Origin of the sequence: Caldicellulosiruptor sp. DIB 104C (genome assembly GCF_028198085.1) — a bacterium.
Lineage (GTDB): Bacteria > Bacillota > Thermoanaerobacteria > Caldicellulosiruptorales > Caldicellulosiruptoraceae > Caldicellulosiruptor > Caldicellulosiruptor saccharolyticus.
The window spans coordinates 2347819-2405489 of record NZ_CP116337.1 but is presented as its reverse complement, the minus strand read 5'-3'; the positions used below and the strand labels follow the sequence as shown (position 1 = coordinate 2405489).

Below are 57671 nucleotides of genomic sequence, written 5' to 3'. Positions count from 1 at the left end.
TTTTCGAAGTTTGCCAACAAGGGGGAGTTAACTGATGCGCGATAGTCTGCCGCCACAGGAGCATGACTCAACTTTTAAGTTTTTGTTTGAAAACCCAAAAGATATCCTTTTCCTCATCAAAGATGTAATAGGCTACAGCTGGGCAAAAGATATTGATGAAAATTCAATTGAACTTGCCAACGAAGAATTTGTTGATGAATATTTTTTGCAAAGAAGAGCTGATGTCATAGCAAAAGCAAAACTAAAAGACAGAGAAGTGTACTTCTACATTATCATTGAGAACCAGTCAACTGTGGCAAAAGATATGCCAGAGAGGCTACTGAAATACATGATATTGCTCTGGGCGAGGAAGATAAGAGAAGGTGTGGAGAAGCTTCCGGCGATAATACCGATTGTGACATACAATGGATTTGAAAGGGATTGGGATGTTTCTCAAGAGATAATCAATGCATTTGATGTTTTTAAGGATGACATATTCAAGTACGCAGTTGTGAACATTTCAAAATTGGATGTAAAAACTTTGCTGCAAGAGGAAGAGGATGTCCTAAGTCCAGTAGTATTCTACTTGGAACAGGCAAGGAATGACACAGAAGAACTTATCAAAAGATTAAAAGAGATTGTACCGAAACTCAAGCAGTTGAGTAGAACAAACATAGAGAGGTTTTTAATATGGGCAGGTAATGTAATTCGACCAAGACTCACAAAAGAAGATAAGGAAGAGTACGACAGGTTAGTTGAGAAAGTCAAGCAGGGGGGAGTGAGTAAGATGGGTGATTTCGTATCAAATGTGGCAAGACTTCTTGATGAATCACAAATGAAAAAATTCAATGAAGGAATTCAGCTGGGAATTCAACAAGGAATTCAGCAAGGAGCGTATCAGGCCAAGATAGAAATAGCAAAGAACATGATACAAGCAGGAACCGAAGACGATTTTATCGCTAAAGTTACAGGTCTTGCTATTGAGGAGATAAGAAAGCTGAGAAAAGAGCTTACAAATTGAAACTATTTCAGCCACAGGTAGTCTGAATTTCTGCTTGATAAGTGGTTTTGTTTTTGGAGCAGAATACTGTTGCAACAAAGCAAACAATGTGTTACAATATACTTAAAACATCTGCCAAAGATGTAGTTTTTAGGTATTTATATAGAGTGTCAAATTTTTTTTAAAGCAAAAGAAGACTAAATTTAACACCAACAAATGTTCGTTATTTATAAAATTCTAAGCAAATCAAATTGTCTGAGACCACGGCAGGTCGTGGGGTTGCTCGAAAGCTCACAGCTGACTTTGGCACATAGCAGAAAGCAAGAATACAACTGGGTTTGCGGGAAGTAGACAAGTCCGGGAAGGGCTTTTGAGCTGGAGATGTAGAATAGCAATAGCCAAAAGGTTAGGAGAAGCGAATGTAAACGATTACATAAAGCCTGCCACAATACCCTGCAGGAATAAAGGAAAAGCCAGCTCAAAAACTCAAACAATACCTTGCCCAGTAGTCTGAAGCCATGAAAAATCGGTGTTTTAATTGTGTTGCTAAAATTGAAAATTGGGTGTATAATAAAGACAGTCGGCCAAACTATATTCAAAATCGATCTACAAAAATGTAAAAATAAAAACTGCCACAGCTTAAAAGCTGTGGTTTTTGTTCTTTTGTGGCATAAACATACTGGTTTGTGGTACAATTATTATTAGAGAACCTTGAGCTGGGGGTTTCTTTGGACATGGAGTTAGCAAGAGAAATTTATCAAAAAGTTATTAACTTGCCACCAGAACAACAAATAAAAGTATTAGATTTTGTAGAGAAATTAAACAAAGAACTTGAAAGCAGGAAAATAGATGATGCCGTAGAAAGATTTATTAGAAAACATAAAAATGCTCTGATAGAGCTTGCTAAAAAATGATGAGAACAATTCCATATGAGAAAGTAGTTGAGATATACAGAAGAATTGTCAGGGAAAGTGGCGGTATTTATGGTATTCGTAATGAAGAACTTCTGAGAGCATCTCTGGAATGCGTATATCAAACATTTGATGGGATTGAGCTTTATCCAACAGTTGTCGATAAAATAGCGGCAGTTTGTTACAACATTATAAAAAACCATCCACTAATTGATGGCAGTAAGCGATTAGGTATAACTTTAATGGCGGTTTTGTGTGATATAAATGATATACCATTAGAGTGTTCAGACAAAGAGATAGTAGAGTTAGGAGTCGCAATTGCCGAAGGAAGATACGATAGAGAACAAATTAAAAGTTGGATTATTGAACATACAAAAAGAGGCGAGAAAAACCACTAAAAAATCATTCAAAGCTAAACACAAAAAGATTGTGTTGCAAAAACTGAAATTTGGATGTATAATAAATACAGTCCGGAAAACCATATTCAAAACCTGTCTACAAAAATGTAAAAATAAAAAGGAAGTTAGCCACGGTACAGGTTTGCAGGGAAAGCCTTGCCGTGGCTTTCTGTTTTTTCTTAGCAGAAAAAACTGTTTACTATGATAACAAGTGTGGTATAATTAAATAAAGAAAAAGAGCATTTATAACAAACAGTTATATGGAGTGATGTTTATGAAAGAGGAAGTATACAAGAAAATAGGTAAGAGGCTACAGGAGCTACGAAAACAGAGAGGTTTTACTCAAGAACAGGTGGCAAAATACTTGGGTATTACTCAAGAACAACTTTCGCATTATGAAAACGGTAAACGTGAAGTTAGTGTTGATATTCTCCTGCAACTTGCCAGATTATATGGCTGTGATTATAACTATCTACTGGGTGAAGAACAAAATCTAAACGAGCAGATTGCGATAAACTTTAGAGCTGATGAAATTTCCGATGAGGATTTAGAAGTTATTGCCTTTGCCAATCAGTTCGTCGCAAACCTTGACATGATGTACAAACAATTGGAGGAGATAGAAAATGAATAATTTGGCTGAGATGAGAGCTTTAGAGACAAGGAAAAGTCTTGGTCTTGCTTCGCATGAGGCAGTTGACATTTTCAAAGTTCTCCACGAGATAGAAGGGATTTCTCTTGCTTTTATGGAAATGAGCGAAAAAATGTCAGGCTTGTTTGTAAGGAAAGGCAGAGCTGCTTTAATAGTTGTCAATTCAAAGAAAACACTTGGGCACCAAAGATTCACAGCAGCTCATGAGTATTACCACTATAAATACAGCAAAGGTGCTGTGAGTAGAATATGTCCTATCAAAAAATTTGCCGAAGATAATCCAGAGGAAAGGGAAGCAAATATTTTTGCCATTAATTTTCTACTGCCAGAAGAAGGTGTCAAGTACATGTTTTACAAAAGGACAGAAGGAAAAACACCCGACATAAGTGATATTATTTTTCTGGAACAATACTTTGGAGTGAGTCACCAGTTTATGCTCATCAGATTAAAGGAACTGAATTTGATTACAGAAAAACAGGAAAAAGATTTTAGCAAAGATGTAATCAAAAAAGCAAGAGAATACGGTTATTCAACACAATTGTATAAAAACACATCTGGCAAAGAAATACAAGTTTACTCTCCGTATGCAGAACTTGCCAAAAAACTTTTGGACGCTGGTAGAATTTCTTATGGCAAATACGAGGAACTGCTCATAGAAGGTGGATACGCACATCTGATATTTGAACCTGAAGAAGACACAGAAGGTGAAATTAATGAACTTGAAGATGCCTATAGTCTTTGATAACGATTGTCTTTGTTCATTTTCATGGATAAATCGACTTGATATAATCGACAAACTTTTTGCTGGTCATATCGTTATCCCCAGAATCGTTCTGGACAAAATAAAGGAATTGCAAAAATACCGCTCCTACAGATTTGTTTTTCTAAACATAGACCAGAGAATAAAGAAGCGGTAATACAAAATCAGAGAAATTCCAGAATTAAGTCCTTACAAGGATGAATTTTCGAGGTTGACAGATCAAAAAAGTACGAATTCCATAGGCAAAGGAGAAGCTGCTGCTATAGTAATAGCAAAAATGTTAAACGGAACTCTTGCCAGTAACAATCTCAAAGATGTACTGCTGCATATTCAGCCAGACCAACCACCGCTGATAACCACAGAAACCATTCTATACCTTGCATATCAGAGAAAACTCATAAGCTTTCAAGAAGGACAACAAATATTAGATGAAATGAAACTAAGAAAAAGGAAGCTTTCTACTTACAGTTTTTTTGAGCTTCTTGAAAAGTACAAAGAAGCAGACTAAATAACTGTTGCAATTTCAAACTACAGTGGTATAATATATTCAGAACCAATTGCCACATACGAATAGCAAAACTGTATTCAAAATGCGTCTACAGAAATGTAAAAATAGAAATCAGACCACAGTAGCAAATGTTAGCCACAGATAGTTTGCTCCAAAAACTATCTGTGGCTTTTCTGTTTTTGAACAACAAAAAATTCTGTGTCGAAATTTCGAAAAGTGCGGTATAACTATTATTGAGAAAAATAAAACAAAGATGTGGTGGTGGATATGAAAAAATTTCTGACAATTGCTCTGATAATAAGCCTTGTGTTAACCATTGTGGTTTTCGTCAAGCCTGTCGATACACAGGCAGGTTCAAATGCAGGGTATATTACCGCAGGAGAGTTTGTAACACAGCTTCTCACACAAGCAAAGGTAACCCCTGCAACATGGGATAAGGCAGTTGAAATGAAATTGATACCGCCAGAAGTCAAAAAAGATAAACCTCTCACACGTGCTCAGGCAAGCTATATCGTGTGGAAATTAATCAACGCTGTCCCAGAACTCAAAGATAAAAACATACCAGTAAAAGTTGAAATTCTCTCACCAGTAGATTACACCCTCTGGCCGAAAGGTGAACCAGGTAAAAATTTCAGAGGTGCGTACGTACCTTGGTACAGAAACCCCTATTACGGTGATAAACCAATTTACACGAATGCTTACAGGGTAATAAGGACATACAACATTGTGGTGATTGACAAATACTACAAGGATGGTACAGTCAAAACAGTACATGTGTGGAACAGACTCAGAGATTATGACCCTGCAAAGGACTGGGTAAAACTGTTGCAAAGATTCATGAAAGAACAACCAAACAAGGTCAAGTTTGACTTCCCACAGGAAAGAACAAAGGCTTTAGTGTGGGATATAATGCCAATCATCTTTTTCAATCTTGACCCCAACAAGCAACTGCCTGCAGGTAAAAAACCATATACCCTGTACAGAGTAGTTCCAGGAGATGTTCTGTATCCTGAATATGGCAGGAAATATCCTGGTGCGTACTACTTCTATTATCCTTACATTACACATGAAGGGAAAACGGGATACGCAATAGCAAGCTTTGCATTCCTACAATTTGGCAAGTATAAGACCAAAAATCCGGAAGATTGGAACTTGACGGCAGAACTTAACCCGATATTCAATGAATCGTTGAACCGCTGGTTGATGATTTTGCCAAGACAGTATCCGCTTGACTATACAAGGTTCAAATACATTTGTGTAGACTTCAAATCAGTACCGAAACTTTACCAGGAAGCAATGCTGAGACTTGCAGACCTTGGTATAATCACACCTGATGTGAATATTGATAAGAACATATTCAAAACCAAATTCGTTGATGGGCGATTGTATTTTGATGGTAAGGTAAAACAACCCAAACTTCCAGTACCAGATATCAGATTTAATGCAGGCAGAATACTAACACAGAAAGAAGCAACTGAGATGATAGCAAGGGTATTTGACGAGTCCAGAAGAAAAGTAGTTGACGAAATGACATTTGATTACAGCAAGGAAAAGAATCCTAGAATGGTAGACGAGAGTGGATGGACTCTGTACGATGGCTATGGAAATCCGGATATGGCTGTTGAACGTTTGATGTTCCAGCATACTGGTACATCAATAACACTCAGAGTTGACGAGTTATGGCAATTGTTCTATGCACAATATTTGATGGAAAAGTACCCTGATGCGCCAATGCTCTTCACTAATGCATACTATTTAAATCCAGACCGCTATATATCGAATGATAAGCTTAAAAAACTTGATCCCAAGATGCGGGAGGAGATAATAGGTAGGATGTGGTACAAAGTACATCTTGGGTTTGGATATATAAGAGACGGAAATATAGGTGGACTAGGTCCTTTTGCACGCTATCAACCTGTTACTTACTCGATACCTCTGGTGGATGGTCTTGCTTTCCCAAAGGACGTAGAAGAAATATTGGCTAAAAAGGTAGATGAAATTGGTTACTACACTCAGAATACCAAGAGGTGATAAAGGGTGACTAAAAATAAAATGTTAAAGAGCAAGGAACTGAAAAAGTTCCTTGCTCTTTTCTTATCTTTTGTTTTTCTATTGGAGTTTGTATTGCAGGTGGTACCAGTCCAAAAAGCTTTTGCAATAGACTATAGTGCACTAAGCAACAACTACTTCGAAGGTGGTTTTAACGAGTACAAAGGTGTCAAACCTGAAGATATTAAGAGGGACATGGGATTTGCTACTTCCATACAGATTGATTGGCTTACAACCTATAAACTCAACGTAGAATTAGCGATAGACTACAGGATGGCGGTGTATGGGCTACCGACAGATGTTGCTGGGAACAAACTTATTGATTCAAACCAAGGATACTGGTTTATTGATTCCAGTGGCAAGATAGTGACAGTAAGCAATCCTGCCAATCCACCTGCTGGTGTGAGGCGTGTAATTTTTAAGTACATGGGTTTAGGTGCTGATGGAGAACCTGTTATGGACCCTTATTGGCCCGATGATGAGGATTTGCAGTGGTCTGATTTAACAAGTACAACCATAAGAACAATAGCAGACTCAAAAGTTAAGGCTAAGTATGGGTCTTTGCTTAGTAAGAATGTGTTGACTCAGATTAAGGATTCAAGAACACTAAGTACAATATTCGATAGAATTATTAACGGTTTTGTTCTTAGAAACTATAGCACAAGTCCCACAATTAACGGTAGGTATACCTATGAGCTTATAAACAAACTGGGCGGGAAGGTCAATATCAACAATTTCAGAGACTATGTAGTTTTGATAGGACCACCACAGGAGTTATATGCGCAAGCATACTTTTTCTTTGAAAAGAATGGACAAATACACGCAGTTAGGTTTACTGGTGCGGTAGGTAAATTTTTGCCTATACAGGATCCTGACAATCCAGAACTGAGTGATGTTCAGACAACAGCAGCTGTTGTGAAGGAAGTCAAGGGAATAACCAGGGATGGAGAAACTATAGACCTTCCAGTAGTCAACGGTAAATACTGGGTAGATACTGGTAAGGTAGAATATGTGAAAGTTACCTTTACTGTAAAGGGTAAGTTCTACGATGCTCACAAAATTTTAACGGAAGGTAATTCATTGGCGTGGTGGTATACACGTGATGATGTAAAAGATTGGCTGACTGTTGCTAACTATTTAAGGCTATCGTATTCTCAAAATGGGCAAACTGTAACAAAAGATTTGACGGACGAATATCTCTACTTTGGGGGACTTTATACGGGTGATGATAAGATATAAAAAAGCACCAGATCAGAATGTTGACCTTGAAAAAGATTTAGACACAGTTTACTGGTGGGATGATTGGTTAGACTACAACAATAGTGACATATATCTTCCTACAACCGAGTTAAAGCCTGGTACTAACACATTATCATTTGCTGGAAAAGTAAGAGTATTTTTCAATGCTGGTTACCATACAGATGCTGTTAATTCCAAGAGCGTGAGTATACAGTTTTTAGTAACCGGTCTGCCAAAACCAACAGTACAGGCGAAAGTTGAACCTGCAGATACTAGAATCGCTTATTTTAACGGGCAGTACTACTTAGATGGCGAAGTACTCAACCCGGCAACTTTGAATGAAAAGGTAGGGGCAACAGCAAGCGTTGACACCAGCCAGCTCTTCCCAGGAGTAAAAATAAAACTGTGGGAGTTCAAAGTGTATAAGAAACAATATGACCCTGTACAGGGAAGTTATGTCCCGGTTGAGGTTAAGAACTTTACAATAGATACAGCCAACAATCCGAATATAACGCTTTCTGAGAACAAAGGTACATGCACTTTTGACCCTGCTTCAGATATGGTAGTGTTCACTGAAAACATTAAGAATGTACGAGTTGGTACAACATACACACCGACATACTACGTAGATGCAAGATACCAGACGAAGGTCAACTCAGTCACTATCAACTACAACCAGCCATACTTTATGGGTGATGACCACATCTCTGTCCTGAAATTACTTTTGGTTTCAGGGCACATAGGGGAGACCGAACTTCGGCGCAAGTTCCTGCTTCTTGGGGCAGGGGCTATTGTTCAGTTTTACATAATTTGGTTAGCATGATGCAAGTAAGTAAAACTGGACAATTAGCACCGCTGCCCCTTTTTATGTGCTTTTCAAAAGATTAAAAAGTGAGGCTTAAATACCTAAATAGTTATACACCCTTTTTTAGCTGCTCAATAGCTTTTTTAACTCCAGGAATCAAAGCTACAATCAAACAAACAATCAAATCAGGACCCAAGTATGTTGCGTTATAGACTGCAGAGTACCACACAGGGTTCATTCCTTTTGGTGCATAAGATGCAAAGAATACAAACCCTGATACAAAGTGGAAGAAAAATCTGCCAAGTCCGCCAACTACAATTCCAGCTGGCAAGCTTTTTTTGAAAAATCCTGCAAATCCGAGAGCACCAAACGCCAATGGATAGTCCAAAAGAAGCTGTGCCCAGTGAACAACATAAGGCTCTTGTATGAGCTGCAAGATTCCATAAGCGACACCTGCAATAATTCCAGCAGCAGGTCCGAAGATGTAGCTATATACAAAAAGTGGAAGCATGCTTGCAGGTGTAATTGAACCGCCCTGTGGCATTCTGTAGAGTTTTATAAACGAAAGTGTAAATGAAAGAGCAATACTAAGTCCGCCATAAACGATTGCCTTTGTTGATAAATTCTGTCGTTTATAAGTAGCCATCAAAAATAAAGATAAGATAAACAAAACAGATACAATAACAATTGTATACCACTTTAGCTTTGTGACATCTTTGAAGACGTTGAATAGATATTCAATCATTTTTAAGTTCATCTCCTTTAAAATTGATGGAATTTCATTATCAATATAAATAATACCAGTCAATTCTCATTTCTTCAATTATTAAAATAAAGCTAAATACTTAAAAAACTTACTTCATTCTGATATAATAAAGAAGGATTTTTTATAAAAAATAGCTTTTTAAAAAGGAGTATGATGAAATGTCACAAATCCGAGCAATAGTTGGCACCCAGTGGGGGGACGAAGGCAAGGGCAAGATAGTTGACTTTTTAGCAAAAGAAGCTGATGTTGTTGTCCGTGCCCAGGGAGGAAGTAACGCTGGGCATACAGTTGAAGCATTTGGCAAGATTTTTAAACTTCACTTAATACCATCAGGGATACTTTACAAAGACAAGATAAACATCATAGGAAATGGAGTTGTAATTGATCCAGAATCGCTCATTGAAGAGATAGAGAGCCTGCAAAAAGAAGGTATATCAACTGAGAACCTAAAAATTAGCGACAGAGCACATCTTGTTATGCCGTATCATAAGATACTTGACGAAGAGCAGGAAAAGCAAAGAGGGGAAGAGTCACTTGGCACAACGAAAAGAGGAATAGGTCCTGCTTACACTGACAAAACTGAGAGGACAAACTTAAGAGTTTGTGACATGCTTGACGAGGATGAGTTTGTGCATAAGCTAAGAATTGTATATGAGAGAAAAAATCGGATACTTACAGAGGTGTATCACAAAACACCTATGAAATTTGGTGAACTTTTGGAGCAGTTTATGAAGTATGGTGAGATTCTAAGGCCGTATATCACAGATACAATAAAGCTTTTGAATGATGCTATAAAAGAAGGGAAAAAAATCCTTTTAGAAGGTGCCCAGGCAACAATGTTAGACCTCGATTATGGCACATATCCATATGTTACATCATCGCACCCCACAGTAGGCGGATTTTGTATAGGGGCTGGAATTGCGCCAAAACACATCCAAGAGGTTATAGGAGTTGTTAAATCATATACAACAAGAGTTGGCAAAGGACCATTTCCAACAGAGCTTTTAGACAGAGTAGGAGATTCAATTCGAGAAAGAGGCAAGGAATACGGTACCACCACTGGAAGGCCAAGAAGGTGCGGCTGGCTTGACCTTGTGGTTGTAAGATATGCAGTTTTAATTAATGGAATTGACAAGATTGCACTCACAAAACTTGACACTCTTTCAAATCTGCCAAAAGTGAAGGTGTGTGTGGGGTACAGGCACGCTGGCAAAATCCTTGATTTGTTCCCAGCATCATTGAAGGTTGCAATGGAATGCGAACCAATTTATGAAGAATTTGATGGTTGGAGTGAAGAAGAGATAAAAAAAGCAAAAGAGTATGATCAGCTGCCAAAAAACGCCAAAAAGTACATTGAGTTTATAGAAAAAGAGACAGGTGCAAAGGTATTTTTGATTGGCACAGGTGCAAGTCGTGAGGATATTATTATAAAAGAGAATTGAAAATCTTTTTCGAAGATAAGTATGGAAATAAAAAAGCCACCCGAGGGATAGTATTGAAATGGGTGGCTTTTTGTGTACTTTAAGCTATTGATTTTATCCTATTTTTGTGGCAATGTATTAACTTTTTTTGTGTTTGGGTGTATAATATAAATTAAACTTTTATAAAAAAGGGATGAACGAAAATTGGACTATCTTAAGCGCATCCTTAAATATCTTGATGAGTACAAATTTCTGGTAGCACTTGGTCTAATTTTTTCTCTAATTTCTATATTTTGTAATATGACAGTTCCAAAAGTATCTAAACATATCATTGATGATGTTCTGATAGCAAAGCACTTTGATAGGTTGGCAAGTTTAGCACTGCTTGTTGCAGGTCTTGTTTTGATAAGGGCTTTTTGCAACTATTTTCAGGGGTACATATTTGAGTACACATCTCAAAAGGTCATATATCTTCTTAGAGACCAAATCTACACAAAACTTCAATATCAGTCTTTTGAGTACTTTGACAAAGCCTCCACAGGTGCAATTATGAACAGGATGGTGGGGGATTTAGAGGCAATTAGAGTGTTTTTGAACCAGAGTTTTGTTCAGGTGATAACCATAGCAATTACAATTGTCTCAGCCCTGAGCATAATGCTTTCGATGAACTTTTTGTTGTCAGTTTTGACCATTTCAACAGCACCTTTGATTTACCTCAATGTAAGAAGCCTTGCCAAAAAGCTTCATCCTACTTTTAAGAGTATAAGAATTGCATTTGAAAAGCTTACGTCCAAGGTACAAGAAAATATAACGGGAATCAGGGTTGTAAAAGCGTTTGGAAACGAAGACTTTGAGAAAAAGAGCTTTGAAAAGGTTGCATATGAGTTTACAGAGAAAAATATTGAGGCAGCGGATATTCGCTCATATCACAACCCTCTTGCAAACTTTTTAAACGGTCTTAACTCTGTAATAATTTTAGTTGTAGGTGGATATTTAGCAATAAAAGGGAAACTTAGCATAGGCACACTGTTTGCATTTGTGAGCTATGTCAACATCTTTAGTGCACCAATTGGCAACATTCAGAATCTGGTCAACCAGTGGCAAAACGCATTTGCATCACTGGAAAAAATATTTGAAGTATTAGATAGTGATATAGCGATAAAAAGTCCAAAAAATGGAATCAGACTAAAAGATGTTAAGGGTGACATTAAATTTATTGATGTATATTTCAAATACAACCAGCGTTATGTCTTAAAAGGTATAAACCTTCACATAAAGCCAGGTGAGGTTGTAGCAATCTTAGGTTCAACTGGCTCAGGCAAGTCGTCTTTGATTAACCTTCTTGCAAGGTTCTATGACTGCACAAAAGGCAGCATATTGATTGATGATATAGACGTCAAGGATATAAGGCTGTGTTCGCTTAGGAAAAACATTGGAATAATTATGCAAGAAACCTTTATATTCTCTGATACCATCGCAGCAAACATAGCTTTTGGAAAGCCGGATGCTACCTTAGATGAGATAAAATGGGCGGCAAAACTTGCCCAGGCAGATGAGTTCATTGAAAGACTGCCTCAGGGATATGACACAGTTGTTGGTGAGAGAGGAGTTGGGCTTTCTGGTGGGCAAAAGCAGAGAATAGCTATTGCACGAGCTCTTATTTACAATCCAAAGATACTTATATTAGACGATGCCACATCAAGCCTTGACTTTGAGACAGAAGCTGAGATTCAAAAAACCTTGCAAGAGGTTATAAAAGGAAGGACAACTATTATCATAACTCACAGGATATCTCAGCTTGTTGTAAATGCAGACAGAATTATTTACATGTCAGATGGCAGAATAGTCGAGGAAGGAACACATGAGGAACTTATGAAGTTGAAAGGAAGGTATTATGCAACATTCAAAAAGCAGCTTCTTGAAAGGTTAAATTCGCTTCCTGCATAAGAATTAATTCAAAGAAAAAAGGCTTGAGAGATTATAAAAAATAGTTATATTAGATGATGGGGGTTTTTAAAAAATGGCACAAGCCAGTGTAAAAATGCCAATATTTAGTCAGGAAGAGACTTCATACGAATTAAAAGTGCCCTATTTGAAAAAGCTATTTAGATTTTTGCTACCATATAAAAAATGGCTTTTTATTACCATCATTTTTATGTTTATTGCAACAGTTGCTGACCTTGTATCTCCATACCTTTTAAAAAAGGCAGTAGACGATTTTATTCCCAAAAAAGATTTTAAAGGAATTTTAGCAATTGGTGTTCTTCTTGTTTTGACACTTTTTATAAACAAAGAATGTTCAAAAAACAAGATAAAACTTGCAAACAGAACAGGCCAGATGGTTCTATTTGACATAAGAAAGGCACTTTTTGACCATGTACAGAGCCTTTCGTTTAGCTATTTTGATAGAAATTCAACAGGAAGGATTATTGTAAGAATTGTGAATGACGTAAATACTCTAAACAACCTCTTTACAAACGGGATAGTTAATGTGATAACTGACATGTCCAGTTTAGTTCTTGCGACGGTTATAATGTTTTCAATTCATCCAAAATTAGCAGCTGTGACATTTACAGTTGTTCCGCTTTTTTTAGCAATACTTTTTGCAACAAGGAATGCTATAAAGAAAAACTGGAGGAAAGTTCGAAGGAAGATTGCAAATCTAAATGCGTACATACACGAGAATATAAGTGGGATTAGAGTAATTCAGGCATTTGTAAGACAAAAAGTAAACAAAGCAATATTCAAAGATGTCATTGACGATGTGTTCACTTCCTGGATGAAGGCAATAAAAATAAATAACTTATTTGGCCCATTTGTTGAGATTTGTTCAATGGTGGGGACTCTAATAATCTACTGGTACGGTGTAAAACTTTTAAAGATAAACGGTGTTACTGTTGGTACATTAATTGCGTTTGTGAGCTACTTAGATAGATTTTGGCGACCGGTTGTGACCTTGAGCAATTTTTACAACCAACTTCTTGTTGCAAGCAGTTCGTCAGAGAGGATTTTTGAGGTTTTGAGCATCGAACCTGAGATTAAGGAAGACAAAAATGCAGTTGACCTTTCTACATTTAAAGATACGATTGAGTTCAAAAATGTATGGTTTTCTTATAAAGATGAAAATTATGTTCTAAAGGATATATCTTTTAAGGTCAAAAAAGGACAGATGATAGCCTTGGTTGGGGCAACTGGTTCAGGTAAGACAACAATTGTAAACCTTCTTGCAAGATTTTACGATCCACAAAAAGGGAGTGTACTTATAGATGGGATTGATTTGAGAAAAATAAGCTTTAGAAGTCTTAGAAAGCTCATTGGAATTGTCCAGCAAGAGCCATTTTTGTTCTCAGGTACAATCTTAGATAATATACTCTATGGAAGGCCGAATGCTTCCTTAGATGAGGCGGTAGAGGTGTGCAAATTCTTAGGCGCACATGAATTTATTTCCCAGCTTGAGGATGGGTATTATACTCAGGTAAACGAAAGGGGAACAAGACTTTCAACTGGGCAAAAGCAGCTAATATGCCTTGCACGGCTTTTGCTTCAAAATCCGGAAATTTTAATCCTTGATGAGGCAACATCGGCTTTAGATACACAGAGCGAGCTGATGGTCCAAAGTGCATTGAACAAGGTGACGAAAGATAGAACCTCAATTGTAATTGCTCACAGGCTCTCAACCATAAGAGATGCTGATCTTATCATTGTGCTTGACAAAGGCCAAATAGTTGAGATGGGAACACATGACAGCTTAGTTTCTAAGAAAGGTGTATATTACGAGCTTTGCACAAGCCAAGTAAGGTTTGTAAAAGCGGGGTGATAAGAAAGGAGCAAACAAATTTTTGTTATTTACAAACTCGCTTTTGTGCTTTATAATACAAAACTGCGGCTATTGTTGTGTGGGCCATTAGCTCAGTAGGCAGAGCACCAGCCTTTTAAGCTGGGTGTCCCGCGTTCGAGTCGCGGATGGCTCACCATTTTAATTTAAAAGCTCACAGGTGGCCCCGTGGTCAAGTGGTTAAGACACAGGCCTTTCACGCCTGTAACAGGGGTTCGAATCCCCTCGGGGTCACCATTGTTTATAGGAGCTGAGTACTTTCCGCGCATGCGGGAGATGAAAAGCTCCAGGCATATCCTGCTTGCCAGATGGCAACTGGGATATGCTAAATATTTTACAAATAGAAAAAGAAACACTTTACAAATCAAGACGGCAGGGACAGAATCCCTGCCTTTTTATTTTTCTTCTCTGGGAAGTTGCTTTTCTTTATTCTATAGTCAAAATCTCTAAGGCTAATGTTTTCTTTTGATAAATACTCACATCTCATAAAGCATAGCCCTAAAATAGCAAAGCAAACGATTACATAATTTTTGAAAGGGAAAAGGAGCTTGCTTTACAGAAGGATTAGAAACACAGGAGTTTTAATCTCAGCCCTTATCTTTGGTGCTATGAGGTTTCTTCTTTTTTGGTTTTCACCTTGCAAAGCTTGATGTGACATACGCTTCAATGAATGCAGCAACCACAACCAAAACTGCACCAAGTATGCTCAAGATGCAAAATCTTTTGAAGACAATCTTAAAATCTTCTTTTTTCTTTTCCAGAACAAGATTTTCAAGAAAAATGGCGGATGCACCAGATCCAATTAAAAATGCAAAAATCTCAATTACTCCATGGGGCAAAAGCAAAAGCAGAGTCTTTCCGACTGAAGTGTGTTTTGCCGAAAGTGCAGCCACAGCCCCTACAATAACTCCATTTGACATCAAAACAAAAAGCGAAACAAGGCCAAATGTGAGCGTTCCTGCTACAATCAAAATAAGATAGACTCTCATGTTGTTTTTGAGTATTGCCAAGAAAAGCTCAAATTTGTTATCAACATTTTTCAAAATCTGCTGGAACATCTTTTTAAGATACATATCAACATATTTGCTTATCATATCGCCAAAATATATTCCAGCCAATATACCCAAGATCAAAAAAAGAACAAAAATACCAAGACAAATTAAAATGAGTCTTTTTTCTTTTCTTAAAGTTTCAACCCAAAAACTAAAGTTCAATTTCAAAGCCTCCTCAAAAAGGTTTATAGAGCTATTTAAAATCATAACAAATTGGTTCTTTTTTGTAAACCAATGCAAGCAGGAAAGATTTTCACAAATTTTTAATTAACATTTCCTCAGTTTAGTATATAATATTGTTGATAGTAAAAGAAAAGGGGGAAGTTTGAAACATGAAAATAACCTATCTTGCACATGCAAGCTTTTTGATAGAAACAAAAACAGGGGTAAAGATTTTAACAGACCCCTACGATAACTCTGTTGGCTACACAGTGCTTGAATTATCACCTGATATTGTTTTGACCTCTCATAAACACTTTGACCACGGCTACACAGGGGCTTTGAAAGGAGATTTTACTGTTCTGGACAAGCCTCAGGAATACAATGTCAAAGGAGTAAAGATAAGAGGTATAAAGACATTTCATGATCAGGAAGCTGGGCAGAAAAGAGGGGAGAATATTGTATTTGTCATAGAGGATGAGTTTTCTGTAGCACATTTGGGTGATTTGGGTCATGAGCTTGAAAAAGAGCATCTTGAGAAGATTGGCAAGGTAGATATTCTGCTCATCCCTGTTGGTGGAGTGTATACAATTGATGCAAAAGCTGCTTATAACGTTGCAAAGGCTATAAATCCAAAGATTATAATTCCTATGCACTATAAAACAGAAAAGCTGAAATTTGATTTGGGCAGGCTGGAGGAATTTACAAAACTTTTTGACAATGTAGAATATGCAAACTCTTTTGAGCTTGAGATAAAAGAACTTCCTGAGGCTCAAAAGGTCATTGTACTTTCGCACAAAGGTTAAAAATGCTTTGAAAATATAGCCTTGGTTGAAACTAAACTTACAAAAAAGGAGAAAACACAATGGCGAAAAAGGAAAAGAAAAAGCAAACTTTTTCTTTCAAAGATACACAACAAGAAGCTCTGAATCTTTATCCCATAAGACTTATTTTGCTCTTTGCATTTTCAGTTCTTGTCATGATGACACCTTACTACAGAGGGCTTTACTTTGACTATGAGCTTATGGTATTTCAGGCTATAGCAGCTGTAATTTTCATCTTATTGGTTCTTTATCTGTATGCATCTAAAATAGGATTTGAGGTTAAGTACAAGCTTGAATATATCCTTTTGCTTTTTATGGTAGCATATATTGTGCCATTTTTCTTTGCAGCAAACAGAAGACTGGCAATAGGTGAGTTTTTGAAATATGCATTCTACTTTGCTATATTTGCAATGGCAATAAGACTTGCAACTGGCAGGTTCGAAAAGCTCACCATATTAAATGCTCTTTTTATCTCAACAATTGGTGTTGCATTTTTTGGATATCAAGCAGCAGTAGGATTGATACCTGAGACTGCCCGACCTTTAGGAATGGCAATGAATGGTCTTTGGGCAGGAAATATGATAAACTCAACCTTGCAATACCACAACACAGCAGGAACTGTGCTTGCATTTGGGTTTATAATTGGTCTTTTGCTGGGGCTATATACTGAAAATAAGTTTTTAAGAGCATTTTACTTTGCTGCATCTTCCTTTGTGCTGACAGCTTTTTTCTTTACATACTCAAGAGGGTCCTATGTAACTTTGCCAATTGCGCTTTTGGTATTCTTTATACTGCTTCCAAGGGAAAAGAGGATTTCATTTGTTTTTAACCTGGCGTTAATAGGTGCAATTGTTTTGGCATTTTTGAACAAGGTAGGGGCTCAGCTAAATCCAAATGGCAAAGAGAAACTTTGGCTGATTTTGCTTATGCAGTTTGCCGTTGTGTGGGCAGCTGCATATGCATTTAGCTTTGTTGAAAAGAGGTTGTATGTGCTCAAAAATGATGTTTACATCATTTCGGCACTTACGATTGCTGCGCTTGGTATAATAGGATTTATAATCGCTCTAAATATGCACCTTATTCCTACGTCAATTGTTGACAAGATAAAATCAATCAGCTTTAAGGACAGGAACTTTGTTGAAAGGCTTGTGTTTTACAAAGATGGGCTCAAAATCTTTTTGAAAAGTCCAATCTTCGGCTATGGCGGTGGAACGTGGGTGTCACTTTATTTTATGTATCAGTCGTACTTATACTTCACAACACAGTCTCACAACTACTTTTTACAGGTGCTTCTTGACACAGGGCTTTTTGGATTTGCCATTTTGATGGTGTTTTTATACACGCTCTTTTCAACGGCTCTGCGGGCATGGCTTAAAAAAGATAAGGATAAAAATATCCTGATTGCAGGTATTATTGGAGGGGCTGTGCAGCTTTATCTTCATTCAATTTTGGATTTTGACTTTTCACTTGCCTCTGTTCAGGTTCTGCTTTTTGCAAGCCTTGGGGTACTTATAGCAATTGTGCAGGAAGTGCTTCAAAAGAGCAAAGAGGATGGAAAGCTAATTGTGCAAAGAAAAACAAAGGTGCTTTCCCCGGCACTTTTAGTCTTTTACCTTTTTGTGATGATTATTTCAATAAACTTTAGAATTGGAAACTACAATGCAAACATTGGTCAGCAAGCTCTGCAGATGAATAACTTAACAGCTGCATACTCATTTTTATCAAAGGCAGTAGAATATGATTCACTCAGTTCTTCAGCTTTAAGTGACTATGCTACAGTGCTTTACAAAATTGGTGACCAGAATAAAGATGCAAATTTGATTGCAAAAGCAAATAGTTACTTCAAGCAGGCAATTACAAACGATAGATTTAACGCCAAGATAAGGTTTAAGTATGCTGTGTATTTACTCTCCCACGGTGCAATAGATGAGGGTCTAAAACAGATAGAAGAGGGGATAAAGCTTCAGCCTCTTCAACCAAATAACTATGAGCTCAAAGCTGATGCATATGCAAAGGTTGGAGATTATTACCTGGGAAAAGGTGATAAGGAAAAGGCGAGGAAGTACTATGAGGTTGTGCTGAAGATTCCGCAGGAGATTGAGCGGGTAAAGAGGGAGAGGGAAAGAATGCCTGAGGTAATTAAGCAAGACCCTAACTCTCATAAATTTGGAATAACAGATAGAACTTTGCAAATAGTAAATGAAGTCAAAAAGAAAATATAATTTTGAGGTACCGTAAGTGCGCAAGGAGAGCAATAAATTTATCATTTGGAGGAAACTAATTGATGTTATGTGTACTTGATTGTCGGTGCATTAATTTAGAAAAAAATCACGGTATAAGTAGGTATACTTATGAGATTATTAGAAATGCTCCGAAGAACATCAAGCAGTATCTAATACTTCTTGCTGATATAAAAAACTTTGATGTATTGGCTAAAGCATTTGAGGAAGTAAGGGAAATTGTGAAAATTAAATCGTCTTTTTTATCTCCATTTGAAAACATAGAAATTCCAAATGTTTTAGAAAAAATTCAAAAGAGGACAAAAGAAGAGATAGCTTATTTTTCACCTTCATTTTCATCACCGCCAATAGTAGATAAAAGGATTAAAAAGTATATAACTATCCATGACTTGATGCACTTGGACTTTTACTCAAGTTTAAAGAACAAAGTATATTATTCAACATTGGTAAAGTATTATATTAACACAGCTGTTTACGTGTTTACTGTTTCGAACTATTCTAAAGAGAAAATAATTAAATACTATGGCAATTCAGAAAAGATAAAGGTAATATATCCTGGAATTGATGTGAATACTTTTAGGAAACTGAAAGATGAAGAAATTGAACGTCTTAAAGATGTGTACTCTTATCTACCTGAGGAATTTTTCTTATTTATAGGAAATAACAAGAAGCACAAGAATTTTTCATATGCTTATGAGCTTTACAAGAATTTGAAGAGGTTTTATCCAGCACATAAATTTGTATCGAACGTATGGGATAATGAAAGTGACCAAGACATTATTAGATTAGAAAAGATTGATGACAATTTACTCTGTTTTTTGTATAACAGATGCGAAGCCTTTTTATATCCTTCTTTATATGAAGGTTTTGGACTGCCTCCTTTAGAAGCCTTAGCATGTGGAGCAAAAGTTATAGCTTCGAGATGTGCGTCTTTACCAGAGGTTTTGGGTGAACATGCAATTTATATAGATGTGTTTAAATCCCCTGAAGAGAACATTTTTGAAGTGGTTGAAAAACTCAACCAACCAAAACCCAAATTTGAAGTTATTAGTCGATATGTTTCTAAATACAATTGGCAGGACTTAAGTAAAAAAATATTCGGCTTTATATTTTCATAAATTATTTGAAATTATTATTGTTTAAAATGCAGAGGGTGATAATGTTGCAACAATTAACGAAAGAATTATGGCAAGAAGGTAAAATAAAAATCATATTTAGCACAGTAGGTACTATATTATACTTGTTCTATATATTAACAGGTAATTTTTCAAGAATAATAAAATTACCCTTTTTCCCTCGTACAATATCTCTGATAGAAGTTGGTATATTGGCTTTTGTTATTATATTTTTTGTGTATGAGTTGACTCTTCTTAAGAAAAATAAAAATTTGCTCAAAAAAGTGAGCTTAAGCAATTTAGACTCAGTTGAAGTACTGCTAAGTTTAATGTTATTTTCTATATTGGTTAATTACTTAATTTACAAGTTCAATATTTTACCACTACTGTACTATTTGAGATTTTTTTCATTGGTGTATTTTGCATTCATAATTTATTTGTTCTTAAATTTTAAAAGAAATATTAACAAAATAGAATGGTTTTATACTCAGATTGGGTTACTACTCTGCATAATTGGATGGATTATCTACTTTATTGAGCCAGATACAGAAAGATTGAACAAATTTTTCCAACAACAGGGAATTTATCTTAATCTTGATCCTCATAAATTTAGATTAATTGGTAATATTTTTGATCCTAATTTTTTTGGGAATCTATTAGTTATGTTTATTAGCATCACAATGATAAGTTTTCTCAGGCAGAGTTTGCATGACAAAAAAGGTCTCATTCAAAAAATTATTTTACTAGTTTTTTTCAACGTTACGTTATTAAAGACTATATCTAGAAGTTCAATTTTAGGTTTATTTCTGGTGGTGTTTTTTAATACTGCTTTGATAGGGAGTTGGAGTTTTGCTAAGAAGAAGATTGAAATTTTTAAAAAGCTTATATTAGTAGATAGCATTTTGCTATTTACGACGTTATTGGATAAAGATTTTTACAAGATTTTTGAACGAATAAAAAGTATTCCGGTAGATAATTCTGCTCAAGCACGAGTGCAAAGCTGGAGTAGTGCTAAACATTATATTGGTATGAGTCCGGTTAAATTATTAATAGGAGACGGTTACGGTTTTCTGAATATAAAATACGGCTTGCAATTCATTGGCTTTGACTCTTCTTTTTTAAATTTAATTTTATACTGTGGTCTGGTAGGAACTGCTTTTTTTCTTAGTATGGTTGTTTAAAAAGATATATAAAGTGTATAAAAATATAAGATATGACGAATTGGATACTAAATTACACTTTGTAAATTTATTCTCTCTACTACTTACGTACTTTGTAATAAGCTGGTTTAATAATCTTTTGTTTTATCAGTTTTGGTTGGTGTTGTTTTTACCGTATTATTATTTTGTTATAGATTACGAGAGAAAGGGATAAAAATGAATATTGGTGTAGATGCGAGACCCTTGGGGAAGATTAAAACGGGAATAGGGTTTTACCTTTATAACTTGCTTAAAGTATTACCTGAAAAATGTAGTGATATCAACTTTTTTCTTTTTTCTGATAGAGAAATATCTTTAGACTTTAATTACCCGAACGTGAAGACTGTTGTAGAAAGTGATTATAAACTTCTCAAGGGGACTTTGTGGTATATGCAAAAAATGGATTATTTGATAAAAAAGTATAATATCGATGTGTTTTGGGGGACACAAAATATTTTGCCGTTTATAAGAAACAAAAATGTAATAAAAATTTTAACAGTACATGATTTAGTATGTTATAAATATCCACAGACTATGGAAAGGTTAAACTATTTTATCAATAGAGTATTTATACCTTATTCAATTAAAAGTGCTGATAAGATTGTAGCTGTTTCTAATTCAACAAAAGAGGATATATTAAATTATTTTAATGTTGATCCAAAAAAGATATGTGTTATTTATAATCCAGTGATTGTATGTGACGTTGAAAGTATTAATGAAACAGAATATTTATCAAAACATAATCTTGAAAAAAATAGATATATTTTATACGTAGGTACTATAGAACCCCGAAAAAATACAGAGATTTTGCTCAAAATATGCAAAGATATTTATGCTAAAACAGGTATGCCAACCGTTTTAGCGGGGAAAATTGGTTGGAAAAGCGATAAGATTATTGAAAGTATCAAAGAATATTCTAAAACTGGATGTCTTAAATATTTAGAGTATATAAGTGATATAGAGAAAAACCTACTAATGAGAAACTGTTTTATTTTTGTATTTCCTTCTTTTTATGAAGGATTTGGGCTTCCAGTGGTTGAAGCACTTAAAAATGGAGCACTTGTCCTTGTGTCTGATACATCTTCTTTAAAGGAACTAATAACCATAGATGAACTTAAGTTTGATCCATTAGATTGCAAGCAGCTAAGTGAAAAGATAATAAATTTTTATGTTGACAACGAGGCTTATACGAAATATAGAAAAAAATGCAATGAGTTATCTTCAAGATTTGAGAATAATCAAATAATAGAGAAATATGTTAAATTATTCTACAATTTAAAGGATGGTGCAAAGTAGTGAAAGTATTATTTGTTCCTCCACCTTTAGCTTTTCAAAATATAGGTGGAGGAGAAATTCAGATGTTGAAAACAAAAAAGTATCTTGAAAAGTTATTCAAGTTGGAAATAGCAATATTTGATGTTGTAAACACAAAACTTGCTGATTATGACATAATTCATTTTTTTGGCTCAGAATACATTCTTTTTCCTCTTGTGAATGCAGCTAAGAATTTGAAAAAGAAGGTAGTAATATCGCCTATTTTCTTTGATAATAAGCATTATCTTTCCTATAAAATAGCTACTTTTATTGGAAGAATATTACCATTTAGAAGTTCTGTACTGGATAGGTTAGAACTTCTAAAGCTTGCTGATTGTTTATTGCCCAATTCCTTTTTAGAAGCTGATTATTTGAGAAAGGCTTTTAATGTTCTTCCTGAAAAAATTCATGTGATACCAAATGGAATAGATGTTGAAGAAATAACTGGTTATTTAGATACCATAACGCCAGAAGATGAGGAGGATTTCAAGAAAGAATATAATATTAATACGCCTTACTTTCTTTATGTTGCAAGATTTGATAAAAGAAAAAATCAATTAAATCTTATAAAAGCATTTAATAAATTGATAGCTCGGGAAAATAATATAAAACTTATTTTGATAGGATCACCAAATCTTGATGAGATAGAATATTATGACCAATGCAAAAGAGAAGCTTTAAAAAGTAGGGGAAAGATAATTTTTCTACCTGCTTTAAAACATAGTGATAAGAAATTATGGATTGCTTATAAATGTGCTACTGCTCACATAATGCCAAGTTTATTTGAAACACCAGGTTTGGCTTCGTTAGAAGCTGCTTTTTGTGGCTGTAGACTGATTGTTACAACTGGTGGTGCTACACGAGAATATTTTAAAGATAATGCGCTATATGTAAATCCGAATGATATTGATGATATTAGAGAAAAAATGTTGGCAATTTTAAAAGATACAAAAAATAGGGAATTACACAGAAAGTCGGAAATGTTAAAACAAGAGATTTTGAAAATTTACAATTGGAAAAAGATTGCTGAAAGTACATACAAAATATATGAAATGATTGGAGGAGTTCAATGAAGGTTGCAATAGTGCATGAATGGCTGACTACTATGGGAGGTTCTGAAAAGGTTATATTAGAGTTGAAGAAATTATTTCCTGAAGCCCCCATATATACTCTCTCTCAATATACCTTTGATTTTCTCAAAATATCTCGCGATTTCTTTAAAATTCGCTATCGAAACAAATAATTTTGTTCTTGATATTGTTATTATTGCTTTATTCTACCATACCCAGCTTAGACTCAGCCTCTCTATTGTATTTATCTTGTTGCTCTACCATATTACGGCGGGTATCTATCCACAACAACCATGGTGTTTACCCTCTCATGTCTCTCAGGGTCTTTTCTCACTTGCCCTCAATTCCCTCGTCCCATCTACCATGGCGTGGACGTCAGTTATGCTCGTATGCAGGGTCTTCGCCCGTATGGAGGATGTACTCTGACCACCCGCTCACATTTTTCAATCTACTTTCTATAAAAAATCATTTAATCCTTTCTCCTTCATTTCTTAACCATCAATACATTTTCTAAGATGTGAACTATTATTAAAAGGGGCACTTTGCTACTCGACATGACTTAATCTCCTCGCAAAGCTAAGAATTTCTTTACCCCCTCAAGATGTGAATCACTCAAACTATTTCTCCTGCTTTAAATTAAGAATGTTCAAGCAATTTTTCTCACTTCACTTCACGCTGTCCTTGCTAAAGCCTCTCTCTTTATATCGCTCAACATCTTGTTCCCATCATACTTTACGCCTTTTTTTCAAAATCGCATAAAATACCCTTATCAATTTACAACACAGTGCTATTAATGATTGCTTCTTCTTCAAGGGATTGTTCTCTCGCGTGGTGTAATACCTGTGCAGCTGCTTAAATTCTTCATTCTTTGCTACTATTGTAATCATGGCCTTGAACAAGCTACTTCTGAGCCTCCCTCGCCCTCTTTTACTTATACACGTCTGACCCTTGTACTTGCCAGAACTATTCTCAACTATATTGAGTCCCGCCAATTTCTGTATCTGTCTCGCATCCTCATACCTCTTTATATCTCCAACCTCAGAAATAAAGCCAACTGCCGTTTTTACACCAACACCTTTTATTTTAAGCAGTTCCTCTCCATTCGGCACCTCTCTCAAAAGCTCTGCCATCTCGGCTTCTATCTCTTCTATCTGCTTCTTTAAAAGCTCATATTGACTCAGCAAATATTTTATCTCTTGTCTTGCCAGCTTTCTCCCTTCTTTTTTACCTATACTCCTTTTGGCAGTCTCTACTAAATCCATCGCCCTCCTGCGACTAATCGCTCGCCTATCTAATTTGTCACGCCAGTACCCTATAATCCCTTCCACTTCATTTTCCACTACATCACAAGGCAATGGCACCTCCTTTAATGTTTCTATTGCCGTCTTGCCTTCCCAATCAGAAAATACTTCTAAAAATTCTGGAAAATACATATCGAGCCAGTTGATTATTTGATTTTTTAAAACGTTCAGCTGTTTTTGAAGCCTTTCATATATGTTCATCGCTACTCTCATCTCAGCATATATACCCTCGGGTATATTTGGCTCTGTATATCTTCCATCCTTCACAAGCATCGCTATCGTCTTCGGATCCTTTATATCGCTCTTAGTTTGCGTACTATCATCAAGCTCCTTGCTCCTCTTCACGTGAAAAGGATTCACTAAAACCACTTTTATGCCATTCTCTCTCAGATACTGCTCAAAGCACAGCCAGTAATGCCCTGTAGGCTCTATCCCTACTATCATGTTGTCTTTGCCATTTGCTTTCATTATCTTATTTGCCCAATCCAAAAATTTCTCCATACCTTCTTTCCTATTCTCAAACTCTATTCTCTTGCCAAGCTCCACTCCTCTAAAATCAAATGCTCTGCCTACATGCCTTTCCTTTGCTATGTCTACTCCTACAACTAAAGTTCTCTCTGTTACTTGTAATATCTTTTCATTTTGTGTATACTTCAAAGAGGATACCTCCTTTGTTGTGTTTTGTCGTAAGTTGTACAACTTACATTCTGTATTTTACCAGGAGGTACCTTATCTCTTCAAATCTCATTTCTCTTCATTTTCACTCATTTTCGTTCATTACAGGAATGCTCGTATATAACAGAAGAAAATTAGGAAAGTATTTTGATAAGTATTTAATAATTACGTCGAATTTGCAAAAAAATCCATTAGCTCACATTAAGCATCAACTGTTTTTCAAATACATGCCAAGAGCTTTTGAAAATTTCGATTTGAGTGATTTTGATTTAGTGATAAGCTCTTCATCAGCCTTTGCTAAAGGGGTTATAACATCACCCAATAGTGTACATATATGTTATTGTCACACTCCACCAAGGTATCTTTGGGATTTGACACATGAGTATTTGAAAGACTATAACCTCATAATCAGAAGATATTTAGAGCGGAACTTTCATTATCTTAGAATATGGGATACCATTGCAGCAAATAGGGTTGACTATTTTGTAGCAAATTCAAATTATGTGGCAAACAGAATAAAAAAGTTTTATAAAAGAGATTGCAAAGTAATTTACCCACCTGTGGATACAGAATATTTTACACCAGCAAAGGACAAAAATATAGAGGATTATTATCTAATTGTATCCAGGCTTGTCCCATACAAAAGGGTTGATTTAGCAGTTGAAGCTTTTAATCAGCTATCTAAAAGATTAGTAATTGTAGGAGATGGACCAGAATACAAAAAACTAAAATCAATTGCTAAGTCTAATATTGAATTTTTGGGTTATCAGCCAGATAAAACTGTAAGAGATTTATATCAAAGGTGTAAAGCTTTAATTTTCCCAGGCGTAGAAGACTTCGGGATAGTTCCAGTTGAAGTGCAAGCATGTGGCAGGCCAGTGATTGCTCTTAAGAAAGGAGGAGCTGTTGAAACGGTCGAGGAAGGTAAAACGGGGGTTTTTTTCGAAAAGCAGGATGTTGAGAGTTTGAAAGAAGCAGTTTATAAATTCGAACAAGATATTGAGAGATTCGACAAGGACTATATTAGATCTCATGCTGAAAAGTTTAGCGCCGAAAGATTTAGAATGGAATTCAAGGATTTTATACTCAAAGTTACTGAGTATGAGAGAGGGGAAGGGATGGGAGGAAAGGTATGATAAAAAACATAACATGTGTAATATTGACAAAAAACAGTGCGAGAAATATTGAGAATATAAGAAATGTCTATCATCTATTTGAAAAAATCGTTATAGTAGATGATTACAGTGAGGATGATACGGTCAAAAAGATAGAAGAGATAGATACAGAGAAACGGGTAAAGATATGTAGAAGAAAATTAGATAATTTTTCATCCCAGCGAAATTATGCATCAAGTTTAGCTGAAACAGATTGGGTATTCCACTTAGATAGTGATGAAAGAATAGATGATATGTTAATTCGTGAATTACATATGATTGATGGAAATATCAATAATACTTATTTTATTGCGTTTAAGGTTAAAAGAAAAAATTACTTTATTGATATGCATATTGGAACTGAGGATAAAATCAGATTGTTTAATAAGAAAAAGTTGTACTTTAGAGGTGAAGTTCATGAAGATTTAGATATTAAAAGTGAGGATAAAATTGGTATAATAAAAGGTGCTATTTTACATAAATCATATCAATCGATTCAAGGTTATTTTAGAAAATTGGATCTATATATGAAATTAGAAGAAGAAAGATTAAAGCAAAGAGAAAAAGGCTGGTTTTACATTTTAGGACGTCTTGTTAAGAGAACGTTTGAACATTTTAAGACATTGATTAAAAATGTTATAGCTAATAAGAGTTTTTTAAAACCATTATTGTGGTTTTGTTTATGTGAGGCATATGATCTCTTGTATTTTTCAATTTTTTTATATGTAAAGTATTTCAAAATATCGAAATAATACAGGGATAAATAGTGTAAAAAATACATGGATAAAAAGGATGATAGAGATGCATAACTTGGGACGACTTTATATAAAGATAGCAAAGATTATTGATATTCCAGCAATTTTATTATCATTTATTTTATCGTGGTTTATAAAGTTTAATAGTGGCTTGTTTAATAAGCCAGCCTCATTGGATATCCAGACATATCTGTTAATTGTAGCTTTACATGTACCTTTGTATTTATTTTTTCTTACAGTATCCGAGAAAGAAAGTATGAGGAGTAATTTCAAATTATTTTCTGATTTTATAAGAATTTTACGATCAAATATATTTGCTCTGCTGATTATAGTGATGATTTTCTATACCCTAAAACTTATTGATTTTTCAAGAATTTTTCTTTTTATCTTTGTTATTTTAAACTTTCTTATGTCAATACTTCAAAGACTTATTTTAAGAAGGATCTTGTTCTCACCAAACTCAAAGATAATTTCAAAAGAAAGAGTGCTTTTTGTTGGGCAAAATGAGATTTCAGAAAGATTAAGCAATATCTTCGGAAGGAATAACTATCAAATCATTGGTTTTGTTGTAAATGAAAGCGATCCTATGAATGAGAGAGTTGTAGGGAAAATTAAGGACATAGAAAGCATTGTAAGTAACAACCATGTTGATGAAATAATCATAGTTCTTCCTCTTAATCAGGAAAAAGAAATAAATTACATCGTCGACGTTTGCGAAAAGTATGGTATAAGAACATATTTAGTACCAGATTACTTCAAATTTATACCATCAAAAGCCGAAATAGAAAAGATCGATGAAATCCCTTTGATAAACATACGCTATTCTCCGCTTGATGAGTGGACAAACAGGTTTATAAAAAGGAGCTTTGATATTGTTGTCTCTCTAATTGGATTAATCTTGTGCCTTCCTTTATTCATAATCATAGCAATTTTGATAAAATTGACATCAGAAGGACCAATTTTGTTTACCCAAGAAAGAGTGGGCTACAGCAGGCGCATTTTTAAAATGCACAAGTTTAGAACGATGTATGTTCAAGACCCCAATGAAGAAAAAATAAGGTGGACAACAAAAGACGACCCAAGAAGAACTCCAGTTGGCAAGATTTTAAGAAGACTTTCTTTAGATGAACTTCCACAGCTATGGGATGTTCTTGTTGGCAACATGAGTTTAGTTGGGCCAAGGCCAGAAAGACCATATTTTGTGGAGAAATTTAAAGAGGAAATTCCAAAATACATGATAAAGCACCGTGTACGTCCGGGAATTACTGGCTGGGCTCAGATTCATGGGCTCAGAGGAGATACTTCAATTGAGGAGAGAATAAAATATGATATCTGGTACATAGAGAATTGGTCTTTCTGGCTTGATATAAAAATAATTGTAGCAACAATCTTCGGTGGTAAATTTATGGAAAATGCCTACTAATTTGAAGTATATTATTACTTGAATATTTGATTTTTCATTTGATAAAATAGTCTAAAGTGAATTTTATGGAGGTAAAGCTATGTCAGAGAAGGAAATATTAGAAAAGATAGCATTGAGTATAGAGGAGATAAAGTGTGATGTTAAAGATGTAAAAGAAAGGTTCAGTAAAGTTGAGGAAAGACTTGATAGAGTTGAAGGAAGATTAGATAAATTAGAAGAAGAAGTGGCTACACTTAAGAATGAATTTGGCAATATGAAGACAGAGATGCAGAGTATGCAAGTAGAAATGCAAAATATGCAGACAGAGATGCGAAATATGAAGGCAGAAATGCAAAATATGCAAACAGAAATTCAAAGCTTAAGACAAGCTGTATTAGAAAATACAGGATGTATAGATACGCTATTTAATGCATTTGGAGGAGTTATACAATTTAAAACAGATATAGAAAATTTTAAAGCTGATATAAATAAATTTAAAGATGAAGCTTCAGCTAAAATAGAAAATCTTGTCGAAGTTACTAACAAAATAAAAGAAGAGTATGGTAGACATGACATTGATCTTAGAATTATGAAAGAAAAAATAGGAATTTTGATATAAACTACATAAATAACTCGCTTTTGTATTTTTCAAGAAAAAAGGGGCAGTTCAGGTTTAAAGCCCCTTTTAATTATTCTTTTAATAAATTTTTATAATACTCTTCAAAATACCCATAGGTCTCATCATCAAATAGGCAAAACACAACCTTTTCAATGCTTGTCTGAAAACTTTCTAAAAATTCAATTGCAGTGTCAATCAAAACCTTTGCGCACCTATCTTTGGGAAATCCAAAGATACCGCTTGATACAGCAGGAAAGGCAATGCTTTTTAAATTATAAAGGTGTGCAAGATACAAGCTATTATAGATCGCTTTATGAAGCTTTTCATCCTCATTGCCTTCACCATAGATTGGACCAACAGTATGGATTACAAACTTGCAAGGCAGCCTATATGCATTTGTAATAACAGCATGCCCAGTTGGAACCATCCCAATCTTTTTTATAATCTCATCAGACTCTTTTTGAATCTCAATCCCACCTGCTTTTACAATTGCAAGAGCAACTCCACCACCATGGCGCAGGTGGCTGTTTGCCGCATTTACAATTGCATCAACATTTTCTTTTGTGATATCGCCTTTTTTAATAACAATTCTTTCAACCACCGACCCAAAATGATTTGTCATTTTTAACACATCCCTTTTTTTATTTCCTTATTTCATTTTAATTTAATCGAATACATAAGAGCAAGTGGGTCATAATTTATTATGCATAATTTTGAGATAAAAGAAAGAACCAAAGGTAGTGCAGCATGTGTTCACACACTTGTCAACCTCAAAGGCAGGAAATTTTTGATGCAATTTTTAAACAAAGAACCAAAAGTCATAGAACTTAAATTTGGGGAAAGGCGGTATACTAAAACCTATTGCAATAGCGAAAATTGGAAGGTATAATAAAGCCAGTCAGGAAAGTTATATCTGAAAGTTGCTCTACAGGAATGTAAAAAATAAAAAGAAGAGCAAAAAGGAGCTTATCAAGTTATGAAAAAACCAAAATGTACTTAGACACTTCAGTAATAAGTCATTTAGACCAGCAGGATAACCCTGAATACATGCAAATAACCAAGAAATTTTGGGAAGAAGTAGAAAAAGGAAAATACAGTATATATCCCAGATATTATAATAGCTAAAATAGATGAGCATTCTGAACCCAAAAGAAGTAAACTTTTGAAGTATCTGAATGAAATAAAGTATGAAAAAACTGTTGTGGATGACCAGATAGTGGAACTTGCAGAGAAGTATATTGCCGAAGGAATAATCCCGGCAAGGTTTTCTGATGACGCAATTCATATAGCTGCAGCAAGTGTAAAAGAGTGTGATATATTAGTTTCATAGAATTTCAGGCATGTCGTCAAACTTAAGACAATTCAGAGGGATAAATGAAATAAATAAGTTAATGGTTTATAGGGAAATCCAACTGGTACCGCTGCTTATGATGTTAGATGAGGAGTGATTAGTTATGTTTGAAACGAGTGCTATGAAAGAGTTACATAAAATAAGGGTGAGAATTTACGAAAGAACAAAAAATATGACACGACATGAGTTCATTGAATACATCCGCAAAAAAGCAGAGAGAGCCGAAGAAGAGATGAAAAGGATGAAAGAGAATAAACCTGTCCAAGAAGTGGGCTAACCTTTAAGCTATACATTTATTGGAAGTTAGCTACAGGGACAGTATTGCAAACAAGCAAGTTGCCTGTGGCTTTTTTGTTTTTTCAGGGTGGCGAGGAGATATTGAGTTTTTTTGAAAGTAGTTACCTATAAAAAACATATACAACATTATTATGAAACTAAAAGACGGCCATTCAAAATTTACATCTTCAACTCTTGACAAAAAGTTAAAATTGAAAAAAGTGATTGAAGAGGCTATCCCCAGAAGCAATAAAGGGATAGCCTTATTTTTGCAAATCAAACAAAATAACCCCATTGATAAGCTGGGTCAAATAATTTAAAATATTAAAGTTAATATGTTTTAAGACTTTAAAAATAAAATTGAACCAAATAAATTAACATAGATTGGCGGAGGTCATTTTAAAAATGGAAAAGCAAGTAAAATATATTTTTGTAACAGGCGGGGTAGTATCTGGGCTTGGCAAGGGAATCACAGCAGCATCAATAGGAAGGCTTTTAAAAGCGCGCGGCTTAAAGGTTACAATGCAAAAGTTTGACCCATATATAAACATTGACCCAGGAACTATGAGTCCATATCAGCACGGTGAGGTCTTTGTCACAGACGATGGTGCAGAGACCGACTTAGATCTTGGTCACTATGAAAGGTTCATTGATGAAAACCTTACAAAAAATAGCAATGTCACAACAGGGAAAATTTACTGGTCTGTAATTCAAAGAGAGAGACGAGGCGATTTTTTGGGTGGAACTGTTCAAGTAATACCCCACATTACAAATGAAATCAAAGAACGAATCTACAGGCTTGGCAAAAGCAACTCAACAGATGTTGTAATAACAGAGATTGGCGGGACTGTTGGCGACATTGAAAGCCTTCCATTTTTGGAGGCAATAAGACAGGTTGCAACAGACATTGGAAAAGAAAATGTCCTGTATGTTCATGTGACTCTTGTGCCATATCTTTCAAAGTCAGGAGAGCTCAAAACAAAACCCACGCAGCACTCTGTAAAAGAGCTTCGGTCAATTGGTATTCAGCCTGACATAATTGTGTGCAGAACAGAAAAGCCTCTTTCACCTGAGCTCAAAGCCAAAATTGCTCTATTTTGCAATCTCAAGCCTGAATATGTAATCCAGAATATAGACGCAGAAAGTCTTTATGAAGTGCCACTTATGCTGGAAGAAGAAGGGCTTGGGGAGATTATCTGTGAAAAGCTTGGCTTTGCTTGTACAAAGCCAGACCTTTCTGATTGGATAGAGATAGTCAACAAGGAAAAGAACCTTAAAAAAACTGTCAACATTGCACTTGTTGGAAAATATGTTGAGCTTCACGATGCGTATTTGTCTGTTGCAGAGGCACTAAAACATGCGGGAATTGCAAATGATAGTCACGTTGAAATTTTGTGGATCAACGCAGAGCATGTTACTTATGAAAATGCGCATGAACTCTTAAAAGAGGCAGATGGAATTTTGGTGCCGGGCGGATTTGGCGACAGGGGAATTGAAGGCAAGATTGCAGCTATAAAGTACGCAAGGGAAAACAAGATTCCGTTTTTTGGAATATGTCTTGGGATGCAGTGTGCTGTGATAGAGTTTGCAAGAAATGTACTTGGGCTTGAGAAAGCAAACTCTACAGAGTTTGATGAGAACACTCCATACCCTGTGATTGACATCATGCCGGAACAAAAGGAGATCTTTACAAAAGGTGGTACAATGCGGCTTGGACTTTATCCGTGCAAGCTTGAAGAAGGAACGCTTGCACACAGAATTTACAACGATGAGCTTGTATATGAACGTCACAGGCACAGATATGAGTTCAACAACGAATTTAAAGAGAGATTCAGACAAGCAGGAATGGTATTTTCAGGAATATCTCCAGACAGAAGGCTTGTTGAGATAATTGAACTGAAAGACCATCCGTGGTTTGTGGGTGTACAATTTCACCCTGAGTTCAAGTCACGACCACAAAAGCCACATCCAATCTTTACAGACTTCATAAGAGCATCTTTGGAAAATAGGAGTAAAAAAGAGGGGACACGCTCTTAAAAAGGCAAAAGTCCCCCTCTTTTTTTCTTAAAAAGTCCTCAACTTATCTTCTTCGACGGCGTGTGTATGTAAAATCAAGCTTGCGAGAATATGAGGTTTTTGTACGGGAAGTTTCTGAAACAAGGTACATTACAACAATATGGATTAAAAACAGCACAAGATTTAGTCCAACATGGATATAGATATAAGCTGGCCGCTGTAAGATTATCTTTGTAAGGGTTTCTCTTGAGTATTCAACAAATCCCATCAGATGTATTGAAAAAATCTGAAGCAAAAGATTGTAGAAGGCTGCATATTGTATATTGAACATGAAAAAGATTGCAAGAAGGCATGAGATTAAAAAGCCTGGTAAAAGCAAAAGTGTTGATGTTATGTAAAATCTAAGAAGAATGGTAATTAAAAAGATTATTAATGTACATATAATGGACCAAATAAAAAGAAGCACTTTGTCAGACAAAAATAAATTTACACCTGCAAAAAAGCAAAGGTATATGACAAGCCACAAAAAAACCTCAAGAGCTAAATTTCTATTTTCCATAGCATTTATAGCTCTTAAAAATGTATTTTAAGAGCTTTTTTCCCTCCTTTTTGCACTTTTGTTTCTCAAAGAAGATGTTCCAAAACAATTATACAATAAAAAGTGTGGTTGTTGTATAATTAAATTATCATAATGTAGAATGTTCAAAGGGGGACCTTCTAAAAGATGTCTAAAGCACATATTTTGGTTGTTGATGATGAAAAACCCATTGTTGATATAATCAAGTTCAACTTGGAAAAAGAAGGATATAAGATCACAACCTCATATGATGGAGAGGATGCGCTAAATAAAATTAAAAATGAAAACTTTGACATGGTCTTGCTTGATGTGATGCTTCCCAAAATGGACGGTTTTACAGTATGTAAAAAAGTTCGAGAGTTTTCCGAAGTGCCAATTATAATGATAACAGCCAAAGCGGATGAGGTTGACAAGGTTTTGGGTTTGGAGCTTGGCGCTGATGATTACATAACAAAGCCGTTTGGCATAAGAGAGCTCATTGCAAGAATCAGGGCAAATTTAAGGCGCACTTCTCAGCAGTCAAATAGTGATGGGAAAGTGTTAAAAGCAGGAAAGCTCACTTTAAATCCTGAGACATTTGAGGTAAAAAAAGACGGGAAGGTTATTGAGCTTACTGTTCGGGAGTATGAACTTTTGAAGTTTTTGATGTCTCAGAAAGGTCAAGTTTTTTCAAGAGAAGAGCTTTTAGAAAAGGTATGGGATTATGAATACTATGGGGATGTTAGAACAGTTGATGTCACAGTGAGAAGACTTCGCGAAAAGATAGAAGACAATCCGTCGGAGCCAGTTTTTATTCTGACAAAAAGAGGAATTGGGTATTATTTTAATCCAAATGTATAATGTAAAGGTTTCAAATTAAAGATTTAAAGGGGAATATAGAAAAAGATGACAAAAAGTATAGAAAGTAGACTTATTATTGTCTTTGGGCTTTTGATTTTGATGGTGATGTTTATCTCAAGCTTTTTTATCATCGACAGGGTGAGGAATTATTTTTTTGAGGATGTGCAAAAAAAGATAGAGTTCATGGCACAGTCTTCACTGCTTAAACTTTTGCAAGACAAGCGACTAAAGAACTCAGAAATCCAGGATATAATTGACCAGACAATGAAAGAAAGCCAGTTTGGATTTATGATAAGTAAGCTCATTGTGACAGATTCGCAAGGGCGCTTGATTGCTTCATTTCCAAGGCTAACTATTGATTTTTTTCCGTCTGATGAGATTTTAAATAGTTTAGCAGGTTATAAAGTTGTCAAACAAGATAATGAAAGACAGGTTTTAATATTTTCATTTCCCATCAAAGATGGTAAAGTGGTTCAAAGAGCTCTGTATTTAGAGGTATCTAGCCAAAATGTCCTTGGCACAGTTAGAGACATAAAAAATATCCTTCTTATGGCATATGTAGTTGCTATAACCTTTTCGCTTTTGATTGGTTTTTTGTTTGCCAAGACACTTTCAAACCCTTTAAGAAAGCTTACAAAACAGGCGCTTGAGATGGCAAATGGCAACCTTGATGTTAAGATAGATATAAATTCCAAAGATGAGATAGGAAAGCTTGCAGATGCTTTTGTAAAGATGGCAAGGAATATCAAAATGTATATCTCAGAGATTGAGTTTGAAAAACAAAAGTTGGAAAGAATCCTTCAGAACATGTCTGATGGAGTTGTTGCAATAAATTCAAAGAATGAAATAATTCACATAAATGAAAGTGCTAATAAGTTTTTAAATGGTAGAGTAGAAGAGTTTATAAACAAAATGGGGAAGGAAAGTGGTTCAGATACAGAGGTAACAATTTACACAACAGATGACCTTACATTAGAGGTCAGCAAGGCAACCTTTATAGATTCGTATATGAACCGTGGACTTATTTTCATAATTCATGATATAACCCAGCAGGCAAAACTTGACAGTATGAGAAAACAGTTTGTGGCAAATGTCTCACATGAGCTCAGGACACCAATCACAACTATAAAGACATATTCAGAAACTCTTTTGGATGTTGACAATGAAGAGACAAAAAAACAGTTCTTAAGTGTCATTATAAAAGAGTGTGACAGGATGACAAGGCTTGTAAGTGATCTTTTATACTTGTCGCGACTTGACAGTGGTGAGAACATTTTGAATTTAGAAGAGGTTAATTTGAGCGAGCTTGTCAGGTTTGTCTGTGAAAAGCTCAAAATTCATGCCAAGAAGAAGAACCAAACCTTGAGCTGCAGTATCTTGCAAGATATTGTTGCAATGGTCGACAGAGATAAGATAGAACAGGTTTTAATAAACCTAATTAGCAATGCAGTCACCTATGTTCAAGAAGGTGGCCAGATAAATGTTGTCTTGCAAAAGGAAGAAGATAAAATAAAAATAATTGTAAAAGACAACGGGCCTGGTATTCCAGAAGAGGATCTACCGCGGATATTCGAAAGGTTTTACAGGGTTGACAAAGCTCGCTCGCGTGAACTTGGTGGCTCTGGCTTAGGACTTTCAATTGCCGATGAGATTATAAAGGCTCACGGCGGCACGATTCTGGTTGAGAGCAAAGTAGGCAGCGGCACAACATTTACAGTTGTTCTTCCAGCAAAGTCTTTGTAGAAAAAGCTTTTGTAATGTGCTCTTAATAGCTTTGTAACACTTTTGTAATAATTTAATTGTATAATGGTAAATAGGAGTAATACAATGATTGCTGGTGATAAAAATGAAACGAGCGTTTGCGTTTGTGCTGACTATAATATTTCTTTTATTTAATATAGGAGTAGCATTTGCTGAGGGAAAAAGCCTTCACAAGGCAAGATATATAGAATCAATTGAGATAGATGGGAATAAAATAAGCTCTACTACGAAGACTCTTATAGAGATTACAGATTATGAGCAGAATTTGAGTACATCAACATTTGTACTCTCAGGTAAAGGAAGCGAAGGCACGGAGATTAGCATATATACAAAAAAGGACAAAAAAGAGTCTTTTGGCCAGAGTAATTTGGTTGACAAAATCACAGTGGGAAAGTCTGGGTATTTTGCAAAAAAGATTGATGTGAGTGAAGGCTATACCTATATCTTAGTTGTTGCAACAAAAGACAGTGACACGCAACTTGCAATTCTTAAAGTTTATTATGAAAAGAAAGAAGGTTTTTTGGCAAAGGTAGAAAAGGCCATTTCAAATTTGATAAACTCAATTACAAAATAACAAGAGGGTAGGTTTATGAACAGAATCAAAAAAGAAGCTATAAAGAGCATAGTGCTGGGTATACTTGTTATACTCAGCATTTATTTGTATTATAGGGTGTATTTTAATTACAACCTTGATGACTTTGCAAATGCACTAAATGTTAGGGAAAACAGACTTTCAGAAGATGAGCTTTTGGAAAGAGTTCATATTATCCTTGCAACGCCAAAGGATATGTACTTGAATATCTCTAAGAATGTAGTCATTGGAGTTTTGAGTACACAAAAAGAATACTTTGATGTGGTCTCTAAGTTTGTAAGTAACCTCAAAGAAAACATAGTGAAAAAGAATTATAGTTTGAAATTTAAAAAGATGAAAATTGATGAGTTTAAATCAAGCAAGAGTATATTTTTTAACTATGGCTATTTTATAGATTTTCATATGTTTGTTTATGAGCTTTCAAGAAGAAATATTTTGCCTTCCAAAAAGACCTTTGAGTTTGACAAAGTTTTTATAAAAGAGTCAAATTCAAGTACTGAAGTTTATTTTTTCAACTCAAATACAGAAGAAGCCGCAATATTAACTTGTCCGAAGTATGGATTTTCTCAGTTTGAGAATAGAATTGAGCAAAGTTCTTATCTTGTATTTTCTTGGTCAGATGGACTTGGTTTTACAGAACTTGTGAGCAAAGATTCACTAATTCCTGTTGAGTTTTCAAATATTCAGTTTTCTGAGGTTAAAATAAAGGAAAGTGATTATAAAAAAGAACTTATAATAAGGCGTCTTTTTCCTGATACAATACTTACCAAAAGGAATGTACTCAAAAGTGGTGAGATTGTGATAACAGATGAGAGACGAGAGTTTGTAATAAAATCTGATGGAAGTTACATTTTTAGGTTTACAAAAGATATATTTTGTGACAAAATAGAATCAATTACAGAAGCTCTTATGAATTATATGAAAAATTTTTATACAAATGAGGACATTAGAGTATACAAAATTGAGAATTCCAAGAATACAACTAAGATTTACCTCATAACAAGAGTTGATGGAATTGACCTGATGCCTTCAGATAACGAATACTGCAGTTATATAGAAATTTCTAATGGCAGGCTTAAAAAGATTTCCGGTCATCTTTTTGATGCAATGTCGGTCAGAACTGCTAAGATAAAGGTCAGTGGAATTGCAGCTATTGATACTATAAAGGAGAGAAAAGGAGATATATTTATAAGAAATATAAGTTTAAGATATATCGCAACAGGAAATACATCTTATCCCTACTGGCAAATTGACACAGACAACGGGACAGTCTATGTCGAAACAATTAAATAAAAAAGGAGTTTTGTTTTGAAAATGAACTGGTCAAAAGTAAAAACAATAGCAATTGTGGTTTTTGCGGTTTTGGTACTTTTCCTTACTGTAAAATACTTAAACTTACTGCCAAAGGAAGAGAGCCTTACAGATAAACAAATCAAGACAGCACAAAATATACTTGTTCAGAATTCTATAAAGCTTTCTTGTACGATTGATAAAAAAATTTATTATGTTTCAAAACTCAACGTAAAAACTGAATCTGCGTATGACAATGTCCTGACAAAGCTTTTTGGCAAAAGAGTTGATAAATATCAAAAGGAGTTTGAAAGTAGCATTTATCATTTGAAGATAATAAACCAAACACTTTTTTTAGAATCAAAGTACAGCCAAGATCCGTTTGAGCTTTTCGATATAAATAAGAGTGATTATATAAGGGATTATGATGGCAGCTATATTCAGGTTTACAAAGGGTATCCAATATTTGATGGAAAGCTCAAAATACAAAAGCAAAAAAATACAACTCTTTATATCTTCACAAAGGTTATTCCACAGGGTTTTGAACTCAAAAGAAGCAGGGCAATCTCAGCGTTAGAGGCTATCTTCAATCTCTTGAACCAGCAAAAAAACATAAAAGAGATACAGAACATAAAGTTTGGTTACTATCTAAAAGACTTCAACGTTATCCAAGGCCAGGCAGTCCCAGTTTGGCGAATTGTTGCAGATGGCGAGGTTTATTATATAAATGGGTTTACGGGGATGTTAGAGTAAAATCAAAATTAGTAGTCTCTTCAAAACCTCTTCAGGTAAAGCTGGAGAGGTTTTTTGTTTTTTATTACATATAATTTAAGATTTGAGACCTTAAATTTAGATACCACTTCTAAAAAAACAGGTCTTTTTTATATGACTTATCCCACTTTATAATAAAATCAGAAAAACAAATTAGTAATTTTGCAATACATATTTTATAAAACTAAAGGAAGGCGGTAAGTAATGGATATAGTTGAACAGACAAAAAACAGTAGTACTCAACTTTCACCGTTTAGAAGATTTTTACATAAGCTAAACGAACAAAAATATTTGCAGGCAATGGCTATTCCAGGGGTTATATGGATGATAATATTTTGCTACATTCCAATGTATGGAATTATAATTGCATTTAAAGAATATGATATAACTCTCGGTATTAACAAATCGCCGTGGGTGGGGTTAGCAAATTTTAAAGAGTTCTTTTCAGATGAGCGATTTTGGCTGATAATAAAGAACACTATGGGCATTAGCTTTTTTAAACTGTTGGTAGGATTTCCACTTCCAATATTATTTGCAGTGCTTTTAAATGAGCTTACCTCAGTTAGGTTTAAAAGAACTGTTCAAACAATATCGTACTTGCCTCACTTTATTTCATGGGTAGTTTTAGGCGGAATATTGATGAACTGGCTTTCAGAAACAGGGCTTATAAATATCATACTTACAAAGTTGGGAATTTTAAAACAACCAATTACATTTTTAGCTGAACCCAAATATTTCTGGGGTATAGCAGTTATATCAGAAGTGTGGAAAGAGCTTGGATGGAATGCGATAATCTATTTGGCTGCAATTGCAGGAATTGACCCAGAACTTTATGAAGCAGCGACTGTAGATGGAGCAGGTAGAATAACAAAAATGTTTAAAATCACCATTCCATGTATCTCAGGCACCATTGCAATTATGTTTATTTTAGCAGTAAGTGGTCTTATGAATTCAAACTTTGACCAGATATTTGTATTGAGAAATCCTCTAAATGCAGATGCTTCTGACGTTATTGATATTTACGTATACAAAATGGGTATTGAAGCGTTTAGATTTTCTTACGCAACAGCAATAGGACTTGTTAAATCCAACATTGCACTTATCCTGCTTCTATTGGCAAATGGTGTAACTAAAAAGCTCACTGATAAATCTCTCTTCTAATTGCAAAATGTCAAAATGTGAGGAGGAAATTAGCAATGAAAATGAAAGCCTCATTGGGAGATAAAATTTTTGATATTTTTAACATAACGCTAATGTTGATAATTTGTTTTGTTACGTTGTATCCAATATGGTACATAATTGTTTACTCTTTCAATGACGGCAAGGATGCGATGCTTGGCGGAATTTACTTTTGGCCAAGAAAGTTTACGTTAGATAATTATATAACTGTTTTCAGTAATAGTGATATAACAACAGCGTTCATGGTAACAATTGCACGAACAGTTATTACAACAACTCTTCATGTGTTCTTTACAGCAATGGTGGCATATGCATTCATGAAAAAGGAACTCATAGGACGAAAGATTTACATGACAATGGGAACAATAACTCTTTTCTTTGGTGGAGGTTTAATTCCATACTTTCTCTTGATTAAAAGCTTAGGACTTTACAACAACTTTTTAGTATATGTAATTCCTGGGATGTTCAACTTTTACAATTTGATAATATTCCAGGCATTTTTTAGAGAGCTTCCTGTCGAGTTAGAAGAGTCCGCCAAAATAGATGGAGCAAATGATTTTACCATCTTTACCCGTGTGATACTGCCGCTTTCAACTCCTGTTTTAGCTACAATTGCTCTGTTTGTAGGGGTTTACAACTGGAACGACTACTTTATGGGGGTAATTTTTATAAACAATCCAAAGCTTCAGCCCATTCAGACCTTCTTGTACAAGGTTATTGCTGAAACGACATCAAACCAAATGCTTGCTAATGCGCCAGGGGGGATTATGACAAGAAATGTTACATCACAGTCTATAAAGATGGCTACAATGGTTGTTACTACTTTGCCTATTGTATGCGTATATCCCTTCTTGCAAAAGTATTTTGTTAATGGGCTTTTGATTGGTGCTATTAAAGGTTAAAGTGTAAGAGAGGTATTAACTGCTTTTTGCAGTTAATATAAAAACAAAATTATAATATTCAAGTTAAAGGAGGGTGTCTTTAGTTATGTGAAGATTTAAAAAAGTATTTGTACTGCTGATTGCCCTGGCATTTTTAGTATCCATAATTCCACTTACACTTACAAACGCAGCAAGCAGTGTAAAGCCAGGTTGGAAAGAGGATGCTAAAAAACCTATTACATTTGATTGGTACATCAATTTTTCATGGTTTGGGACAAAGTGGGGTGGCAATGCTGTTTCTGATTACGTCACTAAAAAGACAGGTGTAAAAATCAACTTTATAGTACCTGCAGGAAACGAGAATGAGAAACTGAATGTTATGATTGCTTCAAACACCCTACCAGATTTCATCACTCTTGGTTGGTGGGAAGAAGCTGTAAGAAAGATGATTGCTGGTAAGCTTGTTTATGCATTAGATGAACTTGCAAAGAAGTATGACCCATACTTCTTTACAGTTGCTAACAAGCAAAGACTTGGTTGGTACACTCAACCAGATGGGCATGTGTATGGTTATCCTAATGCATCATATACCCCAGAGGATTTCAAAAACCCAAAACTAAAAATTTACTCTAACCAGACATTTCTTGTCAGAAAAGATATATATGAAGCACTTGGCAAACCAGACATGAGAAAACCTGACACTTTCTTGAAGGCTTTAGCTGACGCTAAAAAGAAATTCCCGAAAGTAAATGGCCAGCCACTTATTCCAATTGGATTCCATGAATTTACTGACACAGGCTGCTACTCATTAGAGAGTTATCTGTGGAATTTCTTGGCGCTTCCGCGTGAGAAAAATGGCAAGCTTTATGACATTGTAGCGCATCCAGAGTATATCAGATGGCTCAAGACATTCAATGAGGCATACAGAAGAGGACTCATTGCAAAGGATGTCTTCATTGACAAGAGAGCACAGATGGAAGAAAAGATTGCTCAGGGAAGATACTTTAGCATGATTTATCAAAGAACAGACTTTGTTGCTCAGCAGCAAGAACTTTACAAGAAAAATCCAAACATGATTTATATCGCGGTTGATGGTCCTGCAAATTCAAAACTTGAAAAGCCAAAGCTTGCTGGTCCTGGCATTGCAGGTTGGACACTTACTATGATTTCAAAGAACAATAAAGACCCAAAGAGAGCAATAAGATTTATGAGCTACTGGCTGAGCCCTGAGGGTCAGAAAGATTTCTACCTTGGGCCAAAAGGTGTAACTTGGGATGTAATAAAGGGTAAAGAGCAGTTCAAGCCTGAAGTTGTAAAGCTTATGCAAACTGACAGACCTACATTTGACAAGAAATACGGTGCAGAGCTTACCTACTGGATGCTTGGCGACTGGCCATATGTATCCCAGTGGGACCCTGGCATGCCACCATACCTGCAACAGATGGCTAACTGGACACTTGGCAAGACTGTTAGCTATGCACAGTATGACAACCTGAATCCACCTGCTGATAGCCCAGAAGGGATAATAGCACGAAAGATTGCTCTCAAATGGGGTCAGACTTTGCCAAAACTCATTATGGCTAAATCACCGGCTGAGTTTGATAAAATCTTCAAAGACTTCCAGAACTATAAAAAGCAAGTTGGGTTTGATAAATTACTTGCATGGCAGCAGAAGAAGTTGGAAGAGAATAAGAAAAAGCTTGGACTTAAGTAATTTACTTCAAATTTAAAAAGGCTGATGGTATTTTGATGGAATACCATCAGCCTTTTTTAAAAAGTTTTTTTGTCTTTTTAAAGGGTATTTAAACTTTGCTATAATGAAAATTAAATAACAAAAAAACTGAGGATGAGTTTTGGATGTACGGATCAACAATCACCAAATTCCTGAATAGAATACTGAAATTGAATATTCGACAGAAGCTTATTCTTACGTACATTCTCATAGTGGCCATACCACTTTCAATACTTCAGGTTGATGCTTTTCACAAGGTTAGAGTTTTTACAGAAAAAGAGTATGTGAGTAATATCACTTTTGAGATGAATAAGTTAAGAAACGATATTATCAAAAATGTCGAGCAATATATAAAGGCGACACAGTTCATTTTAAACAATCAAGAGTTTATTGAATTTGTTTCGGTATATCAGGAAAGAAGCGTTGATGAAATCTTTTCATTCAAAATAAATGTCCTTGACAAGATAGAATATCTTCAATATGTAAATTTCAACATAAACAGAATTAGATTTTTTACAAATAACAGTTATCTTCCAGAAGTTTGGCCAACTCTATACCAAATTGATAGACTCAAGGACTTCAAATTCATAGACAAATTCTTATCAGATCAAAACCAAATCTCGCTTTGGAAAATTGATAATGTGGATATACTCGGTCCACCTCTGAATAATGAAGAAAAAGTTGTATCATTATATACTAAAGTAACAGATTTGGTGGGTAATTTGATAGGAATAATTGAGGTGAACATGAAGGTTGATGAATTTTTTGCAAATGAGCTTTCAAGAGAAAGCAGCAATTCAGTTACAATTGCGTTGTCACAAAGTGGCGAGGTAATTTTGAGCAAACAAACGCCAATTTTTCTCAAGAGGCTAAACATAGACACAAAAAAACTTATACAAATTTTAAAACAAAAAAGCAAGGCCGAGGCAGAAGATGGAATAGTTCATTTAAAAATTAACAAAAATTCTGCTGCTTTTGTATATTCTCATATTCCTGTATTAGGAGTGACCATTTATAAGCTAATTTTGTTTGATGAACTTTCAAACAAGATAAATAGAATAACTTTCCAGATGCTTGCTCAGGTGCTTGTTTTAATTATTGCCTCTTCTGCTCTCATTTTTATCCTGATTACTTTAATTCTTAAAAAGTTAAGACAGGTTATCCTCAGTATGAGAGCTGTTGAAAATGGCAATTTTGACGTTTCTATCGATGTTAAAGGTGATGACGAGATAGATGAACTTGCTCTGCACTTTTTGAACATGGTTGAAAGATTAAAGATTTTAATAGGTGAGACTGTAAGAAGAGAGGTTGCCCAGAAAGATGCGCAGATAAAGGCTTTGCAATCACAGATAAATGCACATTTTATTTATAACGTCCTCGAAAATATAAAAATGATGGCTGAATATGCTGAAAACTACGACGTTTCAGATGCAATAACAAAACTTGGAAAAATGATGAGATACAATATGAACTGGAAAAAAAAGTTTGTTACATTGAAGGAAGAGATAGAAAATATTCAAAATTATATAGCGCTTATGAATATCAGGTATGACAAGGAGATAAAGTTACTTGTAAATGTAGATGAGGAGATTTTGAATTATGAAGTACCTAAATTGATTTTGCAGCCAATAATTGAAAATGCAATAAATTATGGGATTGAACCAAAAGGTGAAGGTGGCAATATTTTTATAGATGCAAGTATAATTGGAGAATTTGTTGTAATTTCAATTTTAGATGATGGACTTGGAATAGAACTTGAAAAACTCACAGCTTTGCAGTCAGCTTTGGAAAATGACACTGAAACTGAATTTTGCCAAGGCCAAGGGATTGCATTAAAAAATGTAAATGAGAGGATAAAACTTGCCTATGGAAGAGAATATGGAATAAAAATAGAGAGCAAACACGGTGAGTTTACAAAAGTTACAATAACTTTGCCATATAAAAAAATATAGGATTTGTATTCTATTTCAAAAGAGGCGAGAAAGAATATGAGAAAGGTTTTAATTGTGGATGATGAGAAACTTATCAGAAAAGGTATCAGGACCATCTTGGAGAGAAATTTTAATGATTTAGATGAAATCAAAGAAGCTTCAAATGGCAAAGAAGCACTGGATATTCTCTTTTCGGAAAAGATTGATATCTTAATACTCGACATTAGATTACCCCAAATTGATGGTATCTCTGTACTTAAAAAGATACAGAATTTACAGCGCAAACCTAAAGTAGTTATAATAAGCGGTTATGATGAGTTTAGTTATGCAAAGGAGTGTATGCAATACGGTGCTAAAGGATATATTTTAAAGCCCATTGATAAAAAAGAATTGATTGAAATTGTAGAAAAAGTAAAGGAAGAGATTGTACAAGAAGAAAATAATTTACGTTTAATTTCCTTTCAAAGAATAATGAAGTTAAAGATGTTGGAGGCAGAGATAAACAATATAATATTTTCCGGTTTGGAGATTGAAAGATTCAAAGAAAGGCTTAAAGAGTTAGAAATTCCGATTGAGAAAAAGGTATACAGCATCTACGTTTTAAGATGTGGTGATGTTTCTGAACAAACCGGTTTTGGGACAGAAGAGGAAAGAGTAAAGCTTTCTAAGATTCTATCCGGAGAAAGTTATATTTCTACAATATACAATCATAGGAAAGATATTCTTGTATTATCAGAAGACACAAATTGTTTTGAGAATATTGGAAAAATATACTTGAATAATATAGATAAGCGGGTATATATCGGAATTTGCGACCTGCCTCAGTATTTTGATGAGATAAAAAAGCTTTATGAAAATTCTTTCAAAACAGCTATTTATGCTTTTGCATCTAATAAAAACATTGAATTCTGGTCGTCAATCAAATGGCGTGAGGAAGAAAAAATAAACAAATTTAACAATATTGAGAAGCTAAAAGAACTGATTCTTGCAGGCAAACAAAAAGAAGCAATTTCCTGCTTGGAAAACGTTTTGTGCAATGAATTTTTTATGAAAAGTGCTGCTGAAGATATTTTAAATGTCACAAAAACACTTTACAGCAATGTTGTAGAGTGGTTTTGTCATCACGTTCCTAAAAAGGTACTTGATTTTCATGAATATCAGAAATTATCTGATATATTCAATTTCTCATCAGTTTCAGAATATGTTAATTACATAAAGAAATTTGTACACGAAGCAACTGAAATAGTAATTTCTTTGAAAGGTATTCTCAGTATAAAAGATGAAATTGACGAGGCAATTAAGTTTATAAATTTGAACTATCATAAAGACATCAATATGGCAATGGTAGCAAACCACGTTTCGCTCAATTACTATTATTTTTCAAGCATCTTCAAAGAAAAAACAGGAATGAGTTTTTTAGATTACCTAAACAAAGTCAGGGTTGAGAAGGCAAAAGAGCTGCTTGCCAAAACAGACTTAAAAGTGTGGGAAATAGCATCTAAGGTTGGTTACAAAAACCCAAAACACTTTGCAAGAATTTTTAAAGAAATTACAGGACTTACGCCAAATGAATACAGAGATGTCCAAAAGAGCTTGCAGGAATAGAAGTTTGTTTGTAAAACAATAATGATAAAAAATACTTAAAAGCAGAGACTATAACTAAAAAATAATGCCTTTTTTTGTTTATAGGATTTTGATAAATCTAAAATAGAAAAGTATAAAAATTTTGAGGAGGCAAAAAAGTTTATGCGACCGAAAAAATTTATTGCTCATATTGTACTGCTTGCATTTCTGGTTATATATATTTTCCCAGCAGGTACTGTAATGGCAAACTCAAGTCAAACGTTTAAAGACATTTCTGATAGTTTTGCAAAGGACGATATAGCAAGATTTTATCAGTTAGAGTTAATAAATGGGTACCCGGACGGAAGTTTTAAACCCAATAAAGATATTTCTGTTGCAGAATTTTGCAAAATCTTGAACAGATATATAGGAGTTGTGGCGAGAGGCCCGCTGGATATCAGCTGGAAAATTAGCCCTCGTGCGTGGTATTTTACAGAACTTGAAAAAGCTCAAGCAGCAGGGTATTTAGACTTGTTTGTAAATGAAGGGAAACTTGACCCCACCAGGCCTGTAAAAAGGCAAGAAGCCTTTGCTGCTGTGGCTGCTGCTTTGCAACTGGAGAATAAAACTACTGAAGTGTTAAATAGCTTAGCAGATACACAAAATATTGCTCAAAGGTATCTACCCGGTGTTGCTGCACTGGTTAGTTTAGGATTTGTAAAAGGTTATCCTGATGGAACTTTGAAGCCTCAAAAGGAAATTACGAGGGCGGAGGTAGTTAAACTTTTGAGTAAAATTGCTTCATTGATAGTCACAAAACCCGGAGTATATACTTTATCAAAGAGCGAGGGATTTGTAATTGTCAATAGTGGTGATGTTGAAATCAAAGATTCCTTGATAAAAGGTAACGTGTATATAAATCAAAGTGTGGGTGAAGGTTCTGTTACTTTGAACAATGTGACAATAGAAGGCGGAAAATTGTTTGTATTTGGTGGTGGGGAAAATTCTGTCAAGCTTGTAAACACAAAGGTTGGAGAAATAGTTGTTGACAGCAAACTTTCAAAGACAAATATTGAAGTGGGGCAAAACAGCCAAGTTGAGAATATAGTTGTTATGTCAGCATCAAAAATTACTCAGGTTTCCGAAGAAAGTTCAATTAAGTTTATTACATTAAAACAAAGTGGAAACCAACCTGCGGATGTTGAAATCAGGGCAAACTGTGAAGCACTTTATGTCAATTCCCCCAACAGCAATATAAATATTCAAAGTGCTAAAATAAAGAATTTGGTAGTAAATGACCTTGCGCAAAATTTCAAGCTTTCAGTGGCTAAGACAAAGATTGACAGTGTTGAGTTAAATAGCAATGGTGATTTAAATATTGATAAAGAATCAACTGTTGCAAAGCTCATTGTTAAAGCTCTTGCTAAAAGTGTAAATGTAACAAGCCAAGGGAAAGTAAATGAAGCTTCTATATTCTCAGATGGTGTTGTTGTAAATGGAAAGAGCTTACCAAAAGGCGAAAAAGTGAATATAAGCGAGGTAGTAGCTAAAGAAGCTTTAACAGCTAATGAGGAGGCTCAAAAAGAGGCTGCTTCACAGCCAACTTTTTCAAGTGGAACTTCTTCAAATATAGGAGGTAGCAGTGGCCAGACAGGGCAAAGCCAGCAAGAAGGCCAGCAACCCCAGCCAACCTGGCAGCTTGTGTGGGAAGATGACTTTAATGGAAGCTCAATTGATACAACAAAATGGAACTTTACAATTGGTGCTGGTGGTTATGGCAACAATGAACTTCAGTACTATTCAGACAGGCCTGAGAATGCAAGAGTGGAAAATGGAAAGCTTATAATTGAGGCAAGAAAAGAAAATTATCAAGGAAGTCCTTATACTTCAGCAAAGCTCACAACACAAGGCAAGTTTGCGTTTACCTATGGAAGAGTTGAGGTGAAAGCTAAGCTTCCAGAAGGTCAGGGTGTGTGGCCGGCTATCTGGATGATGCCAGAGGATTTGAACATATATGGTGGATGGCCAGCCTGTGGTGAGATTGATATAATGGAGCTTTTGGGGCAGGAGCCCAACAAGATTTATGGAACAATCCACTATGGTAATCCTCACACTTATCATGGTGGCAGCTATACATTGCCTGATGGCAAGAAGTTCTCAGATGATTTCCACGTATTTGCACTCGAGTGGGAGCCGGGCGAGATAAGATGGTACGTGGATAACATATTGTATTACAAGACAAGCGATTGGTTCTCAAGATCATCAAACGAGGCATTTGACTATACCTATCCTGCACCGTTTGACAGAGAATTTTACCTTATTCTCAACGTTGCTGTTGGTGGTAACTGGCCAGGGTATCCACCAGAAAATGCTGATTACTTCCCACAGAGAATGGAGGTTGATTATGTAAAAGTATATAAGAGGATTGGTGTAACTTACAGTGAAAGAGTTACAAAACCTCCTGTTGATACAAGCTATCCTGCTGATGCAAGGCCACCGCTTAGCGATGGAAATCTTGTCTATAACGGCAGTTTTGATGTAGATAGTCCAGATGTTGATGGCATAGCAGGTGTTCCATACACAGATTACTGGCAGTTCTTGCATCTTGACCAGTTTGGTGGAAATGGTACCATAGAAAATATTAACAATAGCATAAAGATAACCATAACACAACCCGGTAGTCAGACATATTCTGTTCAACTTGTTCAAAGGCCGATATGCTTGATAAAAAGTAAGACATATAAGCTGTCATTTAGAGCAAAGAGCGATGGCAAACGTACCATTGAGGTAAAGCTCTCAAGTGGTGGAGGCGACAATGGCACTACCTGGGTTGACTATGCAGTAAAAACATTTAACCTCGATACAGAGTGGAAAGAATATTCATACATCTTCACAATGCAAAGCAACACATATGCAAGGGCAAGGATAGAATTTAATGTGGGCTTGAGTACATTGCCTGTGTATTTAGATGATGTCAAGTTAGTTGAATATAACTTGCAAAATCCGAATGCTATTAAAGAACCATTGCCAAACGGGAACCTTATTTACAACGGCACATTTGACCAAGGTGATGATAGATTTATTGCATGGGAGTTTGTAAAGTCAACAGTTGCAAATGCAACATACCAGATAGGAACAAAGCCAGAAGATAGATATTTCAAGACCACAATAACAAATGGTGGCGGCAGTTTTTCTGACATCAGGCTTGTTCAATCCAATATAAAAGTTGAGCCAAACTCTAATTATCTGCTTACTTTTAGGGCAAAGGCGTTTGAATCATCAAGGCAAATTCAAATTTATATTTCAGGCCAAAACTATACACCTATCTCAGAGGCAAAGACAGTAACACTTGGCACAGATTGGGCAGATTATAGATTGAACATTAAAACAAATGAAACTTTGCCTCAAGACTTGAAAGCAAAGCTTGTGTTTGATGTGGGTGGCTCAAGAGTAAATGTTGGAATTGACAATGTTTCACTGAAGCAAATCCTGCCGTCAAGCTTTGTGACAGTCCAGGCAGAAAACTTTGGTACTATAGCTGGTGCTCAGAACCTCGGCCAGTATGTTACATTTGGTCAAGGTGGCAGTGCAGGATTTAATGTCAATATTCCAAGAAGTGGAGAGTATGTTGTTTCATATAAAGTAAGATCCCAGCAAAATAGTATATTAAAGCTTTCAGTTGGTGCTGCGGTGTACGACACTCAAGTTGCTCCAACAAACGGCCAGTGGGCGATTGTAACAGACAGTGTATACTTTGATGCAGGCAATCACCAGGTTCAAATTACTGCTGACAATCTCGATTTGGACTATGTAGAGATATCTCCAAACATGATTGCAAACGGTGACTTCTCAAATGGGCTTGACAAATGGGATAACTGGATTGGCAATGGTGGGTCTGGTAGTATCTCTGTTGTAAACGGACAGCTAAAAGCATCTATCACTAATTTAGGGCTGGCATTCTGGAGCATACAGATTATCCAAGGGCCAATGGCACTTGAGAGTGGAAAAGTATATAGAATCTCCTTTGATGCAAAGTCAAGTTCACCAAGAGATATGTTCATAAAGATTGACGACTCAACATACTATGGGCATCATGAAAGGTATGTACCGCTCACAACAGAGATGAAAAATTACACATTCGATTTTGTAATGGATGCAACAAGGTCGGATATAAGACTTGTAATAGGGCTTGGGACAATGTCGCCAAATGGCAAAAACCCGCTGGAAATGGCTCATACAGTTACAATCGACAATGTAAGAATTGCTGAAGTATCAGAAAACTGCGGATACTTTGAAAGAAATGTGGCAGAAGAAATCACAGGTGGTAGTCCTACTGAACCGCAGCAGTTTGTAGGAGATAAGCTCTTGCCAGATGGCAGTTTTGACACACCAGACAGCCTCAATAATTGGAAATGGTGGTCGTCTGCTGGCAACAATGTTACAACAACAATTGAAAATGGAGAGTTAAAGGTTAGTGTAAGCTCAGTTGGCAACGATCCATGGGATCCGCAGATCTACAGAGAAGGAATTCCATTAGTAAATGGCAAAAATTACAAGATTTCATTTAAAGCAAGGTCGTCGGTTGCGAGGAAGATCAACATTGCAATTGGCAAGCCACTGACATCTGACCCGTGGTTTATTGAGTACATGCCGAAGAAAACAATAGATATCACAACTGAAATGGTAGAATATGCAGTATACTTTGCCATGAACAATGAAACAGATACAAATGCAAAGCTTACATTTGAGATAGGCAAGGTAGATGGATTTTCAACTGTACCATTTGATGTATACTTTGATGATATCCAGATAGAAGTCATCGATTCAATCCCACAACAGCCAACACAGCCAGTACCTCATACTCAAAAAATTGGTGACCAGTTAATACCAGATGGGACATTCGACACAGGCGTGGGCGAGTGGGTATACTGGAGCGGTGACCGGTGGTCAGGTGTATCAGATATGCAAGTGACAGTGGAAAATGGTAAATTGAAGATTCATCTAAATTCTGTTGGGCAGAAGCCATATAGTGCACAGGTTGCAAGAAAGAACCTCACGCTTGAAAACGGACTTACCTATGAGCTTAAGTTCAAGATGAACGCATCACAAAATACAAAAATTCAGGTAAACATTGGAAAAGAGCTGACATCTGACCCGTGGTTTATCCCATATGCACCAACAACTGTATTTGATATTGGAACTCAACAGCAAGAGTATACTCTCAGATTTAAAGTTACGCAGCCAACAGATGTGACAAAGGTTGTATTTGAGTTTGGACCAATAAATAATCAGTACCCTCCTCTTCCACTTGATATATACCTTAATGATGTAACATTGACTGTTGTAAGCGATCAGTAAAAATAAAACCAGATAAGATATTGCGATTTTGTAAGAAAGGGTTGCAAGGCAAAAGAAGTCTTGCAACCCTGTATTTTCCTGTATTTTTTAAATTAAAAAGAAGGAGGCAAAAAAAATTGCAAGCAAATCCAAGGTACTATTATGACGAGAAAACAAACTCATTTTGTATAGAGAACTATCAGCTTTCAAAACCATTCTCGAGTTTTTTGCCCGGGATTGCAGGTATATTTGGAATTCCACTTTGGTGCTTTTATGTGAACAGAGGGCAGTGTATAGTGTCGTTCGGAACAAAGAACAAAGACGGGGCAATTTTAGAATTTTTGCCAGCCGACAAGGCTTACAGGCTTGCGGCAACACACGGGTTTAGGACTTTTTTGAAACTGAACAAAAACCTCTTTTATGAGCCTTTTCAAACAGAGAATCTACTCAATTTTGCAAAAAGCAAGATGTCCATTTTTGCTGACCATCTTGAGATTTACGAAGAGAATACAAATATTGGCATCAAGACAGAAGTGAGGTATTACACACTTCCAAACAAGAATGTAGCTTCTCTTGTGAGGGAGATAAAAGTAACAAATATCTCACAAAGGCCTGTAGATATTGAAGCTTTAGATGGGCTTGCCTTGATTGTTCCATACGGTAAAAGTGACTTTGCTCTGAAGAACATGAGCAGGACAAGTGAGGCATGGAATTTTGTTGAGAATTTAGACAAAAAAGCTCCATACTTTAGATTTCATTCATCTTCTGAGGACACAACAGAAGTTTTTGAAATAAAAGAGGGGAATTTCTTTGTAAGCTTTGACAATACGCAGGGCGGCTTTGAAAGATGCGATGTTATAATTGACCCAAAAATTATTTTTGGAATAAGCTCAGAAATAGCAAAGCCTTATGAGTTTATCTTTTCAGATAGGCTTGATATATCAAATCAGATTTTTGCAAACAAGACATGTTGCGCTTTTGCTTATGCAAAGAGGACTTTAGATCCACAGCAGACTTTGATTTTATGCAGCATCATAGGACATGCAAAAAGCATTGATGAACTAAACTGCTTTGTTGATTCTATTTGCTCTTCTGAGTTTTTTGACAAAGCGTTTGAAGAGAACAAAGCTATAATTGATGCTATTGTTGCAAACAATACAATTGTGACTTCAGACAAAAAATTAGATGAATATGCCAAAATGTGCTATCTTGACAATATCTTGCGCGGCGGTGTGCCTTTCACAATTGATCATGATGACAAAAAGGATATTATATATCTGTTTTCACGAAAACATGGGGATTTGGAAAGAGATTATAACTTTTTTGAAATTCAAGACACATATTATTCCCAGGGTAATGGGAACTTCAGAGACATCAACCAGAACAGGCGAAACGATATTCTGTTCAACCCAGACATTTTTGACTTTAATGTATGGTACTTCATGAGCCTCATTCAGCTTGATAGCTATAATCCTCTGGTTGTAAAAGGTATAAAGTACAAATTAAATAACCTTGAACATCTGGAGAAGTATATTGTAAATGGCAAAGAAGAGTTAAAAAGGTTTTTTGAAAGAGACTATTTGCCATATGAACTTATAAAGTTTTTAGAAACCCATAATATAAAAATCAACATATCAAAGGAAGAATTTGTAAACTGCTGCCTTGTAAATTCAGAGAAAATAATTGAAGCAGACCCTGGTGAAGGTTATTGGATAGACCATTTTACTTACAACTTAGATTTAATCGAAAACTTTGAAAGCGTATATCCTGATAAAATGAGGCAGCTGCTTTTGCAAAGAAAATATTATTACTATGACAATGAACATTATGTAAAACCAAGAAGAGAAAAAATAAAGGTTATAGATGGAAAAGTAAAACAGCACGGTGCATATGCGCTTGACAAAGAAAAACAAGAGCTCATAAACTCTCGTGCTGACAGGAAAAGATACGTAAGAACCTACAGTGGCCAAGGTGATGTTTACACAGGTAGCCTCATTGAAAAGCTTTTAGTAATACTTCTGAACAGAATGGCGACCTTAGATCCATTTGGTGTTGGAGTGGAGATGGAGGCATCAAAGCCTGGCTGGAACGATGCACTAAACGGGCTTCCAGGAATTTTTGGTTCGTCTGTGTGTGAGACGTTTGAGCTTTTAAGGCTTGTAAGAATGCTCAAGAAGTATTTTGAGGTTTATCTTGAAGATGTCAAGGAAATTGAAGTCTTTGAAGAACTTTTCGAGTTCTTTGTAAAACTTAAAAATCTTCTTGCTGATACAGATCACCATGAAAACACGCTTTTGTACTGGGAGGAAAGCAACGCTATCAAAGAGGAGTACAGGATCAAGACAAGGTTTGGGATAAGTGGCAACATGGCCAAAATATGCAGGAAAGATCTTTTGGAATTTTTGGATCTTTGTGAAAGAAAACTTTCAAAGGCAAAAGAAAAGGCTTTTGATAGTGAAAAATGGCTTTTTTATACCTACTTTATAAACCAGCCAGTTGAATATGAGTATGATGAGAAAAAGCAAGAGGTTAAAATTAAGAAATTTGAGCAGAAAAAGGTGGCATTCTTCTTGGAGTCACAGGTAAGAGCAATGAAGGTAATTGACGATATAGACACAAAAAGAAAAATTTATCAAAGCGTTAAAGAAAGTGACCTTTACGACAAAGTGCTCAAAATGTACAAGACAAACGAAAGCCTGGTGAATCAGCCAAATCAGCTTGGAAGGATAAAAGCATTTACACCTGGCTGGCTTGAAAATGAATCCATTTTCATGCACATGGAATACAAATACCTGCTTGAGCTGCTAAAGGGCGGACTTTACACAGAGTTTTTTGAAGACTTCAAAATGGCTTTGCCACCGTATATGGACCCAGCGGTTTATGGAAGATCAATATTTGAAAATTCCTCATTTATTGCAAGCTCAAGCAATCCTGACAAAAGCATCTGGGGTACAGGTTTTGTTGCAAGGCTTTCTGGCACGACCACAGAGTTTTTAAATATGGAGCTGATTATGCTGTTTGGTGAAAAACTATTTGAATACAAAAATGGAGAACTAATTTTTAAACTGTCTCCAAAACTTCCGGGCTGGATGTTTACAGAAGAAGAAAGAGAAGTTGAGATTATAGTAAATGGCAACAGGCAAACCATAGTTTTAGGTAAAAATCAATTAGCAGCAGTTCTATTTGGCAGAACACTGGTTATTTATCATAATCCGCGCAGGCTTAACACATATGACAAAGATGTAAAAATTTCAAAGTATATTCTGCATTTTGATGATAAAGTGGTTGAAATTGAAGGTGAGGAAGTGCAAGAACCATATTCTTATGAGATCAGAAAAGGCATGTGCAAGAAAATAGAGGTTCTTTTGTAGATCAATAAGAAGACTACACTGCCGTCTGTTTTTGAAGTCGGTGGTGTAGTCTTTTTGACATTTGGTGTCAGGAGAGAGATGAAAAATGATTAAAAAGCTTTTGGGAAAGTGGAACGATATAAAGCTTAAAAACAAACTTTTGATAGCTTTTGTGATTTTAATACTTGTTCCAATGTCTTTGATATTTGTTCTATCTTATACCTCCCTTAAAAACTCAACATTGAGCAAATTCACCATTTATAACCAAGTTCTCTTTGAAAATGCTGCTAAAGAGGTTCAAAATTTTCTTGAAGAGCTCAACAGCATAAAATATGACTTTATCATGGACGATGGTCTCATGTCAGACATTGGAAAGACTTTTGCAAGATATACAGATCCCCAAGATTCTTTTCTGTATACTAACATCTTGACAAAGATAAGCCAGTATATCTCAACAAAAGAAATTGTTCAGTCAGTTCAAATTATAAACAAGAGCAAAGAAATATACTTTTTCTCAAAGCTCCAGGGTGATGTGCCATATGAGAATGATAAACAAATCAAAGAAGGTTTTTTCGATGAAATAGTAAAGCAAGAAGGAAAGTATGTAAATGGCGGTTATGACAAAACAAGAGGTGTATATGTAGTTGGATGTGAACTTTTCTCAAGAGATAAGATTCAGCCTGTTGGTGAGATGATAGTAAGTTTCAGCTTGGACTTTTTGAAAGATGTAATAGAAAAATATCATCTGACAGAGGGTGGATTTTATGTTGCCGATAGAAGTTCTAATAAGGTCATATTCAAGACAACAGACAAATTTGAAAGTATCATTGAAAAATTGATCTTAAAAGATGAGACCAAGCTCATTCCAAAGATAATTTTCTTTGAAGAAACTATACCAGATCTTAATTGGGAAATAATTTACATAGTTTCAGAAAGTTCTCTTCTGAATAACTTTTCGTACACAAAACGGCTTTTAATATTGAGTTTTTCATTTCTTGCCATTTTTGCAATTTTGTTTTTGTTCTTTATTTCCGAAAATATTACAGCTCCTATAACAAGGCTCATTTACCAGATGAGAAATTTAGAACATTCAAGGCTTAAAAATAACATCAAAATTGCCCGCAAGGATGAAATAGGAGATTTGCTAAACTCATTTTATCAAATGCTAAAGAGAATAGATGAGCTTGTCATAAGGGTGTACGAAGAAGAGATAGCAAGGAAAAATGCAGAGATAAACCTTTTGTACATGCAGCTAAATCCACACTTTTTGTACAACACCTTAGATACCATAAATGCCTTAGCTGAGCTTGGAAGATGCAAAGACGTTTCAGTGGTTGCTGTGTCACTTGCAAAGTTTTTGAGATCAAATATGGCAATAAATAAGTCAACAATTTCTTTGGCAGATGAAATCAAGCAGATAGAACACTATCTTACCATTATGAAAATAAGATTTTCTGGAAAGCTCAGCTACAGGATAGTATATAGCCAGGAAGAAGTTTTGAAGGCAGAAATTCCCCGGCATTTACTTTTGCCGCTTGTAGAAAATTCAGTTGTCCATGGATTTAAAAACAAAAATGGGGATGCAAAAATTTTGATAAGAGCAAGGAAAATAGAAAATAGACTCAAGCTTGAGGTGGTTGACAATGGCTGTGGAATTGAACATGCAAAAATTGAAAAGATAAAAAATGCCTCGAACGATGGTATTGGAATTCCAAATATCATAAAGAGATTAAAACTTCTATATAAGGAAGACTTTGATTTTGAAATTAAAAGTAAAGTGGGGTTTTGGGCAAAGATTATTATACAGCTTCCTTGGGATAAAGTTGTGAAGAAGGAGAAGGAAAATGTGCACTCTTTTGATAGTGGAAGATGAAGAAATCTTGCTAGAAAGGCTTGTAAAAACCGTAGATTGGGAGAGCATTGGGATTAATAAAGTCATCGGTATTGATAGTAGCGAAGAAGCTTTAAATGTCCTGATAACAGAAAACGTGGATATAATTCTGACGGATATCAGAATGCCAATTATGGATGGACTTGATTTAGCAGAGTTTGTACACAGTAGACTAAAACATCCTTATGTAATACTTATGAGTGGTTATAAAGAATTTGAGTATGCCCACAGAGCAATTAAACTTGGTGTTGTGGATTATATCTTAAAACCATTTACCAAAGAAGAAGTTTTAGAAACTGTGAAAAAAGCGGTTGAAAAAGTAGCTGCTGAGCATAGTAGGCAGCAATGTTTAGATTCCTGTGAGAACAAAAACATAATTGATATGGTCTTTGACTTTATTTTTGCAAATTGTTCAAAACAAATAAGCTTGAATGATGTAGCAGAGTATGTCCATCTTCACCCTGTGTATCTTAGCAGACTTTTGAAAAACAAAACTGGAAAAACTTTTAAAGAGATACTCACTGAAGTGAGGCTCAAAAGCAGAAAAGCTTTTGAAAACATCCAGCTTAAAACATTACGAAATTGCTGAGGCAGTTGGATTTTCAGATGCCCAGTATTTTAGCCAAGTATTCAAAAAAGTGTATGGTATGACACCTATTGAGTGGAAGAAACAAGCTTTGGAAAAACAATCGAGGTTAAAAATTTAAACAAAAAAGTTGTGTTTGTCTATATAGGCTATTGGGCATTTCACACTAAAATTAAAAGTGAAAAACAAAAATAAAAGGAGGTAAATTTTAAATGAAAAAGTGGTTAAAAGTTGTGGCTTTAGCTATTTTAGTGGTCTTTTCATTTTCAGTTGTTTTAGTCGGCCAAATGGGTGAAAAAAAGGTACAAGGTGCAACAAATGAGCTTACATTCTGGAGCTGGGTTTCTGACTCTGACACTATAAAACAGGTGTATGAGCAGGCTATCAAAGAGTTTAACTCTACTAACAAGTACGGTGTGAAAATCAAGGCTGTGTACACTCCAGGTGAGCAGTACAAAACAAAGCTCCAAACAGCAATGGCAGCAAACAATCCACCAGATATTCTCAACATGTGGGCAGCTGGTAAGATGAAACCATATGTAGATGCA

General features: G+C 35.3%; 45 protein-coding genes, 2 tRNA genes and 2 pseudogenes. 44 read left to right on the top strand and 5 right to left on the bottom strand.

Translation table 11 applies throughout. The annotated features are described in order from the left end of the window. The first annotated feature begins 34 nt into the window (after positions 1-34). The 9 genes and pseudogenes from PGC14_RS11780 (at position 35) to PGC14_RS11740 (ending at position 8316) form a co-directional block, all read left to right on the top strand. Entirely contained in the window at positions 35-1000 is a 966-nt protein-coding gene (locus PGC14_RS11780) for an Rpn family recombination-promoting nuclease/putative transposase (protein ID WP_039766360.1), read from the top strand. 713 nt (positions 1001-1713) lie between these two features. Continuing rightward, positions 1714-1893 carry a hypothetical protein gene (locus PGC14_RS11775; protein WP_039766357.1) on the top strand — a complete coding sequence of 60 codons (180 nt, stop codon included), beginning with the start codon at positions 1714-1716 and terminating at the stop codon, positions 1891-1893. Beyond that, complete coding sequence (locus PGC14_RS11770) at positions 1890-2288, top strand: type II toxin-antitoxin system death-on-curing family toxin (RefSeq protein WP_271629041.1); 399 nt, start codon at positions 1890-1892, stop codon at positions 2286-2288. The genes PGC14_RS11775 and PGC14_RS11770 overlap by 4 nt, the downstream gene beginning before the upstream one ends. A gap of 274 nt (positions 2289-2562) precedes the next feature. Continuing rightward, positions 2563-2919 (top strand): helix-turn-helix domain-containing protein, encoded by a 357-nt coding sequence (locus tag PGC14_RS11765; RefSeq protein WP_271629040.1) that lies wholly within the window; start codon positions 2563-2565, stop codon positions 2917-2919. Then, positions 2912-3679, top strand: coding sequence for an ImmA/IrrE family metallo-endopeptidase (locus PGC14_RS11760; protein WP_271629039.1), 768 nt, complete (start codon positions 2912-2914; stop codon positions 3677-3679). Before PGC14_RS11765 ends, PGC14_RS11760 begins: the two co-directional genes overlap by 8 nt. Beyond that, a pseudogene (locus PGC14_RS13510) lies at positions 3651-4205 on the top strand (hypothetical protein). The gene PGC14_RS11760 and the pseudogene PGC14_RS13510 overlap by 29 nt, the downstream one beginning before the upstream one ends. Positions 4206-4472: 267 nt before the next feature. Next, entirely contained in the window at positions 4473-6236 is a 1764-nt protein-coding gene (locus tag PGC14_RS11750) for a hypothetical protein (protein ID WP_271629038.1), read from the top strand. Positions 6237-6335: 99 nt separating this feature from the next. Continuing rightward, positions 6336-7493: an Athe_2463 domain-containing protein gene (locus PGC14_RS11745; RefSeq protein WP_271629037.1), complete on the top strand. Its 1158-nt coding sequence runs from the start codon at positions 6336-6338 to the stop codon at positions 7491-7493. Then, the gene (locus PGC14_RS11740) at positions 7477-8316 is read left to right on the top strand and encodes a hypothetical protein (RefSeq protein ID WP_271629036.1); all 840 of its coding nucleotides are present in this window, start codon (positions 7477-7479) and stop codon (positions 8314-8316) included. The genes PGC14_RS11745 and PGC14_RS11740 overlap by 17 nt, the downstream gene beginning before the upstream one ends. A 91-nt stretch (positions 8317-8407) precedes the next feature. On the opposite strand, the gene thiT is transcribed toward PGC14_RS11740, so the two are convergent. Beyond that, positions 8408-9043: an energy-coupled thiamine transporter ThiT gene (thiT, locus tag PGC14_RS11735; RefSeq protein WP_422653029.1), complete on the bottom strand. Its 636-nt coding sequence runs from the start codon at positions 9041-9043 to the stop codon at positions 8408-8410. A gap of 179 nt (positions 9044-9222) precedes the next feature. On the opposite strand from thiT, the gene PGC14_RS11730 reads away from it, so the two are divergent. From PGC14_RS11730 to PGC14_RS11710, 5 genes are all read left to right on the top strand, one after another. Continuing rightward, positions 9223-10506: an adenylosuccinate synthase gene (locus tag PGC14_RS11730; RefSeq protein ID WP_039765872.1), complete on the top strand. Its 1284-nt coding sequence runs from the start codon at positions 9223-9225 to the stop codon at positions 10504-10506. 183 nt (positions 10507-10689) lie between these two features. Next, on the top strand, positions 10690-12432 hold the full coding sequence (locus PGC14_RS11725) for an ABC transporter ATP-binding protein (RefSeq protein ID WP_271629035.1): 1743 nt from the start codon (positions 10690-10692) through the stop codon (positions 12430-12432). A 73-nt stretch (positions 12433-12505) separates the two neighbouring features. Further along, a complete protein-coding gene (locus tag PGC14_RS11720; RefSeq protein WP_271629034.1) occupies positions 12506-14302 on the top strand; it encodes an ABC transporter ATP-binding protein in 1797 nt (598 codons plus the stop codon). 81 nt (positions 14303-14383) lie between these two features. Next, positions 14384-14459: transfer RNA gene (locus PGC14_RS11715), tRNA-Lys, on the top strand. Between the two features lie 23 nt (positions 14460-14482). Beyond that, positions 14483-14557 (top strand) — tRNA-Glu (locus tag PGC14_RS11710). A 395-nt stretch (positions 14558-14952) separates the two neighbouring features. Here the strand turns inward: PGC14_RS11710 and PGC14_RS11705 are convergent. Continuing rightward, positions 14953-15534 carry a stage II sporulation protein M gene (locus tag PGC14_RS11705; RefSeq protein WP_271629033.1) on the bottom strand — a complete coding sequence of 194 codons (582 nt, stop codon included), beginning with the start codon at positions 15532-15534 and terminating at the stop codon, positions 14953-14955. Positions 15535-15704: 170 nt separating this feature from the next. On the opposite strand from PGC14_RS11705, the gene PGC14_RS11700 reads away from it, so the two are divergent. From PGC14_RS11700 to PGC14_RS11670, 7 genes are all read left to right on the top strand, one after another. Then, the gene (locus tag PGC14_RS11700; RefSeq protein WP_011918065.1) at positions 15705-16337 is read left to right on the top strand and encodes an MBL fold metallo-hydrolase; all 633 of its coding nucleotides are present in this window, start codon (positions 15705-15707) and stop codon (positions 16335-16337) included. Positions 16338-16396: 59 nt separating this feature from the next. Then, positions 16397-18577 carry an O-antigen ligase family protein gene (locus PGC14_RS11695; RefSeq protein WP_271629032.1) on the top strand — a complete coding sequence of 727 codons (2181 nt, stop codon included), beginning with the start codon at positions 16397-16399 and terminating at the stop codon, positions 18575-18577. A gap of 62 nt (positions 18578-18639) precedes the next feature. Further along, positions 18640-19713, top strand: a complete 1074-nt coding sequence (locus PGC14_RS11690) for a glycosyltransferase family 4 protein (protein ID WP_271629031.1) — start codon at positions 18640-18642, stop codon at positions 19711-19713. Between the two features lie 44 nt (positions 19714-19757). Then, on the top strand, positions 19758-20891 hold the full coding sequence (locus PGC14_RS11685) for a hypothetical protein (RefSeq protein WP_271629030.1): 1134 nt from the start codon (positions 19758-19760) through the stop codon (positions 20889-20891). Between the two features lie 195 nt (positions 20892-21086). Then, complete coding sequence (locus PGC14_RS11680) at positions 21087-22205, top strand: glycosyltransferase family 4 protein (RefSeq protein WP_011918061.1); 1119 nt, start codon at positions 21087-21089, stop codon at positions 22203-22205. Next, positions 22205-23296, top strand: coding sequence for a glycosyltransferase family 4 protein (locus tag PGC14_RS11675; protein ID WP_011918060.1), 1092 nt, complete (start codon positions 22205-22207; stop codon positions 23294-23296). Before PGC14_RS11680 ends, PGC14_RS11675 begins: the two co-directional genes overlap by 1 nt. Next, positions 23293-23466 carry a hypothetical protein gene (locus PGC14_RS11670; RefSeq protein ID WP_271629029.1) on the top strand — a complete coding sequence of 58 codons (174 nt, stop codon included), beginning with the start codon at positions 23293-23295 and terminating at the stop codon, positions 23464-23466. The genes PGC14_RS11675 and PGC14_RS11670 overlap by 4 nt, the downstream gene beginning before the upstream one ends. A gap of 497 nt (positions 23467-23963) precedes the next feature. On the opposite strand, the pseudogene PGC14_RS11665 reads toward PGC14_RS11670, so the two are convergent. Next, a pseudogene (locus PGC14_RS11665) lies at positions 23964-25251 on the bottom strand (IS110 family transposase). Between the two features lie 14 nt (positions 25252-25265). Here PGC14_RS11665 and PGC14_RS11660 point away from each other — a divergent pair. The 4 genes from PGC14_RS11660 to PGC14_RS11645 all read left to right on the top strand — a co-directional run bounded on the left by PGC14_RS11660 (position 25266) and on the right by PGC14_RS11645 (position 29199). After that, positions 25266-26405, top strand: a complete 1140-nt coding sequence (locus PGC14_RS11660; protein WP_271629028.1) for a glycosyltransferase — start codon at positions 25266-25268, stop codon at positions 26403-26405. Next, positions 26402-27175, top strand: a complete 774-nt coding sequence (locus PGC14_RS11655) for a glycosyltransferase family 2 protein (RefSeq protein ID WP_011918058.1) — start codon at positions 26402-26404, stop codon at positions 27173-27175. The genes PGC14_RS11660 and PGC14_RS11655 overlap by 4 nt, the downstream gene beginning before the upstream one ends. A 49-nt stretch (positions 27176-27224) precedes the next feature. After that, on the top strand, positions 27225-28601 hold the full coding sequence (locus PGC14_RS11650; RefSeq protein WP_307742520.1) for an undecaprenyl-phosphate glucose phosphotransferase: 1377 nt from the start codon (positions 27225-27227) through the stop codon (positions 28599-28601). A gap of 79 nt (positions 28602-28680) precedes the next feature. After that, a complete protein-coding gene (locus PGC14_RS11645) occupies positions 28681-29199 on the top strand; it encodes a hypothetical protein (protein WP_271629026.1) in 519 nt (172 codons plus the stop codon). 70 nt (positions 29200-29269) lie between these two features. Here the strand turns inward: PGC14_RS11645 and PGC14_RS11640 are convergent, their stop codons facing one another. Then, positions 29270-29821 carry a macro domain-containing protein gene (locus PGC14_RS11640; RefSeq protein WP_011918053.1) on the bottom strand — a complete coding sequence of 184 codons (552 nt, stop codon included), beginning with the start codon at positions 29819-29821 and terminating at the stop codon, positions 29270-29272. A 540-nt stretch (positions 29822-30361) separates the two neighbouring features. Here PGC14_RS11640 and PGC14_RS11635 point away from each other — a divergent pair. From PGC14_RS11635 to PGC14_RS11625, 3 genes are all read left to right on the top strand, one after another. Beyond that, positions 30362-30529: a hypothetical protein gene (locus PGC14_RS11635; RefSeq protein ID WP_271629025.1), complete on the top strand. Its 168-nt coding sequence runs from the start codon at positions 30362-30364 to the stop codon at positions 30527-30529. A gap of 124 nt (positions 30530-30653) precedes the next feature. Then, positions 30654-30827: a hypothetical protein gene (locus PGC14_RS11630; RefSeq protein ID WP_011918051.1), complete on the top strand. Its 174-nt coding sequence runs from the start codon at positions 30654-30656 to the stop codon at positions 30825-30827. A gap of 404 nt (positions 30828-31231) precedes the next feature. After that, positions 31232-32863 (top strand): CTP synthase, encoded by a 1632-nt coding sequence (locus tag PGC14_RS11625; RefSeq protein WP_011918050.1) that lies wholly within the window; start codon positions 31232-31234, stop codon positions 32861-32863. A 43-nt stretch (positions 32864-32906) separates the two neighbouring features. On the opposite strand, the gene PGC14_RS11620 is transcribed toward PGC14_RS11625, so the two are convergent. Continuing rightward, on the bottom strand, positions 32907-33401 hold the full coding sequence (locus tag PGC14_RS11620) for a hypothetical protein (RefSeq protein WP_011918049.1): 495 nt from the start codon (positions 33399-33401) through the stop codon (positions 32907-32909). A 165-nt stretch (positions 33402-33566) separates the two neighbouring features. Here PGC14_RS11620 and PGC14_RS11615 point away from each other — a divergent pair, with 165 nt between their 5' ends. From PGC14_RS11615 to PGC14_RS11540, 16 genes are all read left to right on the top strand, one after another. After that, on the top strand, positions 33567-34259 hold the full coding sequence (locus PGC14_RS11615) for a response regulator (protein WP_011918048.1): 693 nt from the start codon (positions 33567-33569) through the stop codon (positions 34257-34259). Between the two features lie 45 nt (positions 34260-34304). Beyond that, positions 34305-36002 (top strand): ATP-binding protein, encoded by a 1698-nt coding sequence (locus tag PGC14_RS11610; RefSeq protein WP_039765843.1) that lies wholly within the window; start codon positions 34305-34307, stop codon positions 36000-36002. Positions 36003-36105: 103 nt separating this feature from the next. Continuing rightward, positions 36106-36594 carry a hypothetical protein gene (locus PGC14_RS11605; protein ID WP_271629024.1) on the top strand — a complete coding sequence of 163 codons (489 nt, stop codon included), beginning with the start codon at positions 36106-36108 and terminating at the stop codon, positions 36592-36594. A gap of 15 nt (positions 36595-36609) precedes the next feature. Continuing rightward, positions 36610-37905 (top strand): hypothetical protein, encoded by a 1296-nt coding sequence (locus tag PGC14_RS11600; RefSeq protein ID WP_039765840.1) that lies wholly within the window; start codon positions 36610-36612, stop codon positions 37903-37905. A 21-nt stretch (positions 37906-37926) separates the two neighbouring features. Next, positions 37927-38655, top strand: coding sequence for a hypothetical protein (locus PGC14_RS11595; RefSeq protein WP_271629023.1), 729 nt, complete (start codon positions 37927-37929; stop codon positions 38653-38655). A 222-nt stretch (positions 38656-38877) separates the two neighbouring features. Further along, positions 38878-39834 (top strand): ABC transporter permease, encoded by a 957-nt coding sequence (locus PGC14_RS11590; protein ID WP_271629022.1) that lies wholly within the window; start codon positions 38878-38880, stop codon positions 39832-39834. Positions 39835-39869: 35 nt separating this feature from the next. After that, a complete protein-coding gene (locus PGC14_RS11585; RefSeq protein WP_271629021.1) occupies positions 39870-40754 on the top strand; it encodes a carbohydrate ABC transporter permease in 885 nt (294 codons plus the stop codon). A 124-nt stretch (positions 40755-40878) separates the two neighbouring features. After that, complete coding sequence (locus tag PGC14_RS11580) at positions 40879-42447, top strand: extracellular solute-binding protein (RefSeq protein WP_307742519.1); 1569 nt, start codon at positions 40879-40881, stop codon at positions 42445-42447. A gap of 143 nt (positions 42448-42590) precedes the next feature. Then, positions 42591-44417, top strand: coding sequence for a sensor histidine kinase (locus tag PGC14_RS11575; protein WP_271629020.1), 1827 nt, complete (start codon positions 42591-42593; stop codon positions 44415-44417). 36 nt (positions 44418-44453) lie between these two features. Further along, positions 44454-46001, top strand: a complete 1548-nt coding sequence (locus PGC14_RS11570; protein WP_271629019.1) for a response regulator transcription factor — start codon at positions 44454-44456, stop codon at positions 45999-46001. A gap of 141 nt (positions 46002-46142) precedes the next feature. Beyond that, positions 46143-51317 (top strand): carbohydrate binding domain-containing protein, encoded by a 5175-nt coding sequence (locus PGC14_RS11565; protein WP_271629018.1) that lies wholly within the window; start codon positions 46143-46145, stop codon positions 51315-51317. 116 nt (positions 51318-51433) lie between these two features. Continuing rightward, positions 51434-54667, top strand: coding sequence for a hypothetical protein (locus PGC14_RS11560; RefSeq protein ID WP_271629017.1), 3234 nt, complete (start codon positions 51434-51436; stop codon positions 54665-54667). A gap of 85 nt (positions 54668-54752) precedes the next feature. Beyond that, positions 54753-56519 (top strand): sensor histidine kinase, encoded by a 1767-nt coding sequence (locus PGC14_RS11555; RefSeq protein WP_271629016.1) that lies wholly within the window; start codon positions 54753-54755, stop codon positions 56517-56519. Next, positions 56491-57126: a response regulator transcription factor gene (locus PGC14_RS11550; RefSeq protein WP_271629015.1), complete on the top strand. Its 636-nt coding sequence runs from the start codon at positions 56491-56493 to the stop codon at positions 57124-57126. Before PGC14_RS11555 ends, PGC14_RS11550 begins: the two co-directional genes overlap by 29 nt. Beyond that, the gene (locus PGC14_RS11545) at positions 57089-57244 is read left to right on the top strand and encodes a helix-turn-helix domain-containing protein (protein ID WP_271629014.1); all 156 of its coding nucleotides are present in this window, start codon (positions 57089-57091) and stop codon (positions 57242-57244) included. Before PGC14_RS11550 ends, PGC14_RS11545 begins: the two co-directional genes overlap by 38 nt. A gap of 91 nt (positions 57245-57335) precedes the next feature. After that, positions 57336-57671 (top strand): extracellular solute-binding protein (locus PGC14_RS11540; RefSeq protein ID WP_271629013.1); only part of this gene is annotated, 336 nt, incomplete at its 3' end.

What these genes read in the sequence shown, in the direction of transcription:
- PGC14_RS11695 (WP_271629032.1), top strand. Translation starts at nt 16,397, where the DNA reads ATGGCGAAAAAGGAAAAGAAAAAGCAAACTTTTTCTTTCAAAGATACA.
- PGC14_RS11615 (WP_011918048.1), top strand. Translation starts at nt 33,567, where the DNA reads ATGTCTAAAGCACATATTTTGGTTGTTGATGATGAAAAACCCATTGTT.
- PGC14_RS11620 (WP_011918049.1), bottom strand. Translation starts at nt 33,401, where the DNA reads ATGGAAAATAGAAATTTAGCTCTTGAGGTTTTTTTGTGGCTTGTCATA.
- PGC14_RS11655 (WP_011918058.1), top strand. Translation starts at nt 26,402, where the DNA reads ATGATAAAAAACATAACATGTGTAATATTGACAAAAAACAGTGCGAGA.
- PGC14_RS11630 (WP_011918051.1), top strand. Translation starts at nt 30,654, where the DNA reads ATGTTTGAAACGAGTGCTATGAAAGAGTTACATAAAATAAGGGTGAGA.
- PGC14_RS11565 (WP_271629018.1), top strand. Translation starts at nt 46,143, where the DNA reads ATGCGACCGAAAAAATTTATTGCTCATATTGTACTGCTTGCATTTCTG.
- PGC14_RS11650 (WP_307742520.1), top strand. Translation starts at nt 27,225, where the DNA reads ATGCATAACTTGGGACGACTTTATATAAAGATAGCAAAGATTATTGAT.
- PGC14_RS11780 (WP_039766360.1), top strand. Translation starts at nt 35, where the DNA reads ATGCGCGATAGTCTGCCGCCACAGGAGCATGACTCAACTTTTAAGTTT.
- PGC14_RS11625 (WP_011918050.1), top strand. Translation starts at nt 31,232, where the DNA reads ATGGAAAAGCAAGTAAAATATATTTTTGTAACAGGCGGGGTAGTATCT.
- PGC14_RS11575 (WP_271629020.1), top strand. Translation starts at nt 42,591, where the DNA reads ATGTACGGATCAACAATCACCAAATTCCTGAATAGAATACTGAAATTG.
- PGC14_RS11595 (WP_271629023.1), top strand. Translation starts at nt 37,927, where the DNA reads ATGAACTGGTCAAAAGTAAAAACAATAGCAATTGTGGTTTTTGCGGTT.
- PGC14_RS11680 (WP_011918061.1), top strand. Translation starts at nt 21,087, where the DNA reads ATGAATATTGGTGTAGATGCGAGACCCTTGGGGAAGATTAAAACGGGA.
- PGC14_RS11700 (WP_011918065.1), top strand. Translation starts at nt 15,705, where the DNA reads ATGAAAATAACCTATCTTGCACATGCAAGCTTTTTGATAGAAACAAAA.
- PGC14_RS11585 (WP_271629021.1), top strand. Translation starts at nt 39,870, where the DNA reads ATGAAAATGAAAGCCTCATTGGGAGATAAAATTTTTGATATTTTTAAC.
- PGC14_RS11765 (WP_271629040.1), top strand. Translation starts at nt 2,563, where the DNA reads ATGAAAGAGGAAGTATACAAGAAAATAGGTAAGAGGCTACAGGAGCTA.
- PGC14_RS11720 (WP_271629034.1), top strand. Translation starts at nt 12,506, where the DNA reads ATGGCACAAGCCAGTGTAAAAATGCCAATATTTAGTCAGGAAGAGACT.
- PGC14_RS11750 (WP_271629038.1), top strand. Translation starts at nt 4,473, where the DNA reads ATGAAAAAATTTCTGACAATTGCTCTGATAATAAGCCTTGTGTTAACC.
- PGC14_RS11690 (WP_271629031.1), top strand. Translation starts at nt 18,640, where the DNA reads ATGTTATGTGTACTTGATTGTCGGTGCATTAATTTAGAAAAAAATCAC.
- PGC14_RS11610 (WP_039765843.1), top strand. Translation starts at nt 34,305, where the DNA reads ATGACAAAAAGTATAGAAAGTAGACTTATTATTGTCTTTGGGCTTTTG.
- PGC14_RS11550 (WP_271629015.1), top strand. Translation starts at nt 56,491, where the DNA reads ATGTGCACTCTTTTGATAGTGGAAGATGAAGAAATCTTGCTAGAAAGG.
- PGC14_RS11570 (WP_271629019.1), top strand. Translation starts at nt 44,454, where the DNA reads ATGAGAAAGGTTTTAATTGTGGATGATGAGAAACTTATCAGAAAAGGT.
- PGC14_RS11590 (WP_271629022.1), top strand. Translation starts at nt 38,878, where the DNA reads ATGGATATAGTTGAACAGACAAAAAACAGTAGTACTCAACTTTCACCG.
- PGC14_RS11600 (WP_039765840.1), top strand. Translation starts at nt 36,610, where the DNA reads ATGAACAGAATCAAAAAAGAAGCTATAAAGAGCATAGTGCTGGGTATA.
- PGC14_RS11775 (WP_039766357.1), top strand. Translation starts at nt 1,714, where the DNA reads ATGGAGTTAGCAAGAGAAATTTATCAAAAAGTTATTAACTTGCCACCA.
- PGC14_RS11555 (WP_271629016.1), top strand. Translation starts at nt 54,753, where the DNA reads ATGATTAAAAAGCTTTTGGGAAAGTGGAACGATATAAAGCTTAAAAAC.
- PGC14_RS11730 (WP_039765872.1), top strand. Translation starts at nt 9,223, where the DNA reads ATGTCACAAATCCGAGCAATAGTTGGCACCCAGTGGGGGGACGAAGGC.
- PGC14_RS11640 (WP_011918053.1), bottom strand. Translation starts at nt 29,821, where the DNA reads ATGACAAATCATTTTGGGTCGGTGGTTGAAAGAATTGTTATTAAAAAA.
- PGC14_RS11605 (WP_271629024.1), top strand. Translation starts at nt 36,106, where the DNA reads ATGAAACGAGCGTTTGCGTTTGTGCTGACTATAATATTTCTTTTATTT.
- PGC14_RS11670 (WP_271629029.1), top strand. Translation starts at nt 23,293, where the DNA reads ATGAAGGTTGCAATAGTGCATGAATGGCTGACTACTATGGGAGGTTCT.
- PGC14_RS11645 (WP_271629026.1), top strand. Translation starts at nt 28,681, where the DNA reads ATGTCAGAGAAGGAAATATTAGAAAAGATAGCATTGAGTATAGAGGAG.
- PGC14_RS11770 (WP_271629041.1), top strand. Translation starts at nt 1,890, where the DNA reads ATGATGAGAACAATTCCATATGAGAAAGTAGTTGAGATATACAGAAGA.
- thiT (WP_422653029.1), bottom strand. Translation starts at nt 9,043, where the DNA reads ATGATTGAATATCTATTCAACGTCTTCAAAGATGTCACAAAGCTAAAG.
- PGC14_RS11760 (WP_271629039.1), top strand. Translation starts at nt 2,912, where the DNA reads ATGAATAATTTGGCTGAGATGAGAGCTTTAGAGACAAGGAAAAGTCTT.